The organism is Caballeronia sp. SL1002 (genome assembly GCF_057814995.1).
Map to the genome: position 1 here is coordinate 459,547 of NZ_JBYMUW010000003.1, position 57,193 is coordinate 516,739.

Below are 57,193 nucleotides of genomic sequence, written 5' to 3' on the forward strand. Positions count from 1 at the left end.
AGCGGCCGACAGCAGGCCGATACGGCGAAACGCAAATTGCGACTTGAGCATTTGACTACCTTCGTTTTTGAGCAGTGTTTGAAGAAGCAGCGAGGTCGTTAGCGGTTGTCGGTGGCCCTTGCCTGCCATGCGAGAAGCAGCAAGATCGCCACCGGCAATATGATCGCGAAAAATGAAATGCGCAGGTACGCGAACGCGCCGAGGATCGCGCCCACGGCAAATCCGGACATCGGCGCGAGCGTCGCCCTGAGGCGCTCGCGCACTTGCTGCCCGTGCCCGCCCGCCGGTCCGCGATGAATCAACTCCACGGTATCGAGCACGATCTGCGTGACGTTACCGGTCATCACCGTATTCGGCAGTCCCGGGGTTTGCAGTAATTTGCCGCGCGCGTTCTGCACGCCCATCGCGAACGCACCCAGCACGCCGCAGACGAGCACCATCGAAGCAGTCGAATCCGCGATGGGCCTCGCCAGCAATCCGGTGACGAGAAAAGCGACCAGCAGCACCGACTGCAGAAAATAGAGCACGCTCGCGGCATGCGGCAAGTGGTCCCGCTCGATCAGCTTGAAGACCACGCTGCTCGACGCGATACCCAGGATAAACGCCGGAAAGGCCAGCAGTTTCAGCAAGACGCCTTGCCCCACGCCGGCGACTTCCGCCCCGATCAAGACGAAATTCCCCGTCACGTGTGCAGTAAAAAGGCCGAAGAGTGCGATGAATCCCACGGTATCGACATAGCCCGCGATAAATCCGAGTAGCGTGTCATCGTACTTTTTCATGGCGATGTCGCTCGTCGCGAAATGGGTTTCGGCAGCATCAGCCGCCCTCCTTCGTTGCGACGGGTTTAGCCGTATCGGCGCGGCTTGCGGCTGCGGTCGTGACCACAGCCGACGACTGCGCGAACCATTGCGCCTTGACGACCGGAATCGCGTGTTCGCCCAGCACCATTCCGAGCAGTCCCGCGAGCGCGATCAGCGGTGGCGCGGGCGACTGCACTTTCAGCAGCCAATAGAGAAGTCCGACCGCGAAGCCGACTCCGAGTGAAATGACGTATCCCATGCTCGATGTCCTTGTGTTTGATATTACGTTCGATCAGTTCGATCAGGTCGGCCAGTCGGATCCGAGCACCAGTCCGCAGAAATTCAGCCGCTTGAAAGCCGGGTCCCATCGATCCAGCACGTCGGCGTTCAACGTGCCGAAGGTCGTCTCGGGACGATGCTCCATGCCGCGCGCATAGGCTTCGAGAAGCTTCTTCTTGAAGCCGCATTCGCGCGGATACGCCTGCACGATCGCGTCGCGCTGCGTTGCCGTGAATTCGTCGTAGCGCGCGCCTCGCACATCCATCTGCACGCCCGCGCTGACCAGCGCGACGAGCGGCGGACGATGCTCGGGAATGCCCGGCGTCGTGTGCAGCGCAATCGCTTCCCACACTTCGTCGATCGCTTTTTCCGGCGCGCCGTGCTGCCGCAGGAAATCGCGTGCGGCGTTCGCACCGTCCACTTCGAATCGATACGGCGAGCGATCGTGCTGCACATCGAGACCCGCGTTATGAAACATCGCGCCGACGTATAGCAGTTCCGCGTCGAACGTCAGCTTGTCGCGATACCCGGTCAGCGCACCGAACAGGAACGACCGGATCGCGTGACGGAACAGCAGCGCGGACGCCGACCGGCGGATTTGATCGGCCGCCGCCTGCGCCATCGCACCGTCCGGAATCTCGACTCCTGCAATGGTTTTCTTCATGTCATGTTCTCTGTGACTGACCACGTCCCCCACCGCCATGCTGAAACCGCATCAGAACGCGAAGCAGCTACATCCGAGCGCGCCCCAGAAGCCGTTCGAATCGCTGACGGGCACGTTCTTGCGCCACGCCCAGCCGTGCGCGTGCGCGTGCACCCCGCAGAGATTCGCGCAGCCGTCCGCGCACGCGACAGCGGGAGCCGGCTTATAGCGGCTGTAACCACCGAACTCCGCAACCGGCGACCATGACGGGCTGACCGGCAGGTCGGGCGGCGCGAGCGGCGCGAATTCCTCGTCGGCGTAGACGATCTTGCCCCCCACTACCGTCATCACGGACGTGAGGTACTTGATGCGGCTTTCATCGACGGTGAAATAGTCCTCGCTCAGCACCGCGAAATCCGCGAACTGGCCGGGCACGAGTGCGCCCTTCTTCTCCTCTTCGTTCGAGAACCACGCGCTTCCCACGGTGTAGCGGCGCAGCGCCTCCATGCGGTCGAGACGGTTCGCGCTCGAATACATCGCGGTGCCGCCTACGGTCTTGCCCGACACCATCCAGTACAGCGAGACGAACGGGTTGAAACTCGCGACCCGCGTCGCATCCGTTCCCGCGCCCACAGGCAGTCCGGCTTCGAGCATGTGGCGGATCGGCGGCGTCTTCCGGACGGCGTCTTCGCCATAGCGCTGAATGAAATATTCGCCCTGATACGCCATGCGATGCTGGATCGCGATGCCGCCGCCAAGTGCGCGCACGCGCTCGATATTGCGTTGCGTGATGGTCTCGCAGTGATCGAAGAACCAGCGCAGCCCGTTGAAGGGGATTTCTGCATTGACGCGCTCGAACACGTTCAGAAAACGCTCGATGGATTCGTCATACGTAGCGTGCAAACGGAACGGCCAGCGATTCGCGACCAGCAGCTTCACGACCGCTTCGAGTTCCGCTTCCAGCGTGTCCGGCAAATCGGGACGCGGCTCCAGGAAGTCCTCGAAGTCGGCTGCCGAAAACACCAGCATCTCGCCCGCGCCGTTGACGCGCAGGAAGTCGTCGCCCTCGCCGGGCTTCGTCATCTTGACCCACTTGGCGAAATCCTCGATCTCCTTTTTCGCGTTTTGCGTGAAGAGGTTGTACGCAATCCGCACCGTCAATTCGTTGCGCTTCGCCATGTCCATGACGACGGCGTAGTCGTCTGGATAGGCCTGATAGCCGCCGCCCGCGTCGATTGCGCTCGTCACGCCTAGCCGGTTCAGTTCACGCATGAAGTGCCGCGTGGAATTGCGCTGATCTTCCGGCGCGAGCTTCGGACCCTTAGCGAGCGTGGCGTACAAAAGCCCCGCGTTCGGCCGCGCGATCAACATGCCTGTGGGATTGCCGCGCTTGTCGCGCTGGATCTCGCCGCCGGGCGGATTGGGCGTGTCCTTCGTATAGCCGACAGCACGCAGCGCTGCCGCGTTCAACAACGCGCTGTCGTAGAGATGCAGGATGAAAACCGGCGTGTCCGGCGCGATTGCGTTGATTTCGTCGAGCGTCGGGCCGCGCCGCTCGGCAAACTGGAATTCGTTCCAGCCGCCGATCACGCGCACCCACTGTGGCGCCGGCGTGCGTTCGACTTGGCGGCGCAGCATGGCAAGCGCGTCGGCGAGCGACGGTACGCCGTCCCAACGCAGTTCCATGTTGAAATTGAGGCCGCCGCGAATCACGTGCAGATGCGAATCGTTGAGACCGGGAATGACCGTGCGCCCTTCGAGGTCGACGTGGCGTGTGCCGTCCTTCACGTGACGCATGATGGCTTCGCGCGAGCCTGCCGCGATAATGCGGCCGTTCGCCACCGCAAGTGCGTCGGCAAACGAACGCTTGTCGTCCTGTGTGGCGATCTTGCCGTTGTAGAAAACGACGTCTGCTCGCGTCAGCTCGGGGCTACTGGAATTCATGGCGATCCTCGTCGGGAGCGCTTCGCGTTTTGCATGCGCGAAGCGGATCACGGGAAGCGCGCTGCGGCGACTTCCCGTACGGCATTTAAAAGGCGGATGAAGTTGGTTAGCGCTTGAGAACGCCGGATCAGCCCGCTTCGCTCGCGTGTTCGCCGAGGATCGACTTGGCGTAGCGCACGCCGATGCCATAGGCGCTATGCGCCTTGAGAATGTCCATGCAACCTTCGTAGGTCTCGCTGCGCGCCCAGTCGCGCTGCAGTTCGAACATGTACTGGAACGAGGTCATCGGCACCGCGCCGGCCTGAATGATCCGTTGCACCGCGCGCTCATGCGCTTCGGTCGTGACGTCGCCGCACGCGTCGGTGGGCACGTAGATTTCGTAGCCTTCGGCAATCATCTGGATGGTCGGAAACGACACGCACACTTCCGTCCAGAGACCCGCCAATACGATTTTCTTGCGACCGGTCGCTTCAATAGCGCGCCGGAAATTCGCGTCTTCCCACGAGTTCATCGACGTGCGGTCGATCGGCGCGTACTCGGGAAATACCGATTGCACCTCCGGCACCATGTCGCCGCTGAACGACTTGGCGGCGACGGTCGTGAGGATGGTCGGCACCTTGAAAAGCTTCGACGCCTTGGCGACGGCCTGCACGTTATGCAGGATCGTGGTGCGCTCGTGCGATGTGGTGCCGAAAAACATCTGCGGCTGATAGTCGATGAGCGCCACGGCGCAAGTTTCCGGCGTCAACAATTCTTTGGGCATTACGGGCTCCGTCTGGAATGGACATGGCAGTCTGGACAGACTTGCCGCGCTCGCTCGGTCGGCGAGAAAAACTGGAGCCCAGTCTATCGGCGGCCTCTCATGAAGTCCTGAGGCGCGGACTTAATCGTTATTAAAAGAATTAAGGGAATGTGCGCGGCGCTGTCACATTAAATGCGCTAAGAATTATTAATATTTTCCAAAGGACTTTATTCGCGCGTCTTGCCTACACTGGCGCTCGCCGAACTCAGCAACTTTTCGCTCAGCAACTTTTCGTCAAAGGACTCACCATGAAAGATGCCGTCAAGGCCGCGGCCCACCGCGCGTCGCCGCTGAAAACGCCGACCAGCCTTTCGGAAGACGCGACGCGCGACATCGCCGCCGCGTTGACCACGCTGCTCGCCGACGTGTTCGCCATTTATCTGAAGACCAAGAATTTTCACTGGCACATGTCGGGTCCGTATTTTCGCGACTACCACCTGCTGCTCGACGATCAATCGGACCAGATCTTCGCAACGACCGACCCGATCGCGGAACGCGCGCGCAAGCTCGGCGGCAAGACGCTGCGTTCGACCGGCCAGATCACGAAACTGCAGCGCATCCTCGACAACGACGCGGACTTCGTGACGCCCGCCGACATGCTCGCCGAATTGCGCGAGGACAATCTCGCGCTTGCCGGCTACATGCGCGAAACACATTCGCTATGCGACGAATACGGCGACGTCGCGACGGCAAGCCTGCTCGAAAACTGGATCGACGAGGCCGAGCAGCGTGTGTGGTTCCTGTTCGAATCGGGACGCCTTGGCTGACCTTGCTTCGCCGACGCTCATCTAGCCCATTCGTAATATCCCGCGCTTGAGCGTTAAGAATATTTAAGCATTCTGAAGTTCAATCCACGCACGCAAACCTTAGGATGGGCGCCTGCGATGCTGCATGCGCCGGGCGTCGGGCGCCGGGCGTCGTCGCGAACTCACCACTTCAAACGTTACGAGACCGGAGAAATAAACTTGGCAATTCACTCGGATACCCCATCGGCGAATCGCCGGCAGCTTCTAGTTGCGGGCGCGGGCGCAGCCGGCGCGGCAGTCGCCGCGTTTGCCGTGCCGAACATCGCGCTGGCGGCGGCTGCCGCCAGCGGCAACGCGCCCACGGGCAAACAATCCCATTCACATCACGGAGAGCGACACACCATGAACACGGTAACGGTCAAAGACGGCACGCGGATCTTCTTCAAGGACTGGGGCACCGGCAAGCCGGTCGTCTTCTCGCACGGCTGGCCGCTCGACGCCGACGCATGGGACGCGCAAATGCTGTTTCTGGTGCAGAAGGGCTATCGCGTGATCGCGCACGACCGGCGCGGTCATGGCCGCTCGGACCAGCCGTCGAACGGTAACGACATGGACACCTACGCGGACGATCTGGCCGCCGTGATCGAGGCGCTCGATCTGAAGGAAGCGACGCTCGTCGGTCATTCGACCGGCGGCGGCGAGGTGGCGCATTACATCGGCCGTCATGGCACCTCGCGCGTGGCGAAGGCGGTGTTGATCGGCGCGGTGCCGCCGTTGATGCTCAAGACCGAGGGCAATCCGAACGGGCTTCCGATGTCGGTATTCGACGGCATTCGCGCTGGTGTCGCGGCGAATCGCTCGCAGTTCTACAAGGATCTCGCGGTGCCGTTCTACGGTTTCAACCGGCCCGACGCAAAAATCTCGCAAGGCACGATCGACGAATTCTGGCGCGAAGGCATGCTCGGTTCGATCAAGGGCCACTATGAATGCATCAAGCAGTTCTCCGAGGTGGACTACACGGCGGACCTGAAAAAGATCGACGTACCCACGCTGATCCTTCACGGTGACGACGACCAGATCGTGCCGATCGACGACTCCGCGCGCATGTCGGTCAAGCTCGTGAAGAACGCGACGCTCAAGGTATATCCGGGCGCACCGCACGGCATGTGTACGACGCAGGCGGACAAGGTCAACGCCGATCTCCTCGAGTTCCTGCAGAGCTGATGTTCTAGTGTTGCGGCGCGCCGCCCGGCGCGCCGCGTGACGTTTCGCCCCGCCTTTTTTCGCGCGCCATCCGGCGCCGCCAAACCTCTTTCCGCCTCGCCTTTGCCGACCGTCCGTTCGGGCAATAACTTCCAATCGGTGGACCCTCCGCGAGAATCTCCACTCGAATGTGGAAATTCCGGGGATGATTAGTCCATAATGATAAATACTTTTATTTACCATTTCGGCTAGATTAATCTCTCGGGTGACTGTAGCGCGACGAACTGAGGTTACCAATCATGTTTAACGATACAGAGACTTGCCATCCCCTGATTTCAAGACCGAAAGACTCGCTCGGTTGTCTTTCGAATCGTTTATATAAAGACCTCGAACTGGATACGCGGGAATTCACGTTCTATCGAAAATGCACGCGCGGCGATGAAACAAGCGCGGTACTCACGCCCGCGTCCGACCGCGGATTTCTCGTCGGCGTTTCGTTGCGAAGCGGACACCGACGCCGGATTTATTCCGGGATCCGCTCGGCATCGCACGACTTCGAGAAAGATTCTGTCTACGTCCGCAATTTCGCCGACGACTACCGCGCCGAACTGCAGGGCGGATTCGACTTCGTCCTGGTGGAACTGTCGCGCGCATTCATCACGAACGCGTGCTACGAGCGTGGCGGAACGAACCTCAGCGGGTTTTCCGCGCTACCCGGCCGCAAGGACCCGATTCTCGGTCATCTCGCGCACGTTCTCGCGCACACGCTCGAGCGCAAGAGCGAAGCCAGCGCGCTGTTCGTCGAGCAGCTCGGCGTCACGATCGGGACACATTTGATCGATCAATATGGCAGCGCATCGGCGCAATCGAACAAAAAGGACCGGCGGCTTTCGGCCCTGCACGAATCGCGCGCGAAGGAAATGCTGCTCGCGAAGTCCGATGGCAACGTATCGATCGAGGCGATCGCGAACGCCTGCAATCTGTCGCGCAGTTATTTCATCCGCGCGTTTCGCGAGACGACGGACCGCACGCCGCATCAGTGGCAACTGGAACGCCGTATCGAGCGCGCGCGCGATCTGCTCAGACATTCGGACGCGTCGCTCGCGGAAATCGCCACGGCGTGCGGATTCGCCGACCAAAGCCACTTCACGCGCACCTTTTCCCAATTGGTGGGCGTGCCGCCTGGCGCATGGCGCAGACAGATCAGCGCTTGAGCGCCGGCCGGATCGAAGCTTGCCGGCAATTCGTTCACGCGAGCCTCTCAAACGCATGGACTTTCATACAAAGCATCGCACTTACGTGCAAGACGCGCGTCGCCGATTAAGCTAATTTCTACCCTGCCGGCATTGGGCGGCTAGAGGCGGCTTCGAACACGCGCGAACGTTGTCCTCGTGCCGATTGCCAATCATTCGGCCGCATCGGCTCACCCTTCCTTCACGCGTTGCCCTGAACTGAAAGCGACATGATCCAACTAGGCCGCTTCCAACTCGATCTGGAGATGCGCACCTTGCGGCACGGCGACGAGCCCGTGCATCTCGGCTCGCGCGCATTCGACATTCTGGCCGTGGTCGCCTCGGCGGGCGGCCGTCTCGTCACGAAAGACGAATTGATGAACGCGGTGTGGCCGGAAACGATCGTCGAAGAAAACAATATTCAGGTTCATCTGTCCGCGTTGCGCAAGATTCTCGGCCCGGATCGCGATCTGATTCTCACCGTTCCCGGCCGCGGCTATCAGCTTTTGCAACGCCGGCCGAAACCGGCGCCGGAAGAATCGAGTGCGCGCATGATCGCGGGACGGCGTCTGCCGCCGCCGAAGCCGGACCTCGTCGGACGCGACGCGGCGCTCGCGCAGATCCGCGCTATGCTCGACAAGACGCACGTGCTGACGTTAGTCGGCGCGGGCGGCATAGGCAAGACCAGTCTCGCAATCGAAGCCGCGCGCCATGCGGCGGAGGACTTCGCCGAGCCGGTCTGCTTCGTCGAACTGGCCGCGCTGACGACCCGCGAGACCGTGCTCGCCGCGATCGCCGAAGGCTGCGGGCTGCTTGATGCAACTGGCGCGGTGAGCGCGTTGGAGATCGCCGCTGCGCTCACGCATTCGCGCCGGCTGCTGCTGCTCGATAACGCCGAGCAGGTGATCGGCGAAGTGGCCGCGATTGTCGAAACGCTCGCCGCCGGCAACGCTGCGCTGCGGATTCTCGTGACCAGCCGCGAGCCGCTGCGCATCATGCCTGAGGCAATATTCCGGGTTGATCCGCTAGACGTGCCGCCGCCGCATTCCACCGACGCCGAAATTTTGCAGCGCTCGGCGGTCAGTCTGTTCCTCCTGCGCGCGACCTCATTGCAGGCGCAGGCGGAAGGCAAGCCGGAAGGGAGCGCCGAGATCCGGCTCGTGAGCGAGATTTGTCGAAGGCTCGACGGCATTCCGCTTGCAATCGAACTGGCAGCGGCGCGCGTCGGCGCGCTCGGCGTGGAAGGCGTGTACCGGCGGCTGGACGACCGCATGGCGATTCTCGCGGGCGGCTATCGCACCGCGCTGCCGCGTCATCAGACCTTGCGCGCGACGTTCGACTGGAGCTTCGCCATGCTCGACGCGGACAGCCAGCGTTTGTTCCGGCGGCTCGCGACCTTTGGCGGTCTCTTCACGTTCGAGGCCATGTGCGCGGTCTCGTGCGACGCCGAGCTGACCGTAGGTCACGCGATCAGCAACATCAGCGAACTGGTCGCGAAGTCGCTCGTGAACGTCGAGTTCGACGGACCGGTGGCGAAGTATCGGCTGCTCGAATCGACGCGTGCATATGCGTCGGAAAAGCTGCAAGCCGAGGGCGAAAAGCAGAAAATCGCCTCACGCCATGCGCGATATCTGTCTACCTGTTTTCTCACTCGCTCCGGTGAGCAGGGCCGCTCGGAAAGCGACCATTCGCCCGATCTCCAGCAGACACTCGACGACGCACGCAGCGCGTTCGACTGGGCGTTTTCCGTCGATGGCGATCTGCGCCTGGGCGTCGAACTCGCATCGAATCTGGTCGGCGCGCTGCTCGAATCGGGGATGATCGAAGAGTGTTGCGCGCGGGCCTCGCGTGCGCTCGAAGCGGTCGAAAGTCTGCCCGCACGCTCGGTCGATGCCGCCAGCGAAATGCGCGTGCGCGCGGCGCTAGCGTCGGCGTTACCGTACGTTTGCGGGCCGGTCGCGAGGTCCGAGGCACTCTGGCGCGACGTAGAAACGCTCGCGACCGAAGGCGGCGACTACGCGTTTAAGGCGCGCGCTTTGTGGGGCCTGTGGAACACGATGATATCCAGCGGCAATATCGACGAATCGATGAAATACGCCGCACGTTTCGAGCAACTGGTACACGCGCACGGCACGCCGTGGCAACAGGTCCTCGCCGGTCAGCTCAACGCGATTTCGCTGCATTGCAGGGGCGAGCACGCGCAGGCGAAGAAAGGTTTGCTCAGCGCCATTCAGCGCTTCACCCGGCTCGAAGGCGAGGCACAGCGCTGCGGCCGTTTCGCCGTGGATCCGCTGGTGTTCTGCAACGGCACGCTCGCACGGATCGTATGGTTGCAGGGCGATCACGAAGAAGCGATGGCCATTGTGGACAGGCTCGTCAATCTCGTGCGTCCGGAGACCATCGAGCCGTCGCTGACGCATCTGCTCGGCGCGACCGCCGCGCCGCTCGCGCTCATGTCCGGCGATCTGCAACTCGGCGCGCGCTATCTGGAGATCATGCGTTCACAAGCCGCGTTTCATCGCTTCGACATCTGGCGCGACTACTGCGACTGTCTCACGGGCTACGGCGAGTTCGTCGCTGGCCGCGCGGCTCGGGCGCTTCCGCTATTGGAAGCGTCGATCGAAGCGCTGCTCGCGCGCGGTTTCCGGCGCTTGATCGCACCGTTTATCGTGGCGTGCGCCGAGGCGCTCGTCGAAACCGGACGGCTCGCGGATGCATCGAGGCATCTGGACGACGCGCTGGCGTTTTGTCAAAGCAACGGCGAGTTGCTTTTTCTTCCCGAAGTGTGGCGCGGGCTCGCGCTCGTGGCACAAGCGCAAGCGCTTGCTCACGCGCGGTCGAGCCACGCGTATCGCGAGAAGCACGCCGACGCGATTCGACACTGCAGGAACGCCATCGACCTGTCCCGCGCCCAAGGCGCAAGGATGTGGGAACTGCGCGCATCGATAGTGCTCGCGCGTCTCCTGCACGCCGACGGGCAATCGGAAGACGCGGCCGAACTGCTCGAAACGTTCGTCGTTCATTTCGATCCCGCTTCCCCCTTTCTCGATAGCCGCGCGTTGTTTGCGCTACTAGGCGAACTGCGCGACCGCCCCGATGCGCGCCCCGCTCGCGTCACGTTCGAAAGACCCAAGCGCGGCCTGTATAGCTTCAGTCGACTCAGTCAGGACCTGCATTAAAGCAGGACACGTCTAGCCGCCCGATTTAGTCACGCGCCATACGGTATTGCCGACGTCGTCGGCAATGAGCAGCGCGCCGTCACGGTCCTGTGCGAGCCCGACCGGCGCTCCGTGCAATTCCTTTTCGTCGCCCGAAGCGAAGCCCGTGACGACCGGTTGCGGAGCGCCGACAGGCTTGCCGTTCTCGAAGGCAACATACGCGACCGCATAACCGCTAAGAGGCGAACGGTCCCAGCTTCCATGCTCGCCGACAAATGCTCCGCCGTGGTATTGCGGCGGAAGATTGCTGCCGGTGTAGAACAGCAGCCCGAGCGGCGCGACGTGCGAGCCGATCGCGTAATCCGGCGGGATCGCCTTCGCGACCAGATCGGGGCGTTGCGGTTGCGCACGCGGGTCCACGTGCTGACCGTAGTAGCTGTACGGCCAGCCATAGAAGGCGCCTTCCTTCACGAAGGTCAGATAATCCGGGACGAGGTCTGCGCCGATCTCATCGCGTTCATTCGCTACGGCCCAAAGACGTCCCGTTTTCGGTTCCCATTGCAGCCCGGTCGGGTTGCGAATTCCGGCGGCATAGATCCGGCTACCTCCCGTCGCGATATCGACCTCCAGCACATTTGCGCGCCGGTATTCGACGTCGAGACCGTTCTCGCCGACATTGCTATTCGAGCCGACACCGACATACAGCTTCTTGCCGTCGGCGCTCGCGAGCAAAGCCTTGGTCCAATGATGATTGATCGTGTCGGGCAAATCGGTGAGCTCTACGCCGGGCGCGGAAATACTCTTGTCACCGGACCGATACGGAAACTTGAGAATGGCATCCGTATCGGCGACATAGAGCGTGTCCCCGACGAGTTGCATACCGAACGGCGAGTGCAGGTGGTCGATGAATACGCTTTTATCCCACTGGCCGCTACCGTCGGTGCGCTTTCGCAGCAGCGTGATGCGATTCGCGCCCTCCGCTTTCTTGCCGGAGCGCGCTTCCACTAAGCCGGCGATTAGCTGCTTGGGCGTCGTCACCGCCTCCTTGTTCGGGCTGTTCGATTCGGCCACGAGAACGTCGCCGTTCGGCAAGCTATACACCTGACGCGGATGGACGAGACCGGACGCCATCTTTTCAATCTTCAGCCCGTCGGCCACTTTCGGGGCTTCGCCTTCGCGCCACCCGACAAACTTCGGCACTTGCATCGGCGGCGCAAGAAAACTGCGCGCCTCGGGCAGCGGCGGATTAGCGCCGGCCTGATGCTGGTCGTCGTAGCTTGCCCGCTCGTTGCATCCGCTCGCGAGCACAGCGAACGCGATTGCAATGACGCTGCTGATGAGAGTCTTATTCACGAACAGCCTCCTTCGAACCGAACGCGTGCAGCGCCACGACGAAATGCCCGATACCCAGCAACGCGACCGTGACAACGGACAGGATCACGTTTTGCGGGACCATCGCGTAGGCGTCGCGGCTGTGGACAAACGCGTTGAAGATCGCAGCGACGATGCCCAATGCGTTCAGCCAGAAATCGAGTCTTGCGCCGCTTCCCGCCGACCTTCTTGGCGGGATCCAGACCTGAACGAGATTGATCAAGCGCGGAATGATTGCGAACAGCAGTCCGGTGGTAATCAGCCATGCCGCGCCTTTTCCCCAGAAAACGTTTCGGGAGGTCGCGTAAGTGATGTCGAAAATCAGCGCCGCGACGAAGAAGCCATAGGGGATCGGATTCAAAACATCGAAGACCGCCGAGGCGATTTTCGATCGATGGACCGGTTTGACTGAGGGCATATAAAAGTCCTTTGCGGAAGAAACTTCACGCGCCGCGCGATATTGGCGAAATGGCAAGAACCGCAGGTCGATTCAGGGCCACGATTGCGGATCGCCCTTTGGAGGCGTGAATGCGTCCACCAGGCACGCTCATGCTGTCGTTACCCGCTTTATGCGCTTTCTCGCACCCTGCGACGCCAAACACCAGCGGAGCAACGGCGAATAAAAGGAGCGCGAACCGTTTCATGGAATCCTCCGCGATGCGTCCGTCGAGATTGCGAGGCGTCTCTCGGCGCCCTTAAGCGCTAGTAGCGCGGCATATCTTCTTAGCAGTCGCCGTACCTGACGTTTATCCGACAGCGTCGATACCGGACGCATACAGTCAGCGGCCCTCACGCTTCGCTTCGTTGCAATGGGCGATTGCGCTTCGGCTTTGACTAGGCACTTGCAATGCCTACAACGGAGTTATCGAGGCCGCGCCATATCGACGCCTAGCCACGGCTTGAGACGTCCCTAAACCAACACGCCGTTCCGCGCCACGATGCGTCCTTGCGACACGACGAGCTTGCGCACCGGCCGAGCAACCACCGCCTCTGCGGGAGTCTGCGTATCGACGAGCACGAGATCCGCGCGATGCCCGGTATCCAACCCGTATTCCTCGAAACCGCAGCCGCGCGCCGCGCTGTACGTCACGCAATCGAGGGCGATCTCAAGTTCGTCGTCGCGCCGGAATTCGTTGCGCAAGCCGATCAGCATCGCGCGTTCGAGCATATCGGGCGTGCCGTAGGGCGTCCATGTATCGCGTATCCCGTCATTGCCGCCGATCACCGTGACGCCCGCCGCGCGGCAGGCCACGACGGACGGCACCGCGACCGACGCCGGCGCGGTCGTCATCACCGCGACATCGAGTTCGGCCATGCGCGCGAGCAGCGCATCGCGTTCGCGGTCTTCGAGATCGCCGAGGCAAAATGCGTGGCTGATCACCACCTTTCCCTTCATTCCCAGCGCTGCCGTACGCTGGAGGATCAGGTCGAGCGAATACGCGCCCATCGTCGAGCGCTCGTGGAGGTGAATGTCGAGACCGCAGCCGTGACGGTCGGCGAGTCCGAAAAGCAGATCGAGCGCGTTCACCGCATCGCGCTCGATCGCACAGGGATCCAGCCCGCCGAGCACGTCGGCTCCGGCACGCAGCGCGTCGGCGAGCAGTACGTCAGTCCCCGGCCGATTCAACACGCCCGATTGCGGAAACGCGACGATTTGAATCTCCATCTGCCCGCGCAATTTCTCGCGCGTCGCGACGACGCCGTGCAAATGCCGGAGGCCGGCGTCGGTGTCGATATCCACGTGCGTGCGCAAGCGCGTCGTGCCCGCAGCCAGGAACGCCCGCGCTAATACGAGCGACTGCGCAGCGGCATCGTGACCGGACGTCGCGCGCCAGCGCCGCTCGTTTTCGATGCGGTCGATCAAGCGCGGCGCGACTTCGTTGCGATACCACGGCAACCCCCAGTGCGTCTTGTCCAGATGCGTATGCCCCTCGACCAGTCCTGGCAGCAACAGCATGCCCGCACCATCTTCGACGATGCAGCCGCTGCTCGCCGCGATGTTCGGATTCATTCGGCCGATACGGCCATCCGTCACCAGGACATCCAGCGAGTTACCCGCGCCCGCGCGCACGTTGCGAATCAGCAGTTCGTTCATCTCGGAGTTTTAGTCGATTGAATGGGGCTTCCCTACGGCGTGCCCGATCTAACGATCATACCAATCGACAGTCGAGCGCATGCACTCACCGCGACCACAGAATCGCAATGACATTACAGCGTTCGCAGCTAAGCAAAACCTCAAGCGCCGCGCTCAACAATTTCCCGTCGGACCGCCCGTGCAGGTGAGCGCCGTCGCGCTGGCTGAATCGTCTTCCCAGCCGCCTCCCAGCGCCTTATAAAGTGCGACCAGATCCGTCGTGACATCCACCGTGCTCTGCGCGAGTTGCTGCCGCGTCTGAGCAAGCTGGCGCTCTGCATCGAGCACGGTAATGAAGCTCGTGATTCCCTTGCGATAACTGTCGGTCGCGAGATTGAGATTCGTGCGGTTCGCCTCGACAGTCCGCTGGAGCGCTTCGCGCCGGTCTTGCTCCGTTCGATAAACGACCAGCGCGTTATCCACGTCGCGCAGCGCGACAAGCACCGTCTGGCGATACTGCAAGCCGGCTTGCTGCGCCTGAGCCTTCGCAATACGGACATTTGCCCGTAACGCACCGCCCTCGAAAATGGGCAATGAGATGCTCGGCCCGATCGACCAGAAAAGGCTCGACCAATGTGTCAGATAGCGCGCGCTCGTCGCACGCGTGCCGATCTGCCCGGTCAGCGATACATCCGGATACAGCTGGGCGACCGAGACGCCCACTTCGGCGGTCGCCGCGTGCAGTTGCGCCTCGGCGCGGCGAATGTCGGGACGGCGGCGCGCGAGTGTCGAAGGAAGTCCGACAGGAACATCAGGCGGCACTGGCGGAACCACGCCGGCGTTCGCGCCGCCAAGCTCGGCGTCGAGCGTCCCCGGCGGGTTGCCTGTCAAAAGCGCGAGCGCGTTCAGCGATTGAACGATCTGCGCGTCGAACTGCGGGAGTTGCGCCTGAAGCGAACCAAGCTGCGCAGTGGCGCTCTGTACGTCGGTCTGGCTCGTGAGGCCGACGCGCGCTTGTTCACGAGTCAGATCGAGAATCTTTTGCTCGTCGTCGATTTCAGCAAGCGTGATCTGTTTGAGCAATTGCGCCCCGCGAAGCCGTGCGTATGTCTGCGCGACTTCCGCTTCGAGCGAGACCAGCGCGTCGTTGCGATTTTCTATCTCGGCCTGCGTCTGCGCGTTCGCCGATTCCACCGAGCGCCGGACACGTCCAAAGAGATCCAGCTCCCACGATGCATCGAAGCCGTCTTGCCATATCGTGACGGGTCCGCTCAGAGTATCGAGCGCCTGACGCGCCGTATCCGCCGACGTGCCGAGCGCGCCGACCCGATCGTACACACCCGCCGATTGCAACAGCCCCTTGATGCCCAGGTCCTCGCGCGTCTCCTTCGCGCTTGCGCCGATTTGCGGAAGACCTTGCGCACCCGCCGAAACCACTTGCTGACGCGCCGCGACGATCCTCAGCACCGCGCCCTGCAAGTCGAGATTCCCTGCCACGGCACGATCGATCAACGAATCGAGCGTGGCATCGTGAAACTGGCGCCACCAATGCGGATCGGGATCGGATGACGGATTGGACACCGAAGGCATGCTCGCGTGCGGCACGCGCATATCGTCGGGCGGATTCAGCACGCGTTCCGTATCGCTCCATTTTTCAGGAGCCTTCGCATCCGGCGGCGAGAAGTCAGGTCCGACGGCGCACGCGCCAAGCGTGGTCGAAATAATTATCGAAATGAGCAGGCGGCGCATGTCAGTGTCCCCCCGCCCCGCCCGCCGCCTTGACGGGCGAGAAGAAAAATGCGACCGGCACGAACAGGAACGCGAAGATCGCGCAGGCAAGAAACACATCCAGATACGCCATGATGGTGGCTTGCGAAACGAGCGTCGTATACATCTGCCCGGTCGCGGCCGTCATGGCCTGACTCATGGTCTGGCCGGAATCCATCAGCGTGCGCGCGATGCGCTGCACGCTGTCGTTATAGGCCTGGTTCAGCGGTGTCAAATGTTCGACCATGTGCGCCATGTTGGCTTGCGTCCGCTCTCGAATCAGCGCGGTGGAAACCGAAATTCCAATCGATCCCGCCACGTTACGGAACATCGTGAAGAGCGCGGAGGCGTCGTTGTTGAGCGACTTGGGCAGCGACAGATACGCGAGCGTCGTCACCGGCACGAACAAAAAACCGATGGCGGCCGACTGCGCGCTTCGCATGCGCGTGAGCGTGCCGTAGTCGATGTTGGGTACCAGCCGGTGCGAATAAAGCAGCGCGCAGCCCATCAACACAAAGCCGAACGCCACCAGAAAGCGTGTTTGAATGATCGGCATCAGCTTGCTGACAACCGGTATGAGCGCCACGATAAGCAGCGCCCCCGGCGACAGCACCAGCCCGGCAAGCGTCGCCGTATAGCCGAGTTGTTGTTGCGCCAACTGCGGAATGAGGACGGCGCTGCCATAGAGAATCGAAGCGAAGCCGACGATCGAAACGGATCCGAGCGCGAAGTTGCGATCCTTCAAGACGCGCAAATCGACCACGGGCTTCTTGGCATAGAGCAGCCAGAACGTCGCGCCAACAATCCCGACCGCCGCGAGCACCGCAAACGCCACGATGAAACCGGACGAGAACCAGTCGTCGTCCTCGCCGCGATCGAGGAAAACCTGAAGGCAGCCGAGCCCGATCGCGATCAAACCGATGCCGATGAAATCCATTCCAAGTTCCTTGCGGTCCTTAACCTTCTCCCACGGCGGATCTTCGACGAACTGCATTACCGCGAAGCTCGTCAGAACCCCCACTGGCACATTCAGCAAGAACACCCAGCGCCACGTGAAGTTGTCGGTGATCCAGCCGCCGAGCGTTGGCCCCAACACCGGCGCGACGACGATAGCCACGGCTGAAATGGAAAACGCGCGGCCGCGCTGCTCGGGCGGGAAGGTGTCGAGAATGATCGACTGCTGGCTCGGTTGCAGTCCGCCGCCAAAAAAGCCCTGCAAAATGCGGAACAGAATGAGTTGCCAGAGATCGCTGGCAATTCCGCAAAGGAACGAGCAAACGGTGAACGCGATAATGCAGATGAGGAAATAGCGCTTGCGTCCCAGCAGTTTCGAGAAATAGGCCGAGAGCGGCAGCACGATGCCGTTAGCGACGAGATACGACGTCAGTGTCCATGTCGCCTCGTCGTAGCTTGCGGACATCGTGCCCGAAATATGGGGAAGCGCCACATTGACGATGGTCGTATCGAGCACCTCCATGAACGCTGCAAGCGTCACGACAATCGCGATCAGCCAGGGGTTCGATTTCGGCTTCCAGTTCGCGTGTTCGTCGCTCATTTCAGATACACCTTCGGCACCACGGAAATGCCCAGAGGCAGTGGCCGATCCGGGTTGAGACCGTCGTCGATCACGATTTTCACCGGCACACGCTGCACGATCTTGACGAAGTTGCCCGTCGCATTCTCGGCGGGAAATGCGGAGAACCGTGAGCCGCTGCCGAGTTGCACGCTGTCCACGTGGCCGTGCAATTTGAGATCGGGGTAGGCATCCACTTCCACATCGACCTTGTCGCCCGTTCGCATGCGGTCGAGTTGCGACTCCTTGAAGTTGGCGGTGACCCAGACGTGCGTGGTTACAAGCGTGAAGATCGACGATCCTGCCTGGAGGAAGGACCCGTATTGCACATTTCGCTTCGTGACCCAACCGTCGGCGGGCGCGCGCAGTTCGGTGTACGCGAGGTTCAGTTGCGCCGCCTCGACCTGCGCCTCGGCTTGATGAACCTGCTCGCGACGCTCTTCGACCGTCGCTTGCGCCTGTGCGATCTGTTGCGGAACGAGACTCGCGGTCTTCACTTGCGCTTGCGCCTGCGCGACGCTCGCGGCGGCACTCTTCTGCTGCGCGGTCGCGGTGTCGATGTTTTGCTGCGAGGTCGCGCGCACGTCCACGCTTTGCTGGCGCTCGAATGCGGCGCGCGCCTGCGCAAGGGTCGCCTGCGCGGACTGTTGCTGCGCCTTCGCCTGCTGAAGTTGCGCGGGAAACTGCACGCGCGCAACGTCCAGTTGCACCTCGGCAGCATGCAATTGCGCGCGGGCCAGACCGAGTTGCGCGGTCGCCTGACTGAGTTGGGCCTGATAGTCGCGCGGATCGATTTTTATCAGCAGGTCGCCCTTATGGACAAAAAGATTGTCTCCGACGTTGAGCGTCACCACATAACCCGAGACCTTCGGCGCGATCGTGACAGCGTCGCCATCGGTGTAGGCGTCGTCGGTGCTGACTTGATTGCGCGTCGCGAACCACCAGCCACATGCACCGATTGCAAGCAATACGACGATCACGCCGAGAATGATCAGCGGCTTTTTTCCCGGCCCTTTTCGCCCTTCATCCTTGCCGTCTTTTTTCTCTTCAGCCTTGTCCTCGCCGTCTTTTTTATCGTCGCGGTCGCCGTCGCGTTCTTTGTCGGAATCGTTTTGATCTGGCATCGATAAGCTCTCAATGAAGGAACTCGCCGGGCCCGGCGACCACCACAGGTCGGTTTCGCGAAGAAGGATTGCCCGTGGAAGACCGAAAAATGTGCCGCGGCAAAACGTCTGCGTTTAGCAATTCGTGTGCCGCGTTGCAGCTAAGCGCGTGTCGGCGCGACGAAACGCGAGCGGCTTGAAAATTGCTCGCGCGAGTCGGAACAGCGTGATGAAGTCTTTTGGATGCGAACAGCGAGCGCCGCGTGCATGCACGTTTCACGTGTTCCTGAAACATCGGAACGCCCTGCGCGTTGAGAATAGACGCTAACGGAGGCCATCGCGATGCGCCCGGCGCATCAAACCTGCCCGTTTATTTCCAACGTTTTCCGGAGGAACAATCAAATGGCACAAGGACCGTTTCGCACCATCGAACCGAAGATACTTTACTTCGGAACGCCAGTCGCATTGATCAGCTCGCTCAACGAAGACGGCACGACAAACCTCGCGCCGATGTCTTCGTTCTGGGCGCTCGGCTGGACCATCATGCTCGGCCTGCTCGACGAGACCAAGACCGCCGAGAATCTGGCGCGTCACGCCGAATGCGTGATCAACATACCTTCGCCCGATATGTGGCGTCAGGTCGAGAACCTTGCGCCGCTGACCGGCAAAAATCCGGTGCCGGAAATCAAGGCAAAGCAGTTTCGCTACGAGAAGTGCAAATTCGAAGAAGCCGGCCTTAGCCAACTCGAAAGCGAATTGGTCAAGCCGTTTCGCGTGACCGAGTGCCCCATTCATCTGGAAGCTCGCGTTTCGGGTATCCATACGATGAGCGGCACGAAGCTTCAGGAACTGGGCGGTGGCGTAGCAGCCGAAGTCGAGATCATTCGCGTACACGCAAGCGAAGCGTTCATCAAAAACGGGAACCATATCGACGCCGAAAAGTGGTCGCCGCTCGTCTACAACTTTCGCCATTATTTCCGGCTGGCCGAGCATGAGCTCGGCAAGACCTTCAGGGCATGAACGAAGAGAACATCATGAGCCGAGAAATCGTTCGTGTCGAACCGCTTTCGAGTTGGCTCGAACGCTGGAACGCACCGACATCCGCCGCGACCCGTCATGGCGACACCCTCTACGTGTCCGGTTTTCCGCCATTCGATCCCCTTACCGGCGACATCATGGACGCGCCGATCGAACTTCAAACCGAGCGGGTGCTGGAGCAGTTGCGGCTGTGCGTCGAGACGGGAGGTTCGTCGATCGATCAGGTGCTCAAGTGCAACGTCTACTGCACATCGGTCGAGATGTTTCCAATCGTCAACGCGATCTACGGGCGCTTTTTCGGGCCGAATCCGCCCGCGAGAATTTTCGTCAACGTGCCGGCGTGGCCCGGACACTTCGATATCGAAATCGACTGCATCGCCGCGATACCGAGCAAACGATAACCGCGCGATCGCAGATCATATGCGGCTTTTGGAAGCGGTCGCGCCTTTAAAGAGCAGCGCGCCGGCCAACTGACTCAAGTGTCGCTGCGCAGTGAGTGCAGGTCGCGAACCTTGTCGAATAGCCACTGGAAAACCGAATGCCCTTTCTCCTGCTCGGCGGGGATCGGCGTCGTCAGTCTCCCGAGCACGCTTTGCCGGTACGCCAATAGCTGACACATCTGCTCGGCGACCTCGGGATGGTCCTTCAGAAAAGACGTCATGTCGTCTTTGCTCAATTGATAGAGCACCGAAGGCGTGAGTGTCGAAATAGACACGTGCATCGCGAGTCCCGCCAGGATTCCTGCTTCACCGAACGCTTCGCCAGGCCCGACTCGGGCGATCTCCCGGTTACCCGAGGGCTCGTTGAATCTTACGGAAAGTACCCCGGAGTGAACGATGGAAAGACTGTCAGGCACCGTCTCCGGCGCCAGAATCTGCTGGTCCGCCTGATATTCGTGCCGGGATAGATGCTTGGCGAGGCGCATCAATTCGTCGCCCGTGAGGCTCTCGAAAAGGTTCACCCGCCTGAGGAGCGCTTCCTTCGGGTCATAGGCGGTCGCGGCAGGTGGGGCGACGCCCAGTGCGCGCAGCGTGACGTCCGAGGCGGCGAGATGCCGGTAGCAAAGATCGAAGAGCTCGTTGGAAACCGCCAGCTTTTTGCTCATGTCGTCGACGAACGCGACGATCTCATATTGCACGGAGTTCAGCGTCGTGCGCTTCATGTGAGCGTAGGGCGCGGGTTTGTCGAGGATTGCGTTGCAACCGGTCAGCGCGCGGGTCAACGCGTCGAGCACTGTTTTCGGCCGCGCCTCCGGATCGATCTCGAGCATGAGCGACAGGCCGTGGACGCTCTCCGGGCGACTGTTGTTGGATATCTTCGCCTTCGCTGCAACGGCGTTCGGCACGATAAGCGTATTGCCCTGCCCCGTCAGCAGATGCGTGGCGCGCCAGTTCATTTCGACCACCTTGCCTTCGACATCGTCGATCACGACCCAGTCGCCGACCGAGTACGGCTCGGTCGTGTTGAGCACGATGCCCGCGAACACATCGCTGAGCGTGCTCTGAATCGCAAGCCCCAGCACGATCGCGAGCGCGCCGGATGTGGCGACCAGACCTCGCACGGGCAATTCGAGAACGAAGCCGAGAGCCGCCACAATCGCGGCCAGAAAAACGACGGCACCGAATACATCGGAAAACAGGCGCTGCCTGCGCCACGCGCTAGGCAGCAGCAGGGTATCGAGCGACAGCGTGAGTAACCGTGCGCCCATTAACCACCAGATTATTTCGAGTACCTGTCCCAGCCAGTGCAGTTCGGGCACGTCTTCATGCGCCGCCTGCGTGAAAGGGCTTAAGCCGGACGAGAAGAGTATCGCGCTCAGCGCGGAGAAAAGCGTCAGTCGTATGAATAGACGAGCCAGCTCGTTCGCGGGGAGCCGCAGGCGCCACACGAATACATCCAAAGCGACGATGACGAATCCCAAAAGCAGTGGATACTGCACGGGCGCTCCCCCGGTAAGGTAACTTCGAGAGAATACACATCATCGAAGATAAAACGGGGAAAGCGGTGGCCGCATTTGGCATCGCTTACAGGTCATACCGCCGTCAGCCGCGCGCCGACGCAAAAAATCTGGCGCCCGCCGCTCGCAAAACACACAGGAACATCCTGTAAGAAATCCTGACCTACGAGTGAAGATTCAGGGCAGCCCGTTCGCTCTCGCCCTAATCGCCGTAAAATCCGCCTTCTCCTCAAGAACCCGGCTTATGAGCCGTAAACGAGTCGTATGGAAATACGTCATTCAGTGACGAAATAGGCAAGCGAAAGCATGCACGTCGACCTCATTACTCTCTACCTCCTCGCGATCGGGACACTGCTAGCCAGTTGTGCAATGACGTTGTGGGAGCGGCGAATGCACCCGAAACGCAGCAAGGAACTCACAATTCTCGCGGCGGGCTATGCCACGCTCGCAGCGGGCTGCGCTGCCGCGTCTTTTCGTTTTTCCGTACCGGGCGTGATCGGGTCGGCCGTCAGTAACATTGTCATCGTGTCCGGGTATCTGTGCATCTTGCTAGGTGTCGCGCACCTGAACGGGCGGCGATATCGCGGATGCGCGGCGGCGATACTCGTTCTGCTCGCGCTCACGTGGGCGGTCGTCGGCACGCGATGGCCCGAGGCGATGTGGATCCACGTGAGCGCGATTCCCATCGCGCTCGCGTGCGGATTGACAGCTCGCGAATTACTGTTCGGTAGCGGCGTGCCATCGGGTCAGTCGCGCTATATAGCGGTCATCGTTTCGGGCGCGCACGCGCTGTTCTATGCCGCGCGCGCCTGTCTCCTGCCCTGGCTGGTGTCGGCGCTGGGTCCCGGCGTTCAATCACTGACCAGCAAGATTACGATGTATGAAGGAGTCTTGTACTCGGTCGTCTTGCCGATGACCTTACTGCGTCTTTTCCGCGATGAATCGCATGGTCAGCTTTTACGCGAATCGACCACGGATTACTTGACGGGTCTAGGCAATCGCAGGCAATTTTTTCAGGAAGGCACGCAAGCGCTTCGCCACTGCGACGCAGCGCGGCCCGCTTCGGTGTTCGCATTCGACCTCGATCACTTCAAAAGAATTAACGATCGACACGGCCATGATGCCGGTGACGAAGTGCTGAGGTCATTCGCGCAAACCGCCCGCAGCGTGCTCGGGCCGGAAGCCATTCTCGCCCGCATCGGCGGCGAAGAGTTCGCGGCCGTACTGCCGGGCTACGAGGGTATCCACGCGAAAGCGATCGGCGAGGCCGTGATCCGGCGCTTCGGGCAAACGATTTCACGCACGATGGCTGGGGTCGAAATAAAGGCGACAGTCAGCGCAGGGATGGCGCATTGCGAGCGCCCGGGACTTACCCTCGCCGAGTCGCTCGCAACAGCCGACCGGGCGCTGTACAGCGCTAAGTCGCAGGGTGGCAACAGACTCGAATTTGCAGAAGCGTCTAAAGCAACGGCCCAATCGCCGGAACACGTTTCGCGTGAACGAACGTCGGTGTGAGACATTGCGACGGCTGGCTTAAGAGCGTTAGATGATCGGTTTGATGATCGTTAAGCCGGGATGCTAAGACACATACTTCCCGGCTTAACGCGAGCGCCTTAAGCTCGACGCCCGTTCGCTTCTCTATTCAAACTTGCGACCGTTATTGACCGGCCGCGGGAGACACTACGCTAGGCGTGGCAAGCGTGTTGTTCGTCTTCGGCGCGGGCCCGGCGGTCGAGTCGCCGTTAGTGCCGCTTGGCAAGCCGGAGTTCGGCGCTGCACGCCCGTTCATACCGCTTGCCGAGTTACTCGTACTCGGCATGCCGTAGCCGCCTGTTGCGCCGTTCACTTGATTCGCCGGGCTAGCCGTGCTCCCCGACGAACTGCCGCCGCTCGAACCTCCAGCAGCTTGTGCATACGCGCCGCCCGACAGTGTAAGTGCGGCGACAGCCGCGACTAATGCGCTAGTAACCTTGATCATGATCCGTCCCTCCTTGTTCGGACTAAAAATGGCACAGGCGTCGCCGCCTGCTTAAAGGACAGTTCAGCAATCACTATGCCGCATGCACTAAGCGTTCCGCGAAGACGAACCGCAAGCAGCAAAAATTGCCTGTAAGAACAAGTGAAAGGAACGAAATTTGCGCCCGCCATTGCCGGGACCGGATGTGCAAACGCTCACATTCAGCCTAATGACTTCCCCACAATGACCCCTTCTCGAAACGAACACGATCTCGAACGAAAAGCGCGCGAACTCGAGCGCGAACTGGCGTATGTAAGAGCGCAGCTCGAACAGAAGCCGGCTGTCGATGAGCGTCACCTCGAAGCCGCAACCAGTCGGGCTACCGATTTCGCGGTCATCGGGACCGATCTCGACGGTGTCATCGTCGAATGGAGCAAGGGTTCGGAACGTGTCCTCGGCTGGCCGGCCGAAACAGCGATAGGCCGCTCGATTGAGATGTTTTTTACACTCGAGGACCGCAAGCGTGGTCGCCCGGCCGAGGAGATGCATTTGGCGCGTTTCGACGGACGCACGAGCGATGAACGCTGGCATCTCAAATCCGACGGCTCGCGTTTCTGGGCGTCTGGAGAACTGACGCCTGCGCTAGACGCCGAGGGCAAAGTTGTCGGTTTCGTCAAGATCCTGCGTGACCGCACCGAGCAGCACATGGCAGGTCTTAAGCTCGCGGAAAGCGAAGAGCGCTATCGAACTTTGTTCGATGCGCTGGACGCGGGATTTTGCGTGATCGAAATGCGCTATGAGGATGGCGGTCGACCCGTCGACTACAGGTTCGTCGAAATAAACGACGCCTTCATTCGCCAAACAGGGTTGGCCGATGCAAAAGGCAAATGGATTCGCGACCTCGCGCCGACCCATGAGCAACATTGGTTCGATATTTACGGCGAAGTGGCACGTTCACGCACACCTGTCCGGTTCGAGAACGCGGCCGGCGCCCTCGAGCGCTGGTATGAGGTTCAGGCGCTGCCGATCGACCGCCCTGAGCTTCACCGCGTCGCCGTGCTGTTTAACGATGTGTCCGACCGTCGCCGGGCCGAACTCGCTCTGCGAGAGTTGGCATCGAGACTCGAACACGAGGTGGCCGCCCGCACGACGGACCGGAACCAGCTTTGGGAGCTTTCCACCGACATCATGCTGCGATGCGTGGTGTCCGGGGAAATCGTCGCGATCAATCCTGCGTGGACCGCAACCCTCGGGTGGTCGGAAACGGAGATGCTGGGCTCCAGCCTGTTCGACCTCATTCATCCCGACGATCTGGCAATCACTCGCGCGGGCGCAGTAAGCTCGGCAGAGGGTGTTCCGCTACGCCGCTTCGAGAACCGTTATCGCACGAAGAGCGGCGGCTACCGATGGATCGAGTGGTCTACTCGACCGTCGCAGGACATCATCAATGCGGTTGGCCGCGACGTCACGGAGGAGAAAGAAAAAGCGGACGTGCTCAAGCGCATGGAAGCGCAACTTCGGCAAAGCCAGAAGATGGAAGCCGTCGGTCATCTTACCGGCGGCTTGGCTCACGATTTCAATAATCTTCTGGCGGCTATCGCGGGCAATCTGGAGTTGCTCGGTGTGCGTCTCGATCAAGGACGTCTGACCGACATGGAGCGTTTTATCGGCGCCGCGCAGGGTGCGGTCAAGCGCGCCGCCGCGCTCACGCACCGACTGCTCGCGTTCTCCAGACGGCAGACGCTCGACCCGACCGCGACCGACGTGGCATTTCTTGTCGATGATCTTCAAGAGCTGGTTCGACGCACCATTGGGCCCGAACGCGAACTCGTCGTTAAGTCGGCGACGGATCTTTGGACCACGATGATCGACCGGCACCAACTCGAGAACGCGATCGTCAACCTGTGCATCAACGCGCGCGATGCGATGCCCGATGGCGGGGAGATCGTCGTCGACATGAGCAACGTCCATCTGGATGCGCGGACCGCCGAGGAATTCGAACTGGATAGCGGCGATTACATCGCGGTGTCCGTGTCCGATACCGGCACGGGCATGACGCCTGAAATCGCGGCGCGCGCGTTCGATCCGTTCTTCACGACGAAGCCGATCGGGCAAGGAACCGGTCTCGGTTTGTCGATGATTTACGGATTCGCGCGACAGTCGGGCGGCCACGTAAGCATCGAGACGGAAGTCGGCCGCGGTTCCACCGTATCCATTTATCTGCCGCGGTCTCGAGTTGATGTCGAGCCATCCACCGAAGTGCAACAGACTCCGGACGCACCGCTCCCGGCGAGCGGCGTGGTTCTCGTGGTGGAGGACGAAGCGGCCCTCCGGATGTTGATCACGGAGGTGCTGGAAGACAAAGGCTATACGACGATCGAGGCTTCCGACGGGCCGAACGCGATGAAACTGCTGCAGTCGAACATGGCGATCGATATGATGATCACCGACGTCGGCATGCCCGGCGGCATGAATGGCCGTCAGCTTGCCGATGCTGCCCAGGCGCTACGGACCGGCCTTCACGTTCTCTTGATTACCGGCTACGCCGAGAGCGCCGCGACCGGCGAGAAAACACTCGGACCGGGCATGCATTTGCTGACGAAGCCGTTCCCGATGACTACGCTCTTGAAGAAAGTCGGCGAGTTGATCGGCGCCACCGGTTAGGGTGATCGGACGTTGGCGCGACCGCTCTTCCCGCGCGAGCGGTCGCCCAAGCAACACGACGAGAAATTTCTATTCTGGAAGGTCTAAAGGTGCGCGCGGCTCATGCATCGGGCACCCGTTAAACTGCCCTCGAAATCCTGACGACATTTCATAAGAGGGCTTACGTGCGCGCATCACGCCGCCAATCGGCCGATGCGCCTGCAATCCGTGCCAGGGACTGAACGCCAGGCCATCGTCGACAACCGCCGATCGCTCGTCCGTCCACGCGGGTTGCGCCGATGCACGAAGGTACGCCACGGTCACGTAGGGACTGTCGTCCTCCGACCAGATTTTCGAGGCATCCTCGACCGGCATCAGGCCGATATCCGTGGCGAGTTGCACGCGTACCTCCCACTCGGCGCTCTGGCTCGTGAAGAACTCATTGACTGCATCGCGCAGTCCGTTGGGCTTGTCATTGACATCCAGCGGTGCGTCTTTCAACGCGACAAGTTCGGGCGAGCGCGGAGCAACCGAGAGCTTGGCGAAATAAGGTCCCCATAGCACGGGCACCGCGGTATAAAACGTCTCGCCGAGAATATGGGTCTCGGGATGTCCGCCCAGGCTCTTGAGCGTTCCGCTCTCTCCACCGACTACCTCAACTGCCGCCTCCACGCCGCGCAATACTTTCGACAGTACTTTCTTAGCGTCCGGCGCCTTGTCCGTCGTTTTCGCCAGCAGCTTGAGATTCGACAGAAACGCCTTGGGCGTTGCCGCCGTGAACGCAGGCGCATTGATCATCACGAAGTCCTGAGTCACGTCGCCTTCACTACCGGCCAACCGCTCGCCTTCCACGCCGATGATCTTGATCGCGAGTCCACGCGGGGTCGACACGCTGTCGTCGAGAATGTCGCCGGGGTTCGTCGAGAACCGCATCGCAACCGGCAACACACCCGCGCGCGCGAATGCGCCTTGCGCAAGTTCGGCGGGCAGGCCGTCGAGGACTTCGATCTCCCCTCGCAGTAAGCCGTGACTTTTCGCGTGGACGCTGCGCACGGCGTGACCGTAATCCGCAGACGTTTTATCGAGGATGCTGCGCATCGCCTCGACGAGCTTCGCGGACGTTTCGGCTTCGTCGTCAGGGACTTGCTCGAAAAGCGGGATCGAATGGCAAAGGGTGAACACTTGTTGAATCGGACATGGACAATTCTCGGGGACGGTATGTTCGGACTCACCGATCGAGCAATTCACGTACCGCTCGCAGTTCAGCAAGGCCGGGCCAAAGTGCATTATCGATCGCTTACGGCACGTAGGGGAACGGCCATTGCTATGCAAGTGGACCACGCCCACCGCCTGAGGAATTTCCATGACAAAGCACAACGAATCGGACTCGTACAAATACGCCTCTGGCGGCTGGGGCTCGCTTAAAGCGCTCACGGCGGTTCTGCTGAAAGAGCACATCGGCTTATCGAAAATTCGTGTTCTATCGCATCAAAACAAACCCGACGGCTTCATGTGCGTAAGTTGCTCGTGGGCAAAACCAAAAGACCCGCACACGTTCGAGTTTTGCGAGAGCGGCGCAAAAGCCACCGCCTGGGATCTGACCTCGAAGCGCGTCACACCCGAATTTTTCAGCGAGCACACGGTGGCCGCGCTGAATGCGTGGCACGATCACGACCTCGAAGAAGCGGGACGCATAACCGTACCCATGCGCTGGGACGCCGCTTCCGATCGCTATCTCGAAGTGTCCTGGGAAGAAGCCTTTACCGATATCGGGCGCGAGCTGAACGCGATGGAGCCGGACTCGGCAGTTTTTTATACTTCGGGCCGCGCATCGCTCGAAACGTCATACATGTACCAGCTTTTCGCGAGGATGTACGGCACCAACAACTTGCCCGACAGTTCGAATATGTGCCACGAGAGTTCGAGCGTCGGACTGACGCAGGCAATCGGCGTGGGCGTCGGCACGATCACGCTGGACGATTTCGAGAAGACCGATCTCATGTTCTTCTTCGGTCAGAACGTCGGCACGAATAGTCCGCGCATGCTTCATCAATTACAGGAAGCGCGTGAGCGCGGCGTACCGATCATCACCTTCAATCCGATCCGCGAGCCGGGTCTGGTGAGCTTCGTCAATCCGCAATCGCCGGTGCAGATGTTGACGCCGGGTTCGACCCAAATCAGCACGCAGTATCATCAGGTCAAGGCGGGCGGCGACACCGCTGCGATTGCTGGGCTATGCAAAGCGCTGATCGAAAGCGACGATCTCGCCGTGGCGAACAATCAGCCACGCGTGCTGGACGTTGCGTTCATCGACGAACACACGACCGGATTCAGCGACTTCGCCTCGTTCATCCGCCGCACGCCGTGGCAGGACATCGAGGCGGAGAGCGGGCTTTCACGCGATGCGCTCACGCAAGCGGCCGCGGAGTATGCGAAGGCCAATGCCGCGATCGCCCATTTCGGCATGGGTTTGACGCAACACCGGATGGGCGTGCAAAACGTGCGGATGCTGATGAACTTGTTACTGCTCCGTGGCAATATCGGCAAGCCGGGCGCGGGTCCGTCACCAGTCAGAGGCCATTCGAACGTTCAGGGTCAACGCACCGTTGGCATCACGGAAAAGCCAGAACTGGCGCCGCTCGACAAGCTTGCGGAACAATTCCATTTCGAGCCGCCGCGTAAAAAAGGATTCAACACCGTGGAGGCGTGCGAGGCAGTCGTATCGGGACGGGCGCGCGCGGTCGTGCAACTCGGCGGGAATCTCGTGCGCTCAGTGCCGGACCGATCGGTGATCGAACCCGCGTGGGCCAAATTGCGGCTCACCGTGAACATCGCGACGAAGCTGAATCGAAGCCATTTGATCCATGGCGAGGTTTCGTATTTATTGCCGTGCCTGAGCAGAATCGAATTCGATGAATGCGATGGCGAGATGCAGGCGGTGTCGATGGAAGACAGCACCGGATGCATGCACGGTTCCCGCGGCGTGACCGAGCCAGCAGCCGCTACGCTACGCTCGGAGGCGGCGATTATCGCGGGCATCGCTCACGCCACGCTCGGTGCGAAATCCACTATCGACTGGCACGCCTGGTCGCGCGATTACGCACACGTTCGCGATGAAATTGCCGAGACCTATCCGAAGATTTTTCATGATTTCAACGCTCGCATGTGGACGCCGGGCGGCTTTCACCGCCCGCTTCCGCCGCGCGAGCGCAAGTGGGAGACAAAGAGCGGCAAGGCTGAATTCCTGACACCGGAATCGCTTTTCGAAGACCCGGATGTGGCGAGTATCGACGCGAATACGTTGCGTCTTTTCACCGTGCGAAGCGACAGTCAGTTCAACACGACAATCTACGATCTCGATGACCGGTTTCGCGGCATTCACGGGAGCCGGATGGTCGTGTTGATGAACGAGACCGACATGAACCGGTTAGGGCTTGCGCCCGATCAGGAAATCGGCCTCGCGACCGCAGCCAGCGACGGCGTAGAGCGCCGGGTCGACGGTCTCAAAGTGGTGCCTTTCGATTTACCTAGCGGATGTGTCGCCGGCTACTACCCCGAATGCAATCCGTTGCTGCCGCTCTGGCATTACGCTAAGGAAAGCAAAGTACCGGCCGCGAAATCCATTCCGGTGAATGTGGTGCGGTGACCCGCTTAATTGATTGCGGCAACTTGAGCACTTTCATCGTCCCCGGGCATGCGTGCTGCTGCAACGCAAAGACCGTCGCCATATCGGCGAACGTCTCGCCTAAGGAGTTCCCTATGAAAGCTCTCGTTTATGAAGGTCCTCGCAAGGTCGTCGTGAAGGAAATGCCGGACGCCAAGATCGAACGTCCGAATGACGTGCTTGTGAAAATCACCACCACCAATATCTGCGGCTCCGATCTGCACATGTACGAAGGCCGCACGAACATGGAGACCGGGCGGATTCTCGGCCATGAAAATCTCGGCATCGTGGTAGAGGTCGGTCAAGGCGTGGAGCGCGTCAAGGTTGGCGATCGCGTGTGTCTGCCGTTCAATATCGGATGCGGCTTTTGCAAGAATTGCGAACGCGGCTTAACGGGATTCTGTCTCACGGCCAATCCGGGCATGGCGGGCGCCGCTTACGGTTTCGCCGGCATGGGCCCTTATAGCGGCGGTCAGGCCGAATATCTGCGCGTACCGTTTGGAGACTTCAACTGTCTCGTCTTGCCGCCGGATGCGGAAGAAAAAGAAAACGACTACGTGATGCTCTCGGATATTTTTCCGACCGGCTACCACGCCACCGAATTGGCAGGCGTATTGCCGGGAGAAAGTGTGGTGATCTACGGTGCGGGGCCGGTGGGTTTGATGGCGGCGCTCTCGGCGCAGATCAAGGGCGCGGGCAAGATCATGGTGGTCGACAGTCATCCGGATCGCCTTAAGCTCGCCGAGAAAATGGGCGCGATTCCCGTGGACGATAGCGATGGAACGTCGGCGGATCAGATTCTCGAAATGACCGGCGGCGAAGGCGCGGACCGCGGATGCGAGTGCGTCGGCTATCAGTGCAGTTGCAAGGGCCACGAAGTGCCGAACCTCACGATGAATAATCTGATCAAGGCCGTGCGGCCTACTGGCGGGATAGGCGTGGTTGGGGTGTTCGTCGCGGAAGATCCGAAGTCCGAAGACGAGCTTTTCAAGAAGGGCCAACTCGCGCTCGACTTCGGTCAGTTATGGATGAAAGGGCAGAAAATCGCGACGGGTCAGGCAAACGTGAAGGCTTATAACCGCCGCTTGAGCGACCTCATTGCCGCGGGCAAAGCCAAGCCGTCGCAAATCGTTTCCCACGAACTGCCGCTCGAGCAAGCGCCGGAGGGCTATAAGCACTTCGACGAACGCGACGACGGCTGGACCAAGGTCGTCCTCAAGACCGCTGCGTGAAGCGCGCGCTTGCGCCGGTTGCGTCCGGGTAAATCATTACCCGGACGCCGGTTTCGATCAAAGTAAAGTTTGCCGATCCCCCATCGCTCGCCTGCGAATGTCGCGAATCCGCCTCGAATGTAGCGGCATAAATTCCCGACCGTCCGATCATTATTCGCGTCTATGGGCGGCGGGACGCACTTTCGTGCCTGCCGCCCCTTATAATCGCTAGCTATCTCGAAATCACAGCCTATTGGAGAACGATTTGAGCGAACGCGCGGGTCTGGCCGACATCCTTAGCGGCAACGAAGCAAAAATACTGAAGGAATGGATTGCGGGCCAGATCGCGGGCGTAAGCCGTCGCGGCGCGCAAACGGAAGGTGATGTCTCTGAACTGTCGCGAGCGTTCTTCGTATTGTTCGTGGATGCGGTCAAGGAACGCTATGACGGCGTGCTCGCCGGCGCGGCCTGGGACGAAGTGCGCGCGCATCTGACTGCGCTGTCGCGCGAACGCGTGCTGAAAGGCTATTCGCCGGAAGAAACGGCGACCTTCATCTTCTCGCTGAAAAAGCCGCTTTTCAGCGCGCTGCGCGATGCCGACAGCGCGAATGTCGACACGCTTTTCGACGATATCTGGAAGCTCACGCAGGTTATCGATCAGTTGGGTCTGATCACGTTCGAGGCGTATCAGAAGAGCCGCCAGCAGATCATCGAGCGTCAGCAGCAGGAATTGCTCGACCTGACGACGCCGGTCGTCAAGCTGTGGGATTCGATCGTCGCGTTGCCGCTGATCGGTACGCTCGACAGCGAGCGCACGCAAGTAGTGATGGAAAGCCTGCTCGATTCGATCGTGGAAAACGAAGCGGCAATCGCGATTATCGACATCACCGGCGTGCCGACCGTCGATACGCTCGTCGCCCAGCATTTGCTCAAGACCGTGGCGGCCGCACGCCTGATGGGCGCGGAATGCATCATCAGCGGCATCCGCCCGCAGATCGCGCAGACCATCGTGCATCTGGGCGTCGATCTCGGCGATGTCGTGACCAAGGCGACGCTTGCCGAAGCGCTGCGCGTCGCATTGCGCCGGGTCGGCCTGACTGTCGCGAAACTTCCTGTGGTGAAGGCGGCCGACTAAGCATGGAGCAGATTCCGGTCCTCAAGCTCGGCGAATTCCTGCTCGTCTCGATTCAGGTCGAACTCCACGACGAACTGGTTCTCAACCTGCAGGACGACCTCACGTCGCGCCTCGAACGCACGCGCGCGCGCGGTGTGCTGATCGACATTTCGGCGCTTGAGATCGTCGATTCGTTCATTGGACGCACGCTCGGCCACATCGCCGCAATGGCGCGCGTGATGGACGCGACGACCGTGCTGGTCGGCATGCGCCCGGCGGTTGCGATCACGCTGGTCGAACTCGGCATGACATTGCAGGGAATCCGCACGGCGCTCGACGTCGACAAGGGTATGGCTCTCTTGCGTGCGTCGCTCGACGAACCGGGAGAACGTTCATCGTCACGCTGAGCCAGGCGACCCTGGAAATCCGCAGCGCCGAGCAGGTGAACATTGCTCGCAAAACCGTCCAGGACTGGGCGACGCGCCTCGCTTTCGGTACGCTAGAACGCACCAAATTCGTGACAGCCGCGAGCGAACTCGCGCGTAACACGCTCGTGCACGGCAAGGGCGGCACCGTCACGCTCGAAGAAGTCGAGCGCGACGGCAAGCCCGGCATCAAGCTGGTTTTCGAGGATCGCGGGCCGGGCATCCCGGACATCGCCCGCGCGCTCGAAGACGGCTTCAGCACCGCCAAAAGCATGGGGCTCGGCCTCGGCGGCGCGCAACGGCTCGTCAACGAATTCGAAATAACATCTTCCGTCGGTGGCGGGACCCGAGTGAGCATTGTGCAATGGAAGCGACGTTAGCCCTCTCGGAACCCAGCGGCGTCGCGGAAGCGCGGCGCACCGCCACCGCTATCGCGCAGTCGCTCGGATTCTCCGAGAAAGCCCGTGCGAATGCGGCGCTGGTTGTGAGCGAGGCCGCGACCAACATCCTTAAATACGCGTCGCATGGCGAGATCTGCCTGCGGCCGTTTTCCGAAGACGGCGTGAACGGGCTCGAAATGCTCGCGCTCGATAACGGCCCCGGCATCGCCAATCTGGACCTCGCTTCACGCGATGGCTATTCGAGCAGCGGCAGCCTCGGCGCGGGACTCGGTACGATGGCGCGCCACTCGACCCAGTTCGATATCTACTCGCGCGAAGGACAAGGCACCGCCGTGCTCGCGCGCGTGGGCGGCGGCGTGCCGGCGGCGCCGGCCACGAGCGAGCGGCCGGCGCTTCGCATCGGATACAAGACGACGCCGAAGGCAGGTCAGGAAATTTGCGGCGACGCGTGGGGCTGGCGCGAAGTGAACGGCGACCTGTGGATTACGCTGCTCGACGGCCTCGGACACGGCCCGCTCGCGGCGGAGGCATCGCGGCTCGCCGTCGATATCTTCAACGCTGCGGAGCCGGACGAGACGCCGGCCAGCATGCTCAAACGCGTGCATGCCGGTTTAAAGACTACGCGCGGCGCGGTGATGGCCGTGGCGATGTTCGACCGCAAAGCGGGCAGCGTCCGTTACGCGGGGGTCGGCAATATCGTCGGGATCGTGCATGTGCCCGAGTCGGTCCAACATCTGATTTCCACCGACGGCACCGTCGGCTACAACATGCGGACAGTGCGGGAAAGCGAATTGGGCTGGAACCAGAACAGCGCACTCGTCGTCAGCACGGACGGGCTTTCGACGCGCTGGAACCTGAGCCGTCATCCCGGCCTCATGCAGCATCATCCGAGTTTGATCGCGGCAGTTCTGCATCGCGATTTCGCGCGCGACAACGACGACGCGACGGTACTCGTCGTGAAGGCGCGCTGACATGCTGCACCGAATTCTCTCCACGCAGATCAGCAGCAATCTGAGCCTCGTCGCGCTGCGCGACCGGACTCGGCAGGTCGGCGAACTGTTCGGGCTGGACAATCTGCAACGCACGCGCTTCATTACGGCGGTATCGGAAATCGCGCGCAACGCCGTGCAGTTCGCGGGCGGCGGGACGCTCACGTTCATGGTCGGCGATGCGACCGAGGCAGCGGAAACGCAATGCGTGGTCGCGCAGGTGAGCGACAAAGGGCCGGGCATTGCGAATCTGGAAGAGGTGCTCGGCGACCTGGGGCAAAAGCGGGAAACGCCGGGCGTCGGAATTCCGGGCAGCCGCCGGATGGCCGACGGTTTCTTCATCCGCTCGGAAGCCGGCGTTGGAACGACTGTCACGCTGGAAATGTTTTTGCCGCGCGACACGGCGCGGCTTTCGATGCGCGAACTCGGCGTGCTGGTGGAGCAACTGACCCGGCGCCGCGCGCAGACTCCCGTGGAAGAACTCGAGCAGCAGAACCGCGAGATGCTGCTGACGCTCGAAGAATTGCGTCACAAGAAAGCCGCGCTCGAAGAAGCCGACATGCGCAAGAACGAGTTCCTCGCGATGCTCGCCCATGAATTGCGCAACCCGCTCGCCGCCATCACGCTTTCACTCGAACTCGGCAAGCGCCCCGACGCGGATGCAGAAACGCGCGAGCGCACGTTCGCCGTGATCGGACGGCAGTCGGCGCAACTTTCGCGCATGGTCAACGATCTGCTCGACGTGTCGCGGCTCACGCGCGGCAAGGTCGAGCTTCAGACCGAGATTGCGCGCGTCGAGACGCTGATCGAGGGCGGAATAGAGATGGCGGCGGCCGAGCTGACGCGCCGTGGTCATCGGGTCGAAGTCACCTATCCCGTCGTGCCCGTATCGGTGCGCGTGGACGTCGCGCGGCTCAAGCAGGTGTTCAACAACATCATTCACAACGCGGCGCGCTACACGTCGCAGCCCGACGTCATCGCCATTCACGTCACGCATTCCGAAGACGCCGTAAAGGTGACGATCACGGACCGGGGCGTCGGGATCGAAGCGGCCATGCTACCGCGCGTCTTCGAGCTTTTCGCACAGGCGGCCAGCGGTATCGGCCGACAGGACGCAGGACTCGGGATCGGGCTTACCGTCGTGCAGCGCCTCGTGAAAGACCATGGCGGATCGGTCGAAGTGTTCAGCGACGGCACAGGTTTAGGCAGCCGCTTTGTCGTGAGCCTGCCGACCGTCGCCGAAGTGACGGTAGAAGAAACGTTGCCCGCCGTTCCGGACTTGCCGGCACATGCGCAACGGATTCTGATCGTCGACGACAACCGGGATTCCGCCGACGCATTAGCCGCGCTGCTCGACCTGCACGGTCACGTGTGCTGCGTGGCCTACGATGGCGCGAGCGCACTTGCGCTCTCGCAGGATTTTCATGCGTCGATCGGCGTGGTGGATATCGGCCTGCCCGACATGTCGGGCTTCGACGTCGCGCAAGCTTTGCGCCGTCGCGGCGCGCAAGAGCCGTTGACCTTGATCGCGCTGAGCGGCTATTCCACCGCCGAATTTCAGCGCTCGGCGGAGGAAGCCGGCTTCGACCACTACTTCGCCAAGCCATTGCCGATCGGCGAGCTGCTCAGCCTTTTCAGCACCATCTGAAGCGCTCGTCCGCGCGCCGCTTTTCTTGCGCGTATCCGCGATCTTAGTGGCGGAGTGCGTCGAGATTCAGCGGATACGACTTCCCGATCCACATCGACGCGTCGCGATGATCGACTAACGCATCGCCCGTATTCGGATGCACGAAAATATCGAGCGCGCCGTGATTCAGTACGAGCCACGACACGATCTCGGCAAAAGAGGAAGGCGCGAAAGCAAGCTGATACGACCACTGTGGATGAGGCCCGACAGGCCGCTCGTGGAAACGCCCAAGCTGGATGATCGCGCCGATATTTTGCTCGATGGTCTCGCGCAATGCCAGGGCCGCAGCGCGGCTCTCGGCGTCGAAATAAACATGCGCGTGCCAGCTTTCGATTACGGTAGTGAGGCGAGAAGACATAGCGGCGTCCGAAAGAAAATAAGAGGTACGAGTATGACCGCGCGGTGCATGGAACGCATGACATCGACGCGCGACGCAGCGATCAGCCGCCAGCCCGCTTCGCGCTGTGGCCGAACTTCTTGAGTGCTTCGATGACGCGCTCGCAATGGTCGCCCTGCACTTCGATCACGCCGTCCTTCACCGTTCCGCCCGAGCCGCAGGCCGTGCGCAATTGCTTGCCTAACGCGGCCAAAGCCAGAGGATCGAGCGCCAGTCCTTTGACGGTCGTCACGCTTTTGCCGCCCCGGCCTTTCGTCTCACGCGACACCCGTACCGCGCCGCTACCTGCAGGCGATGCCTTGGCAGCCGCTTTGCAAACACATTGCGCGAGCGCGTTTCTACATTCGGGACACATTCGCCCGCCATCGGTGGAATAGACCAGGCCGCCTTTTGAACTACTCTTCATGATTGCCTTGCACGAGGACACTGACGTCAGAAACCGGAACAAGTTTAGCAGGCAGTGCGCCGCAGCTAATGCGCGCGACGCTGTCGGGCAGCAGCGCGTTGAGTACGATCATTGTCATGTAGGCGCGTCTGGCGCAAATCCAAAGCCGCGTCCAGAATTCACGACATCCACCGACGAAGAAAGGAAGCCTGATGCCCTCATCTCCTCACATCGCGCACACACCCTCGATCCTGCTCATCGGCGCATCGCGCGGCCTCGGCCTGGAGTATCTCGATTACCGCGGCCGTACCGTCAGATGGTGAGTGCGATTGGCGTCCTCGACGACCGCACGGAGAATTCCGCCGGAGCACGCAATACTCTCGCCGTATCCTCCCGCAATCGACGTTCGTGAGCCGCGAAGGTGCCATGACGATAATCGGTAAGTTCGTATCCCTGGTAAGCCGTCGCACCTTGCGGACGGAAGGTCATGTGTTCGCGATCACGCCCGAGCGCATCGGGATCGCGGAAGGAATGCGCGCGGCGCTCGCGATGGCGCCCATGCTCGTTGCCGCCGCGATTCTCGGTCGCCCGGACATCGCGTTCGGCGCCGTGGCGGCGTTCTGGAACTGTCTTTGCGATCCACAAGGATCCAGTTCACAGCGCTTAAAGGCCATGACCGTCTTCACGGCCATGGGCGTTGTCGTCATGCCGCTCGCGTCCTATGCCGCGCACTGGGGCTATGTCGTCAGCATCGTCGCCTTGTTCGTACTGGTCTTCCTTTGCGGGCTGACACGGTCCTACAAGCCCTCGCTCGGGCCCATGCCGGCGCAGGCGGGCTTGATCGCATCGCTCGCGGTGGTGATCGGCATTGCATCGCCCGAGCCGCTTTCAGCTGCACTCGCTCACGGCGGCTATTTTCTGTTCGGGTCAGTCTGGACCATGTTGTTCTGCATCTTCCTCTGGCCCGTTCCGTTTTCTCAGTCCTCGGGCTTCACCCTTGCGACGATCTTCGGCAGGCTCGCGGACATGGCCGCCTTCCTGGAGGCGCTGGACGCGCGACCCGGAATGGATGCCGAAGGCTGGACCGAATTCGATACTGTTTATCGCCGTGGCGTGCGCATGTCGATCGAGCGCGGCAGGGCATTGGCGGCGCGCGATGTTCGTACCGGCCCCGGTCTCGGCTCGGGGATCGACGCTGCAGGCAGCGTGTTTTCGACGCTGATCGCGATCGGACATGTCCGGCGCAACGCGGCGGTCGCTATCGACGATGTATCGTGGCAACTGCTTCCGGGCCTTCGACAGTTGCTGCAAAGCGTAGCCGCAGCGGCGCAGAAAAAATTGCCCATTCCCGACGCGCTGATCTCGCAGGCACACACGTTATTGCGGCAGACGGCTGGACGGCCGGACCCAACGGCACGTGCCGTCGCCTTTGCGGCGAGCGCCATCGCGCGTTTGACGGACCATCACTACACGCCCGACACGAACGCCGAGACGTCCGCACCTGCTGCCGCAGGCGCGTTCAAGCTTGAAAAGCTGGTCTGGCTCCACGCGCTGAGAGTGGCTGTTGCATCGGCGCTGGCGTTTATGATCGGTACATCGTTTAGCGTCACGTTCGCATACTGGGGCGCGATTGCTGCAATCGTCGTGACTCAGCCGGTGTCCGCCAATACGTGGTTGCGCGTGCTTGAGCGTGCATGCGGCAGTCTTGTCGGCGGCACGATTGCCGCGGTTCTTTTGACGAGTCTGTCGGGTCCTCTGGCGATGATATCGGCGATCCTGCCGCTTGCCGCAGTGACGGTCGCGTTGAGGTTGGTGAACTACGGTCTGTTCGTCGTTTTCCTGACGCCGATGTTCATGCTGACGTCGGATTTCATCCATCCTGCAGCGGGACTGGTGGTCGCGCGTCTGATCAACGAATTCGTCGGCGCATGCGTGGGCGTGGCGGCGAGCTTTCTGCTCTGGCCGCCCAAGGAGAGCAACGCGCTGAACGCTGCGATCTCAGCCGCGATTTCAGCCAATATGGCATTCGCGTCGGCCGTCCTCAGGACGGAAGGCGGATCGACCGCCAACCTGGATCGCCTTCAGCGCGAAGCCGGGCTAGCCAGTTCACAGCTTGAAGTTGCCAGAGAACGTATGCTCCTCGAGGGTCAGCGACGATCCACGCGGCTCGAACATTTGCAGAGCTTGACGCTCGCGGTGCGGATGGTCTGCGGCGCCGCCGCGATGATCGAAATCCTTAGATGCGGAGAACCCGACCCTTCCGACCGGGAGCGAGCCGAACGCTACGACGACATGACTTCCTCATTGCTGAGAGTGCTGGCTTCGGGAAAGCCGACGCAACGGCCTCAGCCTCTTGAAGCACCTGCGGATGACCTCGAACAAGCGGTGCAGCATCTCGTGACAGCGTTCGATAACTACGCGGGGCGCGTGCAAGAGCACTAGCGAGTCTCGCGCCGACCACGAAAGCGTAGCGGCTATAACAAATGCGTCACCTTGAACTTGCTGCCCCAACGTAAGTTCAGATAATCCACCGCCAACCTGCGATGACACCGCTCCGGACGATGCTCGCTGCAAAGCAGACATCCGTGTTCGAATAGCGAAGTGTCAAGCGTTCGCTCAACCGAACGCGCAGCGAGCGTGTCGCAGTATGCTGCGGCGAACTCATCCCACTCGATCTCCTTTGCGCGATAACGTTTGAGGTATTGCGATTCGGGCGCGAGTTCGGGCACTTCGACGTATCTCGCTTCCGTCAGTTCACGAAGGAAAAAGGACAGGTCGGTCTTCTTCGCGAATCCCGCCAATTGCGATGTGTTGTTCAACCGCACGTCCAGGACTGATTTGACACCTGCCGTCCTCAACAGGCGGAAGAAGACCTCGGCGGACTTCCCGGTAAATCCGATTGTCGATAGTTGCACGCCGCCTCCTTTTCCTTGACCGCGTTCAGAAAGTGGACGCCGCCGATGTCGCTGCATGGCTTGAGCTAGCGCTTATCGTCAACGCCGCAATGGTCGCTTTTACCCGCGCGGGTCCGGCTCGGCATTCATGAAGTGGTCCGGATAGACCTGGCCGATCAACGCGTCATAGTCCCGCGGATCCGCCGCTACGATCGCTTGCAGCATTTTGATAAACGAATTGCCGTCCATGAGGTTTTCAACAATAACCCGTGCCGTGCGCAGCGAAATGGATTCGCTACACGGGACCGAGTTGCCGTCGTCGAGCGAGAACTTGAAACGATGGATCTCGGCTGACGACATTGCCGGCGCCGCCTCGTGCGAAAGAATCGTCGCTTTCATCATGGTGCCGGAGGGTGAGTGGTATCGTGCGAAAAGCAATTCTCGTTCCGTCAATCGAACGCGGAAGCGCCGTAGCTACGCCACGCGTTTCGTCCGCGCATAATCGGACGCTCACCGACGTTCGGAAGAGGCCGGAGAAATCGTGGTGAATCGACACACCACGAGTTGCGCCGCCCCGCAGGCTGATCCCTTAACGGAAAACTTGATGAAAGCGGAAATCACTTGCTACGTCCGCGACAGGCGCCTTGGACAGCCTCCGGTCGAAAGCTTCGAATATCGCCTTTACGGCAATAACGGGCTGTTCCACGAGGACTCCATTACGTTGCGCACGGCGCGCGTTTTTGCCGCCGAACTCGAGGGAAGCAGCGCGTTCATGATGATGGTGCAGGCGATCGCCGCCTCGTCGCCGAGCCAGTACCGGTTCCTCGCCGGATCGATATTTTCCGACTGAGCACGGCGTTCCGCGCGCCATTGCAAAAACGCGCTAGGCATCCACTTTTGCACGTTCCTCCGACTGCGCCGCCACTCTGCCGGAAGCCGGCTGCGTCACTTCGTCCGGCGTGCAGGACAACCGCAAATAGGCTGCTGCAAGCCGGCGCAACTCTTCTTCGGAAGCGTCCTCGATGCCGATTAAATGATTGCTCGCCGAGCGATGCGATGAAAGAAGTTCGTTAAGTTTCAGGTGCAGCGCGACGCTGTCCTTATTCTGGCTTTGCTGGATCAGGAAGACCATCAGAAACGTGACGATGGTCGTCCCCGTGTTGATCACGAGTTGCCAGCCGTCTGAATAGTGAAATATCGGACCGGTCACGATCCAGGCGACAACCGTCGCGACCGCCAGACAAAATGCCGCGGGCGACCCGGCCCAGCGCGTGACGAGACTGGCGAATTTATCGAACAGGCGGGTCAGCGGATGCTTGCCCGCGTAAGCGGGGCTCGATGTGTCTGGAACGGAGTCGAGTTCATCGGTCGACGAAGGCGGAATATTAGCGTCGTTCATGGCCGCTCCTCTTGGTTAATCCAAGCGCTTAGCAACTGTCATGCCATCTGTTTACGGGAGACTTGCACTTGCGCCGCGCCTTGGCACCGCTCGCGATACCGCATCGGCCTGCGTTGGGAATACCCCTTGCTCGACATCGAATGTCGCAAGGAAACCATCGTCTTTTTGCGCTACGCCCTAACCGGCACTCGGATTCGCCAAAGCAAAGGAACCGACATGAGCATTCTTTCAGCAATGGGTTTAACGAACGCACGCAAAGTCCGTTATGCAATCGTTGGCTTGGGCGATATCGCCCAGGAAGCCATGATGCCGGGTGTCGAACATACGGATAACTCGGAAATCACCGCGCTCGTCAGCAGCAATCCCGACAAGGCGGGCCGAGTGGCCACGAAGTACGGCGTCGACGATATCTACACGTACGAACAGTTCGGCGACATGCTGGCGTCGGGGAAGGTCGATGCGATTTACTTGGCCACCCCGAACTGGCGGCACGCGGAATTCGCCATTCCGGCGCTAGAGGCAGGCATTCACGTGCTCGTCGAGAAGCCGCTTGAAGTATCGACCGAGCAATGCAAAGCGATTGCGGCGGCAGCGGCGGTTTCCAGCGCTAAGTTGATGGTTGCTTACCGGCTGCATTTCGAACCCGGTACGCTTTCGACCATCGAACGAATCCGCGCGGGAGAATTGGGCGAGATCATTCTTTTCACGTCGACCTTCGTGCAAAAAGTCGATCCGGCAAACCATCGCGCGCGCAATGGCGTGTTGGCCGGCCCGATCCTGGACATGGCGCCCTATCCGCTGAATGCGGCGCGCTACGTCTTCGAGGCCGAGCCCACGGAAGTCGTCTCGGCCGTCGGCACACGGCATCCGGACGCGGGGTTGGGCGATTTCGACGACACAGTAGCGATAACGCTTAGATTTCCGGGCGACCGGCTGGCGCAATTCGTCGTCTCTTATGCCGCCAACGCGCTGGAATCTTATTTTGCGATCGGCACGAAGGGCAGCATCGCCATGCAGCCCTGCTATACCTATGGAAAACCGTTTAAGCAGACGGTGACGGCCGGCGAGAGTGAAAGCAGTCACTCGTTCAAAAACACCGACCACTTTGGCGGCGAGATGAAGTATTTCTCTGACTGCATCCTGAACGATACGCATCCGGAACCGGATGTCGAAGAAGGTTATGCGGACGTGCGCGTGCTTGCGGGCATCGTCAAAGCTCTGGAAGACGGCGGTCCGGTGCCGCTTGAGCCGTTCACTCGAACCTTGCGCATCGACACGAAAGCTCAGCTGCAGTCGCTACGCGCCGTGAAATCCCCGGCGCTGGTCGAGGTGAGCAATCCCGCCGAGGGCGTCGAGAAAGTGCCGAAGAATTGATCTTCGCTGGCGGCTTGGACTGCGCGATAACGACACCATGCTCAGGTAAAGACTTGAGGGCCGGGTCGCGCGTTTAATCGGCATAGCGATTGCTATTTAAGGCCGCCACAGCCTTAGTTGATCGATCATGAGCGCGCACCCCGGAAGAAAGCCCAAACTGGTTCTTTACCCGAACCGTAAAGACGTCCCCGCTCGTCCCGGAACGTCGCGAGAAGATTTCGCGATTTACGCTTCGTATCGCGTCGCGACCGATGGGAGGTTTCTCGGCACGCTGAAGGTTGTGCGCCGTACTGACGGTCGCTTGCTCTTTCCATTCGACGGTGCAGAACAGCTTGGGCCTTATCTTTCCAAAGACGACGCAATCAGGGCTGCGCGGGAGGTGGCGGAACGGGTTATTGCAGCGGATCTGATCGCGCCGGAAGGGTGAGGTTATACAAACTGGCGCAGGGATTCCAATTCGTCCGGGCACGCCGGTTGCTCATTCGAGGCCTGTCATTCAGGAGGCGAAATGATTAGTGCCGATCTCAGTTTGCAACTCACCGGCTCGGCTAAGCATCTTAGCCGGGATGGGTTTCGCGAAATTTTCATGAAGAAGTTCTACGATCCGGCCCGCCGGGGCGAGAGACAGGCGCTTGTGCATCTTGAGATGAGGGTGTGGCAGGATTATCGCGATACGTTCGAAGCCATCGCCGATACCGAAGTTCTTGCTGGGGAACCGGAATAAACACGCGGCGTTGCAATGTGGGAATGGCGTTTAAAGCGGCTTATCCGCAGTAAGGCGGACGAAACCGCGCGCGCTTAATCGAAGTAATAAGGACTCTGATCGCAGCTCGCGGCCCTAAATCATTCATCGAAATACCGCCGTGAATGCTTCGTGCAAATTCTCCGCTCACTTCGCTACTGCGGCGACGGATCAGAGCGCCTCGTTATCCTGCTCCCGCCCCGGCTTTCAAGGCTTGATTGTCGCTCACGCTCAGCGGGCGTTTCAAAGTTGCATTAGTGACGATCGATAGTCCCGCTGCATGGAGACTTCACGATGCTCGAATTTACGCACCGCGCGCGCACGACTGTACTCGACATCGCTTACGCCGATGCCGGCCCGCCAGATGGGCCGCCAGTCATCCTGCTGCACGGCTGGCCGGATGCCGCGCGCGCATGGGATCCGGTGGCTGCGCGATTGAATGCGGCGGGGTTTCGTACGATCGTTCCCGAGCTGCGCGGCAGCGGCGGAACGCGCTTCCTCCACGAAAACACGATCCGCGACGGCTCGGGCGTCGCCCTAGCGCAGGACGCGATCGACCTGGCCGACATTTTGAAAATCGATCGCTTCGATCTCGTCGGCCACGATTGGGGAGCGCGCGCCGCCTACACAGCGGCTGCGCTGTTCCCTGAGCGCGTGCGACGGATCGCTGCGCTCGCTTTAGCGTTTCAGCCTTACGGTAGATTCGCATTGCCCAGCTTTTCACAGGCGCGCAAGTTCTGGTACCAGTGGTTCATGTCGCTCGACGGCGGCCCCGATGCCGTAAAAGCCGATCCGAAAGGCTTCGCGCGGATTCAGTGGGACACGTGGTCGCCGCCCGGCTGGTTCGACGACGAAGAATTCGCGCGGACTGCAGCGAGCTTCGAGAATCCCGATTGGCTGCCGATCACCTTAAACGGTTACCGGCGTCGATGGCGTGGGGACGAAGCGTCGGATCCCGCTTATGCGGACCTTCGGCAGCGGCTGGCAACGATAGGACATATCGGCGTTCCCACGCTGATGCTGCAGGGAGGCGCGGATCAGTGCGACGAGCCGGCTGAGTCCGAAGGCATGGATGACTGTTTCACCGGAGCTTATCGGCGAACTGTAATCGATGGCGCCGGCCATTTTCCATTGCGCGAAAGTCCAGAGGCTGTGGCCGATGCGGTGATCGAACATCTTCGTGCCGCTGATTGATAACTTCTCCCCTAACCGCCGACTCCCCCCGCTTTTGACCGGTTTATCGTCAGACATATATCTCCTTACGATGCGCCCGAGGAACGCTTCTTGCCGGGCAACACTGCGCATATCGAATCCACGAGGACTTGAACGTGAAGACTAAGGGCACTGATGAACGGGTCGGCCGCGGGCAATTAGCGGAAACCCACTTCGCAACCTTCGCAGACCCGCTCGTTAAGGAAGCCGTCACGGAAGCCGCTGATCTGAGGAACACGGCGGATGCGGAAAAGCTCCACAAACTCAGAGTGGCGTTGCGGCGACTACGGACGCTGCTATGGGCCTACCGGTCCATTCTTGACGAGCAATTCGACGCCCAACAGCGCGCGCTGTTCAAGTTTCTGGCCAATGCGGCGGGAAACACGCGGGACTGGGACATCCTGATCAGCCTCGTCGAAAAGAGTAGTGACCAGGAACTGATCGGCGCCTTCAAGAAGCAAAGAGACGAGACTGCCGAAAAAAGCATCGAGACGCTTTTAGGCTCAAAATTGGAAAGAACACTGCGCGATGCGGTTCATGAAGCCAACCGCGAGCTGAACACATCTGCAGTGCGCACGTCCCTAAGGAAGTTCGCTCAGAAGCGAGTCGAAGTGGCGCAGAGGCAACTTAAGAGACGTATGCGTCAAGCTTCGAAAGCGGACCGCTCCGACTACAACTCATATCACGATGTTCGGAAAGCGGGCAAAAAAGTGCGCTACCTGATCGAGTTTTTCGAGCCGCTGCTTAAGAAGCGGCACCGGAAAGGACTCAAGGATCTTAAGCGATTGCAAAAGCACTTCGGCGCGCTCAACGATGTCGTGGCTAGTCGCGACCTTCTGACTTCGCATCGCGCGTCCCTGCCCGACGGGCTAGACATAGATGCCGCACTTCGTGCGTTAAAGAAGGAGCAAAAGCGGCGGATCAAGTCTGCGGCAAAGCTGTTGTGACGCGCGCGCTCACTGAAAACTCCAGCGAGCGCACGTTCTACGATGAACGGCCGACGCGATTTCAGCTTATGCGCCAACCGTTCGCCATCATTGCGTCTGCAACTGCCAGCGCAGAATCGGATGCGTGCCTCCGGGCAAAATCACCCACGTGCCATTCGGCCCGAAGTCCCATTGCGATCCAAAGCTTTGCGGCAGGCTCATCTGCGCGGTGGTAAGTCCCGTTACACCGCTCGCCCCAGTGCCGTTGACGCCGAACGTCTTGCCGCTGGTCTGAACGTCCCAGAAGTTATTCGCGATCGGCCCTCTATTTGCACCGATAAATCCAGCGATCTGGTTCGGCCCGAAGAGCGTGACATTGCCGGTAGAGAACGATTCGCGGACAGTGCCGGAGTTATCGCCGATGAGTCCGCCGTTGTCGCCGACAATGAGGAACGTTGTCCCCGTCGCGTACGATTGCGTGATCGTCCCCGGGTTGTTCGCGACAAGTCCGCCGACCCCGCTTCCATGCGATCCGCTGCTCGCATCGCCTGTCGCATACGACTGATTGATGGTGCCCGTGTTCTCGCCGACGAGTCCGCCGAGGCCGCCTGGCCGCCTACGCCCGCGCTGCTGGATGAACGTTGAATGGTGCCGTCGTTGCGCGAAACCAGACCCCCCATGACCGAGCCGAGATTCTCCTCCGCGCCCACGCCGCCCGATGTATGCACGTTGACCAGCGTCCCGCGATTGCGGCCCGCAAGAAGCCCGAGTCGCGTACCGATCGCCGTGCTCGCATTGCCGCTCACAGTGAGATTGCGCACTATAGCGGCGGGTTCGACGATCGCGAACATGCCGACATAATCGTCGCTCGTAGCGTCGACGAGGTCCCTCATCGAAAACCCGGAGATGGTGTGCCCCATGCCGTCGAACTGTCCGGTGAATATCCTTGCAATCGAGAACATTGTTTACCTCGGCGCAATAGTCCCGCACGGCGCGGCAATAAGGCCATCGCCGCTTAAGGCTCGTGCGGAGTCTGTAAACAACAGTGCATAAACTGGAAGTGCTAACGTAAGGCTTACGCGTTGATTCTCTGTGGTTTGCCGGGATCGGGGCGCGCCAACCAAGCGTGTTTTGGCTGGTCGAGCATGGAACGCGCACGCTATTCCACAACAGGCACCGCCTCGATTTGACGCGTCGCGATCCAGCAAAGAATGGATCCCGCGCAAACCATCGACGCGCCTTGCCAGAAAGCGAAGGGCAACGGCGAATTCAGCAGCTTGGCCGCTAGCATCGACGAGAGGACGGGTATGAAGTAGGACGCCCCAGCAAGCACGGTCACGTTCCCGTGGAGGATGCCGATATTCCACGCGGCATAGCCGAATCCAAGCGCCGACGCCGCGAGCACGAGATAGATAACGGTGCGCAAACTGAAGTGCATCGCACCGCCGCCCTCGACGCCGCACTTAACCCATAGCGTGAGTGCAACCAGCATGAAGAACAGCGTCACGCCATTGCTTCCCTTGGCGATTCTGGCCGTGACCGTGCAATACGCGGCCCAGATCAATGCGCCGGCGAAAGCCAGGCCGAAGCTTAAGGGATTGGCTTCGACATTGGTCAGCATCTCGGCAACATTGAAACCCTGATCGCCGCCCAACACCCAGCCAATCCCCACGAGCGAGAGCAAGAACCCCGGAAAGATCAGGAAGTTCGAGCGCTGCCCGTTGAACAGAATGGCCGCAATCAGCGTGAATGTCGGCCATAGATAATTGACCATGCCAACCTCCACTGCCTGACGTCCATTGCTTGCATATCCGATCGAAAGCGACAGGCATAACTCGTAAGCGACGAACAGCAGGCTGCCCCAGACCAGATAGCGGCGCGAGAACCTCCGCAAGTTCGGAAATCCCACCGAGAAGAACAGGATGACCGAGGCCACCGTGTATATCATCGCGGCCCCTTCGGTTGCGCCGAGTCCTTCGCTCACACCGCGAATCAGGCCGACAATCGAGCTCCAGAGAAGCACCGCAACCAACCCGATAAGGGTCGCTTTTTTCCGTTCGCGCATGAATATAAGTTCGGTGTTGATGACCGGGATATCGGTGAACAAGCCCGTAACCAACCGCGGCATTCTTCGGACTCGTTTTGAAAGCGATGCAATGAACGGCCACATTATCGACGGCATGGCGCGCGTCGATAATGAATCCTTTGCCTTCGCGAGTTTGCCATGCACCTCGTTCACGTCACGATCGTCTCCGGCGACGTCGAAACGTTGCGCGCGTTTTTTGCCGATGTCGCGCAAATGGAAGTTGGACTTCGACCGCCATTCGGCGTCGACGGCTATTGCCTTTATCTCGACGGCCGTGCCGTCATTCATTTGGTCCATACGAGCGGACGGGCGGCCGCCGCCGTTCCTGTACCGCGCATCGACCATTTCGCTTTTCGCGTGAGCGACGCGCGCGCATGGACGGCACTGATCGACGATTGCGCGAGCGCGGCGCGGTCCCGATGCGCCCGTCCACGCGCTCTTTCAGCGGCGGCAATTCATGGCGCCACGGGTTCGTACACTGGACTTCCTCGAACCACGTTGTGCTGCCGGCGCACAGCACTTCGACGCGTTCCTGAAATAGCCGCCACGGCTGGCGGCCACGCGGGTGTGATCGGCTGCGTTCAGACCGCTTTCGTTTGCAGCAAGTCGCCTACGCTGCGCATCATGCCGTCGGCGATCTTGTTCGTATCGACCTTGTACGTGCCGTTGCGAAGCGCGGCCTTGATCGAGTCGACCTTCGCCGTGTCGATATCCGGGACGTTCGCCGCACGCAGCGCCGACACCGACGACAAGCTGACCGTCGAACTGCTCGCGCTCGTCTTTTGCACGGCGCCGACGGCGCTCGCCGCGTCGATGCTATTGATTGCCCGCGTGGCGCCGGTCTGGGTCACTGCGTTCGTGTTGTTGCTGGATTCGATCTTCATAAGGGCCTCTACTGTCCGTTTGTCGTGTGTTGAATTCTTTAACGGTCCCTCGTTTGAAAACTTCACCGTCCAGCAGGCTCCGCGAAGACCTCCAACGCCTACCGTAGCGCTGAGAGCCTTTCTGGGCGGGACTTCCAGGCAGTTGAAACAAAGTGCAACAAAGTGTGAGGAATCGCACATAGCCACTTTTAGCGGCAAAATCGCACGTGTTCGGTCCCTCACAGAGCGGCGCGCTGGCATTCCACTCGGGTTGTGCCGGAAACGAAAATCCCGCCTCACATCGAGATCGAATGCGACGCGAAACGCGGCTGCCTGCTCGCGCTGCTGCGACGCACAAGCCTCTACGCCTTTCCCGTACGGACATACCCCGATGCAAAAAAGTATCGGTTAGCGGTCTTAATTTCAGTGGCGAGATTACCGCTACGGGTCTATTTTTCTCCTACGGCAACCGCAACACGATCTACGCGAACTGTCGAAAAAAACAGAATAGGTTCAGGAGACAGACAGATGCACACGACGCTTGGCGCGGCGGCGCAGGCGCATTCCCGCGAAACGAAAAATATCCAGCCCGACCTGGAACTGGTGGCCGTGCGGCGGGACGAGTCCTTCAAGATCTGGTCCCATGGTTATCCCTATCGGACGGTGCGCTGGCACTTCCATCCCGAATACGAAATTCAGTTGATTACCTCGACGACAGGCAAATATTTCGTCGGGGATTTCATCGGGAACTTCGCGCCCGGCAATCTCGTGATGGTCGGCTCGAATCTTCCGCACAACTGGGTCAGCAGCGTGCCGAAGGGCGAACGCGTCGATGAACGCTGTCTGATCCTGCAGTTCGACGCGGACTTCATTGCGCGTGCAATCACGGCTTTCCCCGAACTCAAGCGCGTCGATTCGTTGCTCGATGCGTCGCGCTGGGGTGTTCTCTTCACGCCTGAAACAGGCGCGGCCGCCGAGCCGATCATGCGCGAATTGCTCGTCGCGAAGGGCTTGCGGCGCGTGACCCTGCTTCTTGCCCTGCTCGACTTGCTGGTGCAAAGCGTAGCGCCGATCAAGCTTGCCAGCGACACGTACTGCGCCGACCCGACGCGCTACGCCGAAACGCGCATCAACCATGTGCTGTCCTATATCGGCAAGAACCTGTCGCAAGAGTTGCACGAATCCGAATTGGCGGAACTCATCGGTCAAAGCGTCAGCGCGTTTTCGCGCTATTTCCGCCGGCACACCGGCGTTCCGTTCGTGCAGTACATCAACCGGCTGCGCATCAATCTCGCGTGCCAGTTGCTGATGTCGGGCGAACTGAGTATCACCGACATCTGTTACCGCGTCGGCTTCAACAACCTCTCGAATTTCAATCGACAGTTCTTGTCGCTCAAGGGCATGCCGCCGTCGCGATGGCGCGCCTATCAGCAACTCAATGCGGGCAGCGCGGCCGAATCGTCCGACGCCATGTCCCTCTCCGAAGTATTTGGTTAGCCCGTCACGGTCGGCATCGATCCGGACATCGCTGGCGAAGAACTTCAACAAAAAGCCTCAAGCGGCCCAACCACGGCAGAACCTGTGCCGATTTTTCTAAAAGACGGAGACATTCCATGACCAGACTTTCGAACCGACTGATCGGCGCCAGTGCGCTCGGCCTGAGCCTCATGAGCGGCACGGCGGCATGGGCCGCGCCCAGCGGCACGGTGGCTTTCCTGATGCCCGATCAAGCGTCGACACGCTATGAACAACACGATTTCCCCGGCTTCAAGGCCGAGATGAGCAAGCTCTGTCCCGATTGCAAGGTGCTCTATCAGAACGCCAATGCCGACGTCGCCACGCAGCAGCAGCAGTTCAACTCGGTGATCGCGCAGGGCGCCAAAGTGATCGTGCTCGATCCGGTGGATTCGACGGCCGCCGCGTCGCTCGTTCATATGGCGCAGGGTCAGGGCATCAAGGTCATCGCGTATGACCGGCCTGTACCGTCGACGCCCGCGAGCTACTACGTCTCGTTCGATAACGAAGGTATCGGCAAGGCCATCGCGCAATCGCTCGTTCAGCATCTGAAGGAATCGGGCGTGCCGGCCTCGAAGGGCGGCGTGCTTCAGGTCAACGGCTCGCCGACCGACGCGGCTGCGGGACTCATCAAAAAGGGCATTCACGCCGGACTGGAAGGCAGCGGCTACAAGACGCTGGCCGAGTACGACACGCCCGACTGGGCGCCGCCGAAAGCGCAGCAGTGGGTGAGCGGGCAGATCACGCGCTTCGGCTCGCAGATCGTCGGCGTGGTGGCGGCCAACGACGGCACGGGCGGCGGCGCAGTCGCGGCCTTCAAGGCGGCGGGCGTCAATCCGGTGCCGCCCGTCACGGGCAACGACGCGACCCTCGCGGGCCTCCAGTTGATTATCGCGGGCGACGAGTACAACACGATCCTGAAGCCGAGCGAGATCGTTGCAGCGGCCGCTGCGAAGATCGCGGTGGGTTTTCTGTCCGGTCAGACGCCGAAGGCTGAAACCACGCTGTTCAATACGCCGTCGCAACTTTTCAAGCCGGCGGTTATCACGGCAAAGAACCTGAAGGCGGAAGTCGTCGATAAGGGATTTGCGACCAGCAAAGAGTTGTGTACCGACCGCTACGCCGATGGATGCAAGAAGCTGGGCATCACGAACTAACCGCCACGCTGTCGCACCGGATCCGGCACGCGCCGGATCCCTCCACTTTCACGAGGTTTCCGTCCATGACTGACAACCCCACCACACGGTCCCCGCGAGGCGAGCTGGTACTGAGCCTGCGCGGCGTTTCAAAGCATTTCGGCGCGGTCTCGGCGCTGACGGATATCGATCTGGACGTGCATGCGGGCGAAGTCGTCGCGCTCGTCGGCGATAACGGCGCCGGTAAATCGACCCTGGTCAAGGTGCTTGCGGGCGTCCATCAACCCAGCACGGGCACCATCACCTTCGGCGGCAACGAGGTCACGCTGGCCGATCCGGGCGCGGCGCTCGACCTCGGCATCGCCACGGTGTTCCAGGATCTCGCGCTGTGCGAAAACCTCGATGTCGTCGCGAACATTTACCTCGGGCGCGAACTGAGCCCGCTGCGGCTCGACGAAGTCGCGATGGAGGTGAAAGCGTGGACGCTCTTGAACGAGCTATCGGCGCGTATCCCTAGCGTGCGCGACGTGGTCGCGTCGCTGTCGGGCGGACAACGCCAGACCGTTGCCATCGCGCGCTCGCTGTTGCTGGACCCCAAGCTCATCATGCTCGACGAACCGACGGCGGCGCTCGGTGTCGCCCAGACGGCAGAGGTGCTGAATCTGATCGAACGTGTGCGCGATCGCGGTCACGCGGTGATCATGATCAGCCACAACATGGAAGATGTCCGCGCCGTGGCGGATCGTATCGTCGTGCTGCGGCTCGGCCGCAATAACGGCGTTTTCTATCCCGACTCGTCGAATCAGGAACTCGTGGCCGCGATTACCGGCGCCACCGAGAACGCTGTATCGCGCCGCGCCGACCGGCGTCAGGCCGAGCAGGACGCCTAGACCCAAGGAGCGATCATGATCCAAAAAATTCAAGGCGTTGCGCCGGCCGAACCGCAGCCCGAACCTCAAGGCACGCCGCTGCTCGACCGCAGCGATATTCGCGTCAAGCACGCCACAGGCGTTGGAGGCGCGATTTCCGCGTTCTTCGAACGGGTGCGCTCGGGCGATCTGGGGTCGTTGCCGGTCGTCGCGGGTCTCGTCATTATCTGGACCGTCTTCACCAGTCTCAACCCGGTGTTCCTTTCCGCCGACAACCTGGTGAACCTGCTGTTCGACTGCTCGACGGTCGGCGTGATCTCGCTCGGCATCGTCTGTGTGTTGATGGTGGGACAGATCGACCTCTCCGTCGGGTCGATGAGCGGCTTCGCTTCCGCACTCGTCGGCATGCTCTGGGTCAATCACGGCTGGCCGGTCGTGCTCGCCATCGTGGCGGCAATCGCGGTCGGCGCGCTGGTCGGTGCGCTGTACGCATTGCTGCTCAACCGGCTCGGCATGCCGAGTTTCGTCGCGACACTGGCCGGTTTGCTTGCGATCCTCGGGATGCAGTTGTACGTCCTCGGCGCAACGGGTTCGATCAACCTGCCGTATGGATCCGCGCTCGTGGATCTCGGGCAGCTCATCATCATTCCTGCGGTCGTCTCGTATCTGCTCGCGTTGATTCCGGGCGCGGTGATGCTGATCGTCGGGATGCGCACGCGTGAGCGCCGCCGAGCATCGCGCCTTTCCGCGCCGTCGATGGGAAGCCTGCTCGTGCGCGCCGTCGCCATCACGATCCTGCTTGAAGCGGTGGTGGCTTACCTGAACCGGGGACGTGGCGTCCCGTTCATGTTCGGCGTGTTCCTCGGTCTTTCGGTCGCGATGGATTACGCGCTCAAGCGAACGCGCTGGGGCCGCTCGATGCACGCGGTCGGCGGCAATCACGAAGCCGCGCGGCGCGCAGGCATCAAGGTCGGCGCCATCTACACCAGCGCGTTTGTGCTGTGCGCGAGTCTCGCCGCGCTCGGCGGCGTGCTGACGGCGGCGCGACTCGCCTCGGCCAGTCAGCAGGCCGGCAGCGGCGACGTCAACCTGAACGCGATCGCGGCTGCCGTGATCGGCGGGACGAGTTTGTTTGGCGGTCGCGGCAGCGCGTATTCGGCGGTGCTCGGCATCATCGTGATCCAGTCGATCGCGAGCGGCCTGACGCTGCTGAACCTGTCGTCCTCGCTGCGCTTCATGATCACCGGCGCGGTGCTGGCAATTGCGGTGATCGTCGATTCGCTCGCGCGTCAATCCCGCGTTTCGCACGGTCGCGCTTGAATCGCGAGAACCTGCCACTTGAATGCGATCTTGTCGAGCGCCACGGCGCTCAATAAGATCGACACGGAGAACAGTCAATGAGTGAATCGATGAAGGGAAAGGTGGCCGCCATCACCGGCGCGGCATCGGGTATCGGCCTCGAATGCGCGCGCGTCCTGATAGCGGAAGGCGCGAAAGTGGTGTTGATCGACCGGGCGAAGGATGCCCTCGCGCGATGCTGCGCGGAACTGGGGCCAAACGCGCTGCCGCTGGTCGTGGACCTGCTGCAGCCGCTGGAGGTTTCCGCCATGTTGCCGAAGATACTCGATCTCGCTGGCGGCCTCGACGTCTTCCATGCCAACGCGGGCGCGTATGTCGGCGGCGAGGTGGCCGAGGGTGACCCCGACGAATGGGACCGCGTGCTGAATCTGAACATCAATGCCGCGTTCCGCTCGGTTCACGCCGTGCTGCCGCACATGATCGCGCAGAAATCCGGCGATATCGTTTTCACGAGTTCCATCGCGGGCATCGTGCCGGTCGTATGGGAGCCGATCTATACCGCCTCCAAGTTCGCGGTGCAGGCTTTCGTCCACACGACACGCCGCCAGCTTTCCAAGCACGGCGTGCGCGTCGGCGCAGTGGCGCCGGGTCCGGTCGTCACGGCGCTGCTCGACGATTGGCCGAAAGCGAAAATGGACGAGGCGCTCGCCTCGGGCAGCCTGATGCAGCCAAAGGAAGTCGCCGACGCCGTCCTCTTCATGCTGACCCGGCCACGCAACGTGACGATCCGGGATATCGTGATCCTTCCGAACAGCGTCGATCTTTGACGCATCCACGTTCAACACAGAACGCAGGCAACGAGCTATATGACTCTAGACAATCCGACCTCCGGCGCGAAATACGTCATCGGTGTGGACGTGGGAACGGGCAGCGCCCGGGCCGGAATCTTCGATCTTTCCGGCCGCATGATGGCGTCGGCCAAACGCGACATCACGCTGTTCCATGCGAGCGGATCGATCGTCGAGCAGTCGAGCGGCGAAATCTGGCAGGCCGTCTGCGACTCCGTAAAAGAAGCGTTGTCGCAGGCCGCCGTATCGCCCGAGCAGGTCGCGGGCATCGGCTTCGACGCGACCTGTTCGCTCGTCGTACTGGGCGCGGGCGGCAAGCCCCTCGCCGTTGGACCGTCCGGGCGGGAAGATCGCGACATCGTCGTGTGGATGGACCATCGCGCCGTCGAGCAGGCGGAGCGCATCAACGCGACGAACCACGAAGTGCTGAAGTATGTCGGCGGCAGGATCTCGCCGGAAATGGAGACGCCGAAGCTGCTGTGGCTGCTCGAAAACAAACCTGACACCTTCGAAGCCGCGTGGCAGTTCTTCGACCTGACCGATTTCCTGACGTGGCGCGCGACCGGTGACTTATCCCGATCCACCTGCACGGTGACGTGCAAATGGACGTACCTCGCGCACGAGCGGCGCTGGGACGAAAGTTACTTCCGCACCGTCGGTCTGGGCGTGCTCGCGGACGAGGCGTTTGCACGGATCGGTCAGAACGTGGTCGACGCGGGTACGCCGCTCGGAAGCGGACTGACGCCGGATGCAGCCGCGCAACTCGGTTTGGGAAGCGGAACGTCTGTTGCGACGGGCGTGATCGACGCGCACGCGGGCGGGATTGGAACGGTCGGCGCGGAGGGTGCGCCCGAGTCGTGCCTCGCGTACGTCTTCGGCACGTCGTCCTGCACGATGACCACGACGCGAACGCCCGTCTTCGTGCCGGGCGTGTGGGGACCGTATTACTCGGCGATGGTGCCGGACGCCTGGCTCAACGAGGGCGGCCAATCGGTGGCGGGAGCCGCGATCGAACGGCTACTGGCGATGCACCCCGCGACACCCGACGCACGCACTCGCGCGGAACGCGAAGGCCGTTCGCTGCCGGTGATGCTGGCGAGTCTTGCCGGGCAGGCATCAGAAAACTTGTCGCGTGTGGCGACGCTCGCCGACGGTCTGCATGTCGTTCCTGAGTTCCTCGGAAATCGCGCGCCGCTAGCCGATCCCTATGCGCGTGCCGTGATTGCAGGCCTCGGCATGGAGGACGATCTGGACAGTCTGGTCGCGCTTTATATCGCCGGGATTTGCAGTATCGGATATGGGCTTCGGCAAATCATCGAGGCGCAAGCCGTTGCCGGCGCGCCGATCGAGAAAGTGGTGATCAGCGGCGGCGCGGGACGTCTCGATCTCGTCCGGCAATTGCTCGCCGATGCCACCGGCAAGCCGGTGCTCGCCACGCAGGCGGACGAACCCGTGCTGCTCGGCGCCGCGATGCTGGGCAGCGTAGCGGCCGGGCTTTTCGAAGACGTGCGCGCCGCGATGTCCGGGATGTCGCAGATCCAGACGACCTACAATCCGGACAGCGGCGATATCGCCGCATTTCACAAGAAGCGGTATCGCGCGTTCACACGGCTGCAGACCGTGGCGCGCGAGATTCGATGATCGGACGATGATGTGGGCGGCACGTGGCCGCCTGTATCGCGGTGGACGTCTGAACGTCGACTTGCTATCTGTCTTCCTCACTGCGCACGACGTGGCGGCTCCGTATCGCTACGGTTTGCTCGCTCGCAACCTTTACCCTGGCAGGTTGCGGCAGCGGTGACGGTGACGGCTCGCTCGCGTCGTGTTCTATCAATATCGAGGAATCGATCGAAGCGTGCCGACGTGGTACTTAAGGACGCCGGCGGGAACGTCGTCAGTCAGAAGCGGTATCTGCTGCAAGACCCGCCAGGCAGCGAATGGCGCCTCTCGCGCAAGCGAGTCGCCGCGCAAGCGGTTGGCGGCGATCGAAGGATCGCCGGCTTGACTCATAGATCCGTTGCCGCACGATGTACGTGCGGAGACGAAAATATTGAACTATGTAGCGCGCATTGCGCGGAGGCGAACAGAGGATCGTCGCTTCCCAACTTTGCCCCGTCTCGGGACCTTCGGGATCTTTCGTTAAAGCGAGCCAAACCGCTCTCACCACAAGACGAATTTGCGTGCGGAAATTGTCGCGCGAACATGATCGATCTTTGTCCGGCATTACGCGAATCTGCAATACGATTTTTGCGCCTCGTCACGCTAAGAGTAACTAGACCGTCCGTCGAATTGACGCCGAATAACCGGCGTCGATTCGCATGCCGTCCGGCCGCTCGATGAGACTACGCCGCTTGAGTTCTTCGAACGGTACGCTAGAGTCTAGCAAGCCGAGTCGATAACTATAATCGTCGGCATGGCCGCTCAAGAGAACCTTCCAGCTGTAGCGAAGCCGTGGCGCGAGCTCGCGCGCGTGCTGGAGGATATTGGTCGTGCAGTTATTGAAAAGCGTGTGATAGAACTCGGGCTGCTCGTTAAGCTGATTGACGCGTCGCAGATAATCCACGAAAAGATTGCGCGCCGTTTCAGCGCTCACGTTCACTCGATACAAACATACCCGCTCGCGGCGGACATCCGTGCGCACGCCAACGATATCGCGCTCGTCGGCCACCACGTAGATCAACTGGTACTGTCTGAAAAAGCCACGCCAGGTCGAATATTTCTGACCTTGTCTGCGACGTGTTTCGATCGAGACTGAAACATAGCGGCCATCGCTAAAGCCGAAACTGACGAACACATGCGCGATGGCTTCATGCGCCCAGCGCGATACGACCAGATCGACGGTTTGCAGCTGCGAAATGTCGTAGGTAGCGTCGAAATACGCCGGGCTGAAATCGTCTCGCGACCGGTAGGCGAAGTTGCGGACGTTGCGAATTCCGACCTCATTGCCGCACCATTGCGCCGATGCGGTACGCGCATATTCTTCCACCCAGTTTGCCTGCTTCGTCACGCATTGCTCCAGGTCATATTGGCTACGAAAAGCAACTGGACCAGCAAATTAAGCGCAACGAAACTGGCATGAAAGATCTGGTTGCGAGTGCGCATTGCAATGACGCATCCAATCGCCACGGCAGCGGTTTTCACCCAGTACATGTCACCTAGATTGACGACATGCATCTCGCCCTTGATAAGCGAGTCGCCGATATCGGTCACGCTTTCCGCGAGCAGCAATCCGAAGAACCAGACCCGTCGCGACATGAAGTAATCGCGATAGCCACTATACTCACGCATCGAATCCGGGAACAGCATCGCGCACATCAGATACATGATGAACGCGTAGAAGATCAGGTACAGGTAGATGCCGAAAGTCCATACGGGAATCTCGCGCAGGGAAAACTCCCACCACCAGAACTGCAGGATGTTGAGTATCAGTGAGGCGACCCACGCCATGTGGATCGGGTAGACGTTTT

54 protein-coding genes (2 of these 54 running past the window's edge) are annotated in these 57,193 nt (G+C 60.9%); 28 read left to right on the forward strand and 26 right to left on the reverse strand.

What is annotated here, in order from left to right:
* The 6 genes from AC3D25_RS19490 to AC3D25_RS19515 all read right to left on the reverse strand — a co-directional run.
* Positions 1 to 51 carry the beginning of a VOC family protein gene (locus tag AC3D25_RS19490; protein WP_488890093.1) on the reverse strand. 900 nt of this gene lie to the left of the window's left edge, so 51 of the gene's 951 nt are visible here — the first part of the coding sequence; its start codon is at positions 49 to 51; its stop codon lies beyond the left edge, outside the window.
* Positions 52 to 98: 47 nt separating this feature from the next.
* Positions 99 to 779, reverse strand: coding sequence for a YoaK family protein (locus AC3D25_RS19495; RefSeq protein ID WP_488890094.1), 681 nt, complete (start codon positions 777 to 779; stop codon positions 99 to 101).
* Positions 780 to 816: 37 nt separating this feature from the next.
* The gene (locus AC3D25_RS19500; protein WP_488890095.1) at positions 817 to 1,059 is read right to left on the reverse strand and encodes a DUF1427 family protein; all 243 of its coding nucleotides are present in this window, start codon (positions 1,057 to 1,059) and stop codon (positions 817 to 819) included.
* 42 nt (positions 1,060 to 1,101) lie between these two features.
* Positions 1,102 to 1,743: an HD domain-containing protein gene (locus AC3D25_RS19505; RefSeq protein WP_488890096.1), complete on the reverse strand. Its 642-nt coding sequence runs from the start codon at positions 1,741 to 1,743 to the stop codon at positions 1,102 to 1,104.
* Between the two features lie 51 nt (positions 1,744 to 1,794).
* Positions 1,795 to 3,666 carry an amidohydrolase gene (locus tag AC3D25_RS19510; protein ID WP_488890097.1) on the reverse strand — a complete coding sequence of 624 codons (1,872 nt, stop codon included), beginning with the start codon at positions 3,664 to 3,666 and terminating at the stop codon, positions 1,795 to 1,797.
* Positions 3,667 to 3,793: 127 nt separating this feature from the next.
* Complete coding sequence (locus AC3D25_RS19515) at positions 3,794 to 4,429, reverse strand: hydrolase (RefSeq protein WP_488890098.1); 636 nt, start codon at positions 4,427 to 4,429, stop codon at positions 3,794 to 3,796.
* Between the two features lie 287 nt (positions 4,430 to 4,716).
* Here AC3D25_RS19515 and AC3D25_RS19520 point away from each other — a divergent pair, with 287 nt between their 5' ends.
* The 4 genes from AC3D25_RS19520 (at position 4,717) to AC3D25_RS19535 (ending at position 10,828) form a co-directional block, all read left to right on the forward strand.
* A complete protein-coding gene (locus tag AC3D25_RS19520) occupies positions 4,717 to 5,235 on the forward strand; it encodes a Dps family protein (RefSeq protein ID WP_488890099.1) in 519 nt (172 codons plus the stop codon).
* Positions 5,236 to 5,616: 381 nt separating this feature from the next.
* A complete protein-coding gene (locus AC3D25_RS19525) occupies positions 5,617 to 6,438 on the forward strand; it encodes an alpha/beta fold hydrolase (RefSeq protein ID WP_488890475.1) in 822 nt (273 codons plus the stop codon).
* A gap of 278 nt (positions 6,439 to 6,716) precedes the next feature.
* Complete coding sequence (locus tag AC3D25_RS19530) at positions 6,717 to 7,631, forward strand: AraC family transcriptional regulator (RefSeq protein ID WP_488890100.1); 915 nt, start codon at positions 6,717 to 6,719, stop codon at positions 7,629 to 7,631.
* A 248-nt stretch (positions 7,632 to 7,879) separates the two neighbouring features.
* Positions 7,880 to 10,828, forward strand: a complete 2,949-nt coding sequence (locus AC3D25_RS19535) for an ATP-binding protein (protein ID WP_488890101.1) — start codon at positions 7,880 to 7,882, stop codon at positions 10,826 to 10,828.
* A 12-nt stretch (positions 10,829 to 10,840) separates the two neighbouring features.
* Here the strand turns inward: AC3D25_RS19535 and AC3D25_RS19540 are convergent, their stop codons facing one another.
* From AC3D25_RS19540 to AC3D25_RS19570, 7 genes are all read right to left on the reverse strand, one after another.
* Positions 10,841 to 12,160 (reverse strand): PQQ-dependent sugar dehydrogenase, encoded by a 1,320-nt coding sequence (locus AC3D25_RS19540; protein ID WP_488890102.1) that lies wholly within the window; start codon positions 12,158 to 12,160, stop codon positions 10,841 to 10,843.
* A complete protein-coding gene (locus AC3D25_RS19545; RefSeq protein ID WP_488890103.1) occupies positions 12,153 to 12,596 on the reverse strand; it encodes a DUF2231 domain-containing protein in 444 nt (147 codons plus the stop codon). The genes AC3D25_RS19540 and AC3D25_RS19545 overlap by 8 nt, the downstream gene beginning before the upstream one ends.
* 25 nt (positions 12,597 to 12,621) lie before the next feature.
* Positions 12,622 to 12,822, reverse strand: a complete 201-nt coding sequence (locus AC3D25_RS19550) for a hypothetical protein (protein ID WP_488890104.1) — start codon at positions 12,820 to 12,822, stop codon at positions 12,622 to 12,624.
* A gap of 266 nt (positions 12,823 to 13,088) precedes the next feature.
* Entirely contained in the window at positions 13,089 to 14,273 is a 1,185-nt protein-coding gene (locus AC3D25_RS19555) for an amidohydrolase family protein (protein WP_488890105.1), read from the reverse strand.
* Positions 14,274 to 14,426: 153 nt separating this feature from the next.
* Entirely contained in the window at positions 14,427 to 16,001 is a 1,575-nt protein-coding gene (locus tag AC3D25_RS19560) for an efflux transporter outer membrane subunit (RefSeq protein ID WP_488890106.1), read from the reverse strand.
* 1 nt (position 16,002) lies between these two features.
* On the reverse strand, positions 16,003 to 17,574 hold the full coding sequence (locus tag AC3D25_RS19565) for a DHA2 family efflux MFS transporter permease subunit (RefSeq protein WP_488890107.1): 1,572 nt from the start codon (positions 17,572 to 17,574) through the stop codon (positions 16,003 to 16,005).
* The gene (locus AC3D25_RS19570) at positions 17,571 to 18,716 is read right to left on the reverse strand and encodes an HlyD family secretion protein (protein ID WP_488890108.1); all 1,146 of its coding nucleotides are present in this window, start codon (positions 18,714 to 18,716) and stop codon (positions 17,571 to 17,573) included. Before AC3D25_RS19570 ends, AC3D25_RS19565 begins: the two co-directional genes overlap by 4 nt.
* A gap of 381 nt (positions 18,717 to 19,097) precedes the next feature.
* Here AC3D25_RS19570 and AC3D25_RS19575 point away from each other — a divergent pair, with 381 nt between their 5' ends.
* Together AC3D25_RS19575 and AC3D25_RS19580 are read left to right on the forward strand one after the other, a co-directional pair.
* Complete coding sequence (locus tag AC3D25_RS19575) at positions 19,098 to 19,715, forward strand: flavin reductase family protein (RefSeq protein ID WP_488890109.1); 618 nt, start codon at positions 19,098 to 19,100, stop codon at positions 19,713 to 19,715.
* A gap of 14 nt (positions 19,716 to 19,729) precedes the next feature.
* Positions 19,730 to 20,134, forward strand: coding sequence for a RidA family protein (locus tag AC3D25_RS19580; RefSeq protein WP_488890110.1), 405 nt, complete (start codon positions 19,730 to 19,732; stop codon positions 20,132 to 20,134).
* 74 nt (positions 20,135 to 20,208) lie between these two features.
* Here AC3D25_RS19580 and AC3D25_RS19585 read toward each other — a convergent pair whose 3' ends face one another.
* On the reverse strand, positions 20,209 to 21,660 hold the full coding sequence (locus AC3D25_RS19585; protein WP_488890476.1) for a mechanosensitive ion channel domain-containing protein: 1,452 nt from the start codon (positions 21,658 to 21,660) through the stop codon (positions 20,209 to 20,211).
* A 336-nt stretch (positions 21,661 to 21,996) separates the two neighbouring features.
* Between AC3D25_RS19585 and AC3D25_RS19590 the strand changes: the two genes are divergently transcribed.
* A complete protein-coding gene (locus AC3D25_RS19590; protein ID WP_488890111.1) occupies positions 21,997 to 23,205 on the forward strand; it encodes a GGDEF domain-containing protein in 1,209 nt (402 codons plus the stop codon).
* Positions 23,206 to 23,347: 142 nt separating this feature from the next.
* Here the strand turns inward: AC3D25_RS19590 and AC3D25_RS19595 are convergent, their stop codons facing one another.
* Positions 23,348 to 23,668: a hypothetical protein gene (locus AC3D25_RS19595; protein WP_488890112.1), complete on the reverse strand. Its 321-nt coding sequence runs from the start codon at positions 23,666 to 23,668 to the stop codon at positions 23,348 to 23,350.
* A gap of 222 nt (positions 23,669 to 23,890) precedes the next feature.
* Between AC3D25_RS19595 and AC3D25_RS19600 the strand changes: the two genes are divergently transcribed.
* Entirely contained in the window at positions 23,891 to 26,311 is a 2,421-nt protein-coding gene (locus tag AC3D25_RS19600; RefSeq protein ID WP_488890113.1) for a PAS domain S-box protein, read from the forward strand.
* Positions 26,312 to 26,380: 69 nt separating this feature from the next.
* Here the strand turns inward: AC3D25_RS19600 and AC3D25_RS19605 are convergent, their stop codons facing one another.
* Positions 26,381 to 27,472: a catalase family protein gene (locus tag AC3D25_RS19605; protein ID WP_488890114.1), complete on the reverse strand. Its 1,092-nt coding sequence runs from the start codon at positions 27,470 to 27,472 to the stop codon at positions 26,381 to 26,383.
* A 181-nt stretch (positions 27,473 to 27,653) separates the two neighbouring features.
* Between AC3D25_RS19605 and AC3D25_RS19610 the strand changes: the two genes are divergently transcribed.
* The 7 genes from AC3D25_RS19610 to AC3D25_RS19640 all read left to right on the forward strand — a co-directional run bounded on the left by AC3D25_RS19610 (position 27,654) and on the right by AC3D25_RS19640 (position 35,742).
* Positions 27,654 to 29,936 carry an FdhF/YdeP family oxidoreductase gene (locus AC3D25_RS19610; protein ID WP_488890115.1) on the forward strand — a complete coding sequence of 761 codons (2,283 nt, stop codon included), beginning with the start codon at positions 27,654 to 27,656 and terminating at the stop codon, positions 29,934 to 29,936.
* A 113-nt stretch (positions 29,937 to 30,049) separates the two neighbouring features.
* Positions 30,050 to 31,186, forward strand: coding sequence for a glutathione-independent formaldehyde dehydrogenase (locus tag AC3D25_RS19615; RefSeq protein WP_488890116.1), 1,137 nt, complete (start codon positions 30,050 to 30,052; stop codon positions 31,184 to 31,186).
* A gap of 244 nt (positions 31,187 to 31,430) precedes the next feature.
* Positions 31,431 to 32,300: an STAS domain-containing protein gene (locus AC3D25_RS19620; RefSeq protein ID WP_488890117.1), complete on the forward strand. Its 870-nt coding sequence runs from the start codon at positions 31,431 to 31,433 to the stop codon at positions 32,298 to 32,300.
* Positions 32,301 to 32,302: 2 nt separating this feature from the next.
* Positions 32,303 to 32,686, forward strand: coding sequence for an STAS domain-containing protein (locus AC3D25_RS19625; protein WP_488890118.1), 384 nt, complete (start codon positions 32,303 to 32,305; stop codon positions 32,684 to 32,686).
* Positions 32,687 to 32,721: 35 nt separating this feature from the next.
* A complete protein-coding gene (locus AC3D25_RS19630) occupies positions 32,722 to 33,084 on the forward strand; it encodes an anti-sigma regulatory factor (RefSeq protein ID WP_488890119.1) in 363 nt (120 codons plus the stop codon).
* Positions 33,069 to 34,076, forward strand: coding sequence for a SpoIIE family protein phosphatase (locus AC3D25_RS19635; RefSeq protein ID WP_488890120.1), 1,008 nt, complete (start codon positions 33,069 to 33,071; stop codon positions 34,074 to 34,076). The genes AC3D25_RS19630 and AC3D25_RS19635 overlap by 16 nt, the downstream gene beginning before the upstream one ends.
* 1 nt (position 34,077) lies before the next feature.
* Positions 34,078 to 35,742: an ATP-binding response regulator gene (locus tag AC3D25_RS19640; protein WP_488890121.1), complete on the forward strand. Its 1,665-nt coding sequence runs from the start codon at positions 34,078 to 34,080 to the stop codon at positions 35,740 to 35,742.
* A 43-nt stretch (positions 35,743 to 35,785) separates the two neighbouring features.
* Here the strand turns inward: AC3D25_RS19640 and AC3D25_RS19645 are convergent, their stop codons facing one another.
* The 3 genes from AC3D25_RS19645 to AC3D25_RS19655 all read right to left on the reverse strand — a co-directional run bounded on the left by AC3D25_RS19645 (position 35,786) and on the right by AC3D25_RS19655 (position 36,702).
* Positions 35,786 to 36,139, reverse strand: coding sequence for a DOPA 4,5-dioxygenase family protein (locus AC3D25_RS19645; protein WP_488890122.1), 354 nt, complete (start codon positions 36,137 to 36,139; stop codon positions 35,786 to 35,788).
* 82 nt (positions 36,140 to 36,221) lie between these two features.
* A complete protein-coding gene (locus AC3D25_RS19650) occupies positions 36,222 to 36,584 on the reverse strand; it encodes a translation initiation factor Sui1 (protein WP_488890123.1) in 363 nt (120 codons plus the stop codon).
* A complete protein-coding gene (locus tag AC3D25_RS19655; RefSeq protein WP_488890124.1) occupies positions 36,574 to 36,702 on the reverse strand; it encodes a hypothetical protein in 129 nt (42 codons plus the stop codon). The genes AC3D25_RS19650 and AC3D25_RS19655 overlap by 11 nt, the downstream gene beginning before the upstream one ends.
* Before the next feature lie 287 nt (positions 36,703 to 36,989).
* Here AC3D25_RS19655 and AC3D25_RS19660 point away from each other — a divergent pair, with 287 nt between their 5' ends.
* Positions 36,990 to 39,005 carry an FUSC family protein gene (locus AC3D25_RS19660; protein ID WP_488890125.1) on the forward strand — a complete coding sequence of 672 codons (2,016 nt, stop codon included), beginning with the start codon at positions 36,990 to 36,992 and terminating at the stop codon, positions 39,003 to 39,005.
* Positions 39,006 to 39,037: 32 nt separating this feature from the next.
* On the opposite strand, the gene AC3D25_RS19665 is transcribed toward AC3D25_RS19660, so the two are convergent.
* Both AC3D25_RS19665 and AC3D25_RS19670 read right to left on the reverse strand, forming a co-directional pair.
* Complete coding sequence (locus tag AC3D25_RS19665) at positions 39,038 to 39,478, reverse strand: DUF488 domain-containing protein (protein ID WP_488890126.1); 441 nt, start codon at positions 39,476 to 39,478, stop codon at positions 39,038 to 39,040.
* 99 nt (positions 39,479 to 39,577) lie between these two features.
* Complete coding sequence (locus AC3D25_RS19670; protein WP_488890127.1) at positions 39,578 to 39,859, reverse strand: hypothetical protein; 282 nt, start codon at positions 39,857 to 39,859, stop codon at positions 39,578 to 39,580.
* Positions 39,860 to 39,998: 139 nt separating this feature from the next.
* Between AC3D25_RS19670 and AC3D25_RS19675 the strand changes: the two genes are divergently transcribed.
* Entirely contained in the window at positions 39,999 to 40,307 is a 309-nt protein-coding gene (locus AC3D25_RS19675) for a hypothetical protein (RefSeq protein ID WP_488890128.1), read from the forward strand.
* 33 nt (positions 40,308 to 40,340) lie between these two features.
* On the opposite strand, the gene AC3D25_RS19680 is transcribed toward AC3D25_RS19675, so the two are convergent.
* Positions 40,341 to 40,856, reverse strand: a complete 516-nt coding sequence (locus AC3D25_RS19680) for a low affinity iron permease family protein (protein WP_488890129.1) — start codon at positions 40,854 to 40,856, stop codon at positions 40,341 to 40,343.
* 126 nt (positions 40,857 to 40,982) lie between these two features.
* Between AC3D25_RS19680 and AC3D25_RS19685 the strand changes: the two genes are divergently transcribed.
* The 5 genes from AC3D25_RS19685 (at position 40,983) to AC3D25_RS19705 (ending at position 45,131) form a co-directional block, all read left to right on the forward strand.
* The gene (locus AC3D25_RS19685; protein ID WP_488890130.1) at positions 40,983 to 42,230 is read left to right on the forward strand and encodes a Gfo/Idh/MocA family protein; all 1,248 of its coding nucleotides are present in this window, start codon (positions 40,983 to 40,985) and stop codon (positions 42,228 to 42,230) included.
* 127 nt (positions 42,231 to 42,357) lie between these two features.
* Positions 42,358 to 42,657, forward strand: coding sequence for a DUF6723 family protein (locus tag AC3D25_RS19690; RefSeq protein WP_488890131.1), 300 nt, complete (start codon positions 42,358 to 42,360; stop codon positions 42,655 to 42,657).
* Positions 42,658 to 42,738: 81 nt separating this feature from the next.
* Positions 42,739 to 42,954 (forward strand): hypothetical protein, encoded by a 216-nt coding sequence (locus AC3D25_RS19695; RefSeq protein WP_488890132.1) that lies wholly within the window; start codon positions 42,739 to 42,741, stop codon positions 42,952 to 42,954.
* 312 nt (positions 42,955 to 43,266) lie between these two features.
* Positions 43,267 to 44,166, forward strand: a complete 900-nt coding sequence (locus tag AC3D25_RS19700) for an alpha/beta fold hydrolase (protein ID WP_488890133.1) — start codon at positions 43,267 to 43,269, stop codon at positions 44,164 to 44,166.
* A gap of 134 nt (positions 44,167 to 44,300) precedes the next feature.
* Positions 44,301 to 45,131, forward strand: coding sequence for a CHAD domain-containing protein (locus AC3D25_RS19705; protein WP_488890477.1), 831 nt, complete (start codon positions 44,301 to 44,303; stop codon positions 45,129 to 45,131).
* A 1,138-nt stretch (positions 45,132 to 46,269) separates the two neighbouring features.
* Here the strand turns inward: AC3D25_RS19705 and yddG are convergent.
* The gene (gene yddG / locus AC3D25_RS19710; RefSeq protein ID WP_488890478.1) at positions 46,270 to 47,175 is read right to left on the reverse strand and encodes an aromatic amino acid DMT transporter YddG; all 906 of its coding nucleotides are present in this window, start codon (positions 47,173 to 47,175) and stop codon (positions 46,270 to 46,272) included.
* Between the two features lie 602 nt (positions 47,176 to 47,777).
* On the reverse strand, positions 47,778 to 48,080 hold the full coding sequence (gene flgM / locus AC3D25_RS19715) for a flagellar biosynthesis anti-sigma factor FlgM (RefSeq protein WP_488890134.1): 303 nt from the start codon (positions 48,078 to 48,080) through the stop codon (positions 47,778 to 47,780).
* A 561-nt stretch (positions 48,081 to 48,641) separates the two neighbouring features.
* Here flgM and AC3D25_RS19720 point away from each other — a divergent pair.
* The 6 genes from AC3D25_RS19720 (at position 48,642) to AC3D25_RS19745 (ending at position 55,367) form a co-directional block, all read left to right on the forward strand.
* Positions 48,642 to 49,556, forward strand: a complete 915-nt coding sequence (locus AC3D25_RS19720; protein ID WP_488890479.1) for an AraC family transcriptional regulator — start codon at positions 48,642 to 48,644, stop codon at positions 49,554 to 49,556.
* 116 nt (positions 49,557 to 49,672) lie between these two features.
* On the forward strand, positions 49,673 to 50,731 hold the full coding sequence (locus AC3D25_RS19725; RefSeq protein ID WP_488890135.1) for an ABC transporter substrate-binding protein: 1,059 nt from the start codon (positions 49,673 to 49,675) through the stop codon (positions 50,729 to 50,731).
* Between the two features lie 65 nt (positions 50,732 to 50,796).
* Complete coding sequence (locus AC3D25_RS19730) at positions 50,797 to 51,600, forward strand: ATP-binding cassette domain-containing protein (RefSeq protein WP_488890136.1); 804 nt, start codon at positions 50,797 to 50,799, stop codon at positions 51,598 to 51,600.
* Positions 51,601 to 51,615: 15 nt separating this feature from the next.
* Complete coding sequence (locus AC3D25_RS19735; RefSeq protein ID WP_488890137.1) at positions 51,616 to 52,899, forward strand: sugar ABC transporter permease; 1,284 nt, start codon at positions 51,616 to 51,618, stop codon at positions 52,897 to 52,899.
* Between the two features lie 77 nt (positions 52,900 to 52,976).
* On the forward strand, positions 52,977 to 53,705 hold the full coding sequence (locus AC3D25_RS19740) for an SDR family oxidoreductase (protein WP_488890138.1): 729 nt from the start codon (positions 52,977 to 52,979) through the stop codon (positions 53,703 to 53,705).
* A 39-nt stretch (positions 53,706 to 53,744) separates the two neighbouring features.
* A complete protein-coding gene (locus tag AC3D25_RS19745) occupies positions 53,745 to 55,367 on the forward strand; it encodes an FGGY-family carbohydrate kinase (RefSeq protein ID WP_488890139.1) in 1,623 nt (540 codons plus the stop codon).
* Between the two features lie 631 nt (positions 55,368 to 55,998).
* On the opposite strand, the gene AC3D25_RS19750 is transcribed toward AC3D25_RS19745, so the two are convergent.
* Positions 55,999 to 56,733 carry an Lnb N-terminal periplasmic domain-containing protein gene (locus AC3D25_RS19750; RefSeq protein WP_488890140.1) on the reverse strand — a complete coding sequence of 245 codons (735 nt, stop codon included), beginning with the start codon at positions 56,731 to 56,733 and terminating at the stop codon, positions 55,999 to 56,001.
* On the reverse strand, positions 56,730 to 57,193 hold the 3' portion of the coding sequence (locus AC3D25_RS19755; RefSeq protein ID WP_488890141.1) for a hypothetical protein. It continues 106 nt past the right edge of the window; only the last 464 of its 570 coding nucleotides appear in the window; its start codon lies off the right edge, out of view — the gene reads right to left on this strand; its stop codon occupies positions 56,730 to 56,732. The genes AC3D25_RS19750 and AC3D25_RS19755 overlap by 4 nt, the downstream gene beginning before the upstream one ends.

Excerpts from the sequence above, each read along its gene's own strand:
- AC3D25_RS19650 (WP_488890123.1), bottom strand. The coding sequence starts at position 36,584 with ATGAAGAGTAGTTCAAAAGGCGGCCTGGTCTATTCCACCGATGGCGGG.
- AC3D25_RS19505 (WP_488890096.1), bottom strand. The coding sequence starts at position 1,743 with ATGAAGAAAACCATTGCAGGAGTCGAGATTCCGGACGGTGCGATGGCG.
- AC3D25_RS19500 (WP_488890095.1), bottom strand. The coding sequence starts at position 1,059 with ATGGGATACGTCATTTCACTCGGAGTCGGCTTCGCGGTCGGACTTCTC.
- AC3D25_RS19615 (WP_488890116.1), top strand. The coding sequence starts at position 30,050 with ATGAAAGCTCTCGTTTATGAAGGTCCTCGCAAGGTCGTCGTGAAGGAA.
- AC3D25_RS19690 (WP_488890131.1), top strand. The coding sequence starts at position 42,358 with ATGAGCGCGCACCCCGGAAGAAAGCCCAAACTGGTTCTTTACCCGAAC.
- AC3D25_RS19570 (WP_488890108.1), bottom strand. The coding sequence starts at position 18,716 with ATGCCAGATCAAAACGATTCCGACAAAGAACGCGACGGCGACCGCGAC.
- AC3D25_RS19725 (WP_488890135.1), top strand. The coding sequence starts at position 49,673 with ATGACCAGACTTTCGAACCGACTGATCGGCGCCAGTGCGCTCGGCCTG.
- AC3D25_RS19660 (WP_488890125.1), top strand. The coding sequence starts at position 36,990 with ATGACGATAATCGGTAAGTTCGTATCCCTGGTAAGCCGTCGCACCTTG.
- AC3D25_RS19515 (WP_488890098.1), bottom strand. The coding sequence starts at position 4,429 with ATGCCCAAAGAATTGTTGACGCCGGAAACTTGCGCCGTGGCGCTCATC.
- AC3D25_RS19580 (WP_488890110.1), top strand. The coding sequence starts at position 19,730 with ATGAGCCGAGAAATCGTTCGTGTCGAACCGCTTTCGAGTTGGCTCGAA.
- AC3D25_RS19655 (WP_488890124.1), bottom strand. The coding sequence starts at position 36,702 with ATGACAATGATCGTACTCAACGCGCTGCTGCCCGACAGCGTCGCGCGC.
- AC3D25_RS19525 (WP_488890475.1), top strand. The coding sequence starts at position 5,617 with ATGAACACGGTAACGGTCAAAGACGGCACGCGGATCTTCTTCAAGGAC.
- AC3D25_RS19550 (WP_488890104.1), bottom strand. The coding sequence starts at position 12,822 with ATGAAACGGTTCGCGCTCCTTTTATTCGCCGTTGCTCCGCTGGTGTTT.
- AC3D25_RS19735 (WP_488890137.1), top strand. The coding sequence starts at position 51,616 with ATGATCCAAAAAATTCAAGGCGTTGCGCCGGCCGAACCGCAGCCCGAA.
- yddG (WP_488890478.1), bottom strand. The coding sequence starts at position 47,175 with ATGCGCGAACGGAAAAAAGCGACCCTTATCGGGTTGGTTGCGGTGCTT.
- AC3D25_RS19730 (WP_488890136.1), top strand. The coding sequence starts at position 50,797 with ATGACTGACAACCCCACCACACGGTCCCCGCGAGGCGAGCTGGTACTG.
- AC3D25_RS19595 (WP_488890112.1), bottom strand. The coding sequence starts at position 23,668 with ATGATCAAGGTTACTAGCGCATTAGTCGCGGCTGTCGCCGCACTTACA.
- AC3D25_RS19555 (WP_488890105.1), bottom strand. The coding sequence starts at position 14,273 with ATGAACGAACTGCTGATTCGCAACGTGCGCGCGGGCGCGGGTAACTCG.
- AC3D25_RS19740 (WP_488890138.1), top strand. The coding sequence starts at position 52,977 with ATGAGTGAATCGATGAAGGGAAAGGTGGCCGCCATCACCGGCGCGGCA.
- AC3D25_RS19645 (WP_488890122.1), bottom strand. The coding sequence starts at position 36,139 with ATGTCTTCTCGCCTCACTACCGTAATCGAAAGCTGGCACGCGCATGTT.
- AC3D25_RS19695 (WP_488890132.1), top strand. The coding sequence starts at position 42,739 with ATGATTAGTGCCGATCTCAGTTTGCAACTCACCGGCTCGGCTAAGCAT.
- AC3D25_RS19640 (WP_488890121.1), top strand. The coding sequence starts at position 34,078 with ATGCTGCACCGAATTCTCTCCACGCAGATCAGCAGCAATCTGAGCCTC.
- AC3D25_RS19590 (WP_488890111.1), top strand. The coding sequence starts at position 21,997 with ATGCACGTCGACCTCATTACTCTCTACCTCCTCGCGATCGGGACACTG.
- AC3D25_RS19610 (WP_488890115.1), top strand. The coding sequence starts at position 27,654 with ATGACAAAGCACAACGAATCGGACTCGTACAAATACGCCTCTGGCGGC.
- AC3D25_RS19600 (WP_488890113.1), top strand. The coding sequence starts at position 23,891 with ATGACCCCTTCTCGAAACGAACACGATCTCGAACGAAAAGCGCGCGAA.
- AC3D25_RS19530 (WP_488890100.1), top strand. The coding sequence starts at position 6,717 with ATGTTTAACGATACAGAGACTTGCCATCCCCTGATTTCAAGACCGAAA.
- AC3D25_RS19745 (WP_488890139.1), top strand. The coding sequence starts at position 53,745 with ATGACTCTAGACAATCCGACCTCCGGCGCGAAATACGTCATCGGTGTG.
- AC3D25_RS19565 (WP_488890107.1), bottom strand. The coding sequence starts at position 17,574 with ATGAGCGACGAACACGCGAACTGGAAGCCGAAATCGAACCCCTGGCTG.
- flgM (WP_488890134.1), bottom strand. The coding sequence starts at position 48,080 with ATGAAGATCGAATCCAGCAACAACACGAACGCAGTGACCCAGACCGGC.
- AC3D25_RS19520 (WP_488890099.1), top strand. The coding sequence starts at position 4,717 with ATGAAAGATGCCGTCAAGGCCGCGGCCCACCGCGCGTCGCCGCTGAAA.
- AC3D25_RS19700 (WP_488890133.1), top strand. The coding sequence starts at position 43,267 with ATGCTCGAATTTACGCACCGCGCGCGCACGACTGTACTCGACATCGCT.
- AC3D25_RS19670 (WP_488890127.1), bottom strand. The coding sequence starts at position 39,859 with ATGATGAAAGCGACGATTCTTTCGCACGAGGCGGCGCCGGCAATGTCG.
- AC3D25_RS19625 (WP_488890118.1), top strand. The coding sequence starts at position 32,303 with ATGGAGCAGATTCCGGTCCTCAAGCTCGGCGAATTCCTGCTCGTCTCG.
- AC3D25_RS19635 (WP_488890120.1), top strand. The coding sequence starts at position 33,069 with ATGGAAGCGACGTTAGCCCTCTCGGAACCCAGCGGCGTCGCGGAAGCG.
- AC3D25_RS19560 (WP_488890106.1), bottom strand. The coding sequence starts at position 16,001 with ATGCGCCGCCTGCTCATTTCGATAATTATTTCGACCACGCTTGGCGCG.
- AC3D25_RS19680 (WP_488890129.1), bottom strand. The coding sequence starts at position 40,856 with ATGAACGACGCTAATATTCCGCCTTCGTCGACCGATGAACTCGACTCC.
- AC3D25_RS19510 (WP_488890097.1), bottom strand. The coding sequence starts at position 3,666 with ATGAATTCCAGTAGCCCCGAGCTGACGCGAGCAGACGTCGTTTTCTAC.
- AC3D25_RS19535 (WP_488890101.1), top strand. The coding sequence starts at position 7,880 with ATGATCCAACTAGGCCGCTTCCAACTCGATCTGGAGATGCGCACCTTG.
- AC3D25_RS19495 (WP_488890094.1), bottom strand. The coding sequence starts at position 779 with ATGAAAAAGTACGATGACACGCTACTCGGATTTATCGCGGGCTATGTC.
- AC3D25_RS19545 (WP_488890103.1), bottom strand. The coding sequence starts at position 12,596 with ATGCCCTCAGTCAAACCGGTCCATCGATCGAAAATCGCCTCGGCGGTC.
- AC3D25_RS19575 (WP_488890109.1), top strand. The coding sequence starts at position 19,098 with ATGGCACAAGGACCGTTTCGCACCATCGAACCGAAGATACTTTACTTC.